This window comes from Legionella gratiana (assembly GCF_001467695.1).
GTDB classification, from domain to species: Bacteria; Pseudomonadota; Gammaproteobacteria; order Legionellales; family Legionellaceae; genus Legionella; species Legionella gratiana.
The window spans coordinates 230,686-272,249 of record NZ_LNYE01000022.1; the positions used below are offsets into that span (position 1 = coordinate 230,686).

Genomic DNA, 41,564 nt, shown 5'->3' on the forward strand with positions numbered 1-41,564 from the left:
GAAGACAGGAAAGTTAAGGGAGTGATCCATTGGGTATCTTGCAAACATGCTTATCCGGTGACTGTGTTGGAATATGATCGTTTATTTAATGATCCGAATCCAGGTAGGGAAGAGGATTTCTTCCAGTTCTTAAATCATAATTCATTACAAATAAAACAAGGTTATTGTGAACCAGCTCTCGCTAATCAGCCATTAGGTGAAGTGTTCCAGTTTGAACGCTTGGGGTATTATTGTGTTAATGAATTAAAAGATGGATGTGTTCGTGCTTTTCATCGTGTGGTAGATCTGAAGGATACTTGGGGAAAAGTGAGTTAAGAGGGACAAATATGTTGCATTTATATAATTCTTTAACCAGAACAAAAGAACCGTTTGTTTCCATTTCACCTGGAAAAATTGGTATCTATGTTTGCGGTATTACTGTATATGACCGTTGTCATATAGGCCATGCTCGCTCTATGGTAGCTTTTGATGTCATTGTTCGCTATCTGCGTTCTCAGGGTTATGACGTAAAATACATACGTAATATTACGGACATTGATGATAAAATTATTGCTCGTGCTCATGAACGAGCGATACCTATAGATGAATTAACTGATCAATATATTGCAGCAATGAATGAAGATACGCAGGCGTTAAATATTTTACCGCCGGATGTAGAACCACGTGCTACAGAACATATTCATAGCATTATCCATTTAATTGAGCGGTTGCTTGCTAAAGGAAATGCCTATCTTAGTGACAATGGGGATGTGTGTTATCAAGTCAATTCATTTACCGATTATGGTAAATTATCACACAAGGATCTAGAGGGATTAGTAGCTGGAGCACGAGTAGAAATTGTTAAAGAAAAACGTTCACCATTGGATTTTGTTTTATGGAAAAAGGCAAAACCAGGCGAGCCTAGCTGGCCTTCACCCTGGGGAGAAGGACGTCCAGGCTGGCATATTGAGTGTTCAGCAATGGCAATGAGTGAGTTAGGTGAGCAGTTTGATATTCATGGAGGAGGATTGGATTTGCAATTTCCTCATCATGAGAATGAAATCGCTCAGAGTGAGGCTGCTACTGAAAAACCTTTTGCCAATTATTGGCTGCATGTAGGAATGCTGCAGGTTAATAATGAAAAAATGTCTAAATCATTAGGCAATTTTTTTACTATTGCAGATGTTTTAGCAAAACATCATTCAGAGGTGGTGCGTTATTTTCTTTTAAGCAGTCATTATCGTAGTTCATTAAATTATTCTGAAGAAAATTTGACTAATGCCAAAAAGGCATTAACTCGTTTATATCAAACTATCAAGGACAGTCAACACCTTGTCGAGGCTGAATTAGATAATCATTGGGTTAATGAATTTAATCAAGCAATGAATGACGATTTTAATACGCCAGTTGCATTATCTGTTTTATTTCAACTCAGCCATGAGATCAATAAAAGTAACTCTCCCATTTTAGCGACTACATTGAAACATTTAGCGGGCATCATGGGGTTATTGCAAGAAGATCCTTTATCCTTTTTACAATCGGGACTAAGTGAAATGGACAAAGCGTCAATAGAGCAATTAATTACCGAGCGACTCCAAGCACGTACCGAGCGGAATTGGGCGCGCGCGGATCAAATAAGAGCAGATTTGTTAAGTCAGGGCATTGAGTTAGAAGATGGTGTCAATGGAACTACTTGGCGGGTTCTGTCAGTGCGTTAATAGACAAGGAAAAAATCTAATTTTATTAGAGTATGATTTTAGATTTAAATTACTAGTTCTAGAATAAAAAGCATAATATGATAAATGCAACAGCTTGATTATCGGATTGAGTAAATTATGAATACTAATGAATTAAAATCATTTTTAATGGTTTATGAATATCGCTCTTATTCACTTGCAGCAAGGCATTTGTATGTTACTCAATCTGCTGTAAGCAAGCGCATTAATAATTTGGAAAATGAATTTAAAACCAAATTATTTGAAATAAGAAATAGTATGATTTTTCCTACTATGGAAGGGATGTTACTTATTCCATATGCGCGTTTACTTTTACACACTTTATGTGATGCTGCTACTAATTTAAAAAGTCCGGAACTTTCAGAAATACCTTTTGTGCTTGGAACAGGGCCTCTTCCATGCTTTCAATTTTTGCCGTTGTTTATCGATTATTTAAATGAAAATCAAATTAACCATCCTCAATTTTCTATTAAACAGATGCATAAAAAAGATTTGATTCCTGCCTTACAATCTGGAGTGATTGATTTGGCATTAACAATTAAAGATCTTGAGATCAATAGTTCTATTATATGCACTCAACTTTATGAGGAAGATGTTTATATTGTGGTCTCCCCAAAGCATGAATTAGCCAATGAAAAAAATATAAATTTACAAACACTTTCCCGCTACCCTGCACTTTTAACTGAGTCAGGATTTTCTTTGCGAGATAATTTAGACAAAGCTTTTTTGTGCAAAAAATTACCTCTTCTGGTGAAACATGAGCTGTTTTCTCCACTCGCGATAAAAAAATTAGTGAAAAGGAGATTGGGGTGGGGTGTATTGCCTAAGCAATATTATGATGATGACTTAGTAAAGTTGGAATTAGAGGATTACTCAGACAAGGTAGCTTTATCATGGTATGCTCATGCGAATCGTGCTCCCTCTAGATTAATTCAGTATATAGGACAATTAATGAAAGAATCGATTCCTTATGTAGTTCAGCACGTAGATAATGATCAGTAACTTTCCAATATCTTTTCTACTGTAAAAAACCGCAAATATTACGATTCCTCTAGGATTAATAACGGGTTTTCATCCTTTTTTACTGGTTCTTTAGTTCTTTTTAAACGAAATAAAAAAGCGATGATTAGAAAAAGCATCAAAATGAGTGCCATCCAACCCATGAGGTAAAAGCAGTCATCCAATGCTAGGGCAGTAGCTTGTCGTGTCAAATAGTAATTTAATTGAGCGGAGGCATGTTTTCCTTGAATATGTACTAGTTTTGCTCGTGCAAAAAATAACTGTGTTTCCTGGGAAAATGCGGTTAAACTGCTTCCTAAGCGAAGGTGAAAAAATACTTCTCGTCTATGCCATAAAATGGGAAATAGTGCTACTCCCAATCCACTTCCAATTAAGCGAGATACATGAAAAAAGCAAATACACTCAGCCAGTTTGTTTTCAGGAAAAGTATGTATTGATAATTGGAAGAGGGGAGATAAAAATAATGCAAGTCCAATACCCGCTAAACCGCGAGAAAATGCAACTCGATTGAAATTAATATCTACATTAAAATAGCTGGTATAAAAACAAGAAATGGCAAAAAAAAGTAGGGCAATTATTAATGGAGGAAATGGTTTATATTGTTTCTTATTAAGAACTACTGGGATCCATCCACAAAATGCCATTGTTCCTATAATTAGGGCAATCCAATCTGGAGTGTAATTAACATAAAGTTTCAGCCACAAAGATAACAAAATTACCATACCGAAATAGATTGCAAAAAGGAATGCGATGTAGATCATTGCCAGTGCAAAATAAAAATTTTTCAGTAGCTGCAAATCGACAATAGGATTTTGTGCAGACCAACTGCGTAAAATAAAAAAAATAAAACTGATTATGCCCGCGATCAGTAAAAAAGTAATCAAAGAAGAACGAAACCAATCTAATTCTTGGCCAGTTGTTAATGCAGTTCCGATAAAAATCATACTTATACAAAAATAAAAATATCCAAGTTTATCAAAAACAGCTTTTTTTACAGGTTCATGGTATTTTCTATAACCATAACCAACATACAAAATTAAAAAAACACATAAAGGCACATTAGAATAAAATAGAAACCGCCAATGGTAGTCGTAAGCAATCCATGCTCCGTATGAAGCACCAATGACGGGAATTATTGAAAGACAAATTAAGACCAAGGAAAGAATATAGACTTTATCTTTATTAGAAGATAATAAAGGAATAAGTGTACACGTAATAAGAAGAAACATTGGTCCTGAAGCGAATCCTTCTAAAAACCTAAATAAGATAAAACTAAAAAAATCAGTGGCAGTAGCACATCCCCAAGAAAATAAGGCAGTCAAACTAAGACAGACTACAAATAGCTGGATGGGACTTAATCGTGTTGCAGCAGGTTTTCCTAAAGGCACTCCTAAAAGATTACCAATACAAAAAAAACTGACTGTATACGAGGTCATATAGGGACTGCCACCTAGATCGCTTACAATATAAAGACCAGCCATTATGGGTAAAGTAAGATTAAAAATTACTGCCGCAAGCGATAAGAGCAAAATATAGAGGATCATCGTTTTCTTATCTCATTTGAAGCAAGTTTATTTAAAATAAGTGGATTATTAGCATATTTCTGAAGATTTGGATCTAAATTGCTTTTAATAATATCTGCGATCAGTTTTTCATCACCAGCTTCTTCTTTTTTAAAAATATCAGTCACATAATGAGGTGAGCCAGAGGTAGATGTGGGCACTAAAAGGCCATCCTGATCAGAAAGATCAGTTGTGACTTCTAAAGAGAGACCAATTCGGAGAGGATGTTTTCTTAATTCATCTTGCACTAAATCAACTCGAACAGGTAGCCTTTGGACAATTTTAATCCAATTCCCAGAGAGATTTTCAGGAGGGAGCAATGAAAAAGCATTCCCTGCACCTCCAGGTAAACCAACAATTCTACCGTGAAATACAACACTAGAACCGTAAAGATCCGAAGTAAATTTAACTTTTTGGCCAATACGCATTTTTTTTAGTTGTGTTTCCTTATAGTTGGCGTTAACCCATATTTGATCCAGTGGAATAATGGACATCAGCGGTTCTTTAGGGGAGATCCACATACCTACCTGAATGGTTCTTTGTGCTACAAGACCATCTACAGGAGCATAAATATTACATCGATATAATTGGACCCACGCATCACGTACTTCTTGTGCTGCTGCTTGAACCCAGGGATGTTCAGTAATCGAAGTACCTTGTACAAATGCGAGCATTTTTTGATAATTATTCTTGGTGCTTTTTAGTGAAGCAATTGACGCTTTGAGATCGTCTTGTGCATTTTGGTAATCTTCTAAAGAAACTCCTTTAGCAGCAATTACGTCATAGCGGTGCTTAAGGTTTTGTTGTGCTTTTAATAGTTCTGCTTTTTTCACGTCAATGTCTGCGGCCAGTATAAATACATCGTGAAACGCCTGACATACATCACGTACTGTTTGAGCAAGTTTCTTTTTCGCTTTTTCGAGAGCAATCAGCGAGTCAGTTTCATTTAAAGAAACGATTAGTTGTCCTTTTTTTACTAGAAAACTATCATCAGTGTAAATACCCGTAACAAATCCAGGACGTAAAGCTTTGATATAAACTTGGTTCCCTTGGACATAAGCATCATTGGTGTAAACCTCGTTTCTCCAAACAAAAAGCCAATACAAAAAAAGGAAAACAAAAAGAACAAGAAGAATGATTGCAAAATAAAAAGAAGGCGATTTTTTTTTCATGAGTTATTCACCAAAGGTATTCTATTTTGACAATAACCGCCTCCTAATGCTTTGGTCAGTTTTATTGAGGCTAAGTATTGGTTATACAGTAGAGTAACATCTACAATCTTTTTTTGAATGACTTCTTCTTGTAAAAAATAAAGATCAAATAAACTGTCTAATCCTTTTTGTTGACGTAAATAGCTGAGCTCATATCGTTGTTTTGCAAGCTCAACTACGTGTTCTTGTTCTACTTTTTGTTGATAAATATCCTCAGCAAATGCTAAGACATCAAGAACTTCTTGGGTACTATAGAGGAGCAAGCTGTTATACGCATCAATTGCTGCGTCAAATTGGGCTTTAGTAGCTTTGATATTTGCCCGTATTGCTCCCGCGGTGAAAATAGGTAAACTCAATGCAGGTCTAAATGCTGCTGTACCACTTGATATATCGAAGAGCTTTTTCCAACCTGTGCTTTCCAGACCAAGAAGGCCAACAAGATTTATATTGGGATAATATTCAGCCATCGCTGCTCCCGTCTTATAGGCTAAAGCTTTTGCTCGCCAAATTTGCGCCATTAGGTCAGGTCTACGGGCTAAGAAATCTAACGGTAGTATTGGAGGAATATTCAGCGATTTAGGCAATTTCGGAAGAGAAGAGTTAATCAATAGTGGATTATCCGGCCCACGCCCTGCTAAAGTATTAACCAAGTGTTTGTTTGCAGTAAGTTCATCAGTAATACTTGAGAGTAATTTTTGTGCTTCAAGCAATTTTTCTGAAGTTTCCAATGCAGGTAATTTTGAAGAAAGTCCTTTTTGTACTAATAAGTGTTGTAATTTTGCAATTTTTTGTCGTACATTGATTAATTGTACGTATAGTTTTTTCCTTATAAGATTTGTTTTATAAGCAAAATATGCTTGTGCAGTTGCGGTGCTTGTAATCAGTTCTACTTCAGCCGCTTCTGCTTCTTGTGCTTTTGCTTCCCCTAGAGCAGCACGGAAGAGATTACGGTTTTGCCCCCAGAAATCCACTTCATAACTAAATGAAAGAGACAGGTCTAATAGGTCAGCATTTAAAGGGAATGAATGATTGAGCGCGCGATACAAACCGTTTTGACTTATATATTGTCTGTTCTCCTTTGCGTTAAAGAAAACTAACGGGAATAGTATTGAACGTGTAACGATCGCTTGCTGTTTCGCAACTTCAATGCGCTTTTTGACTTCTTGAATTGAAGGGTTATTAGCTAACGCTTGAGTGACTAAAAGATTAAGTTCAGGTGAGTTATAAGACAGCCACCATTGTTTCTTTGGCCATTGGCCTTTAGAAAAAGTATTCTTTTTTTGCAAGCTTTTTTTAATGGAATGTTCCATACTTGGAACAGCCTTTATATTTTTAACTTGGCTTTGTTGAGGTAGAGAGATAGTGCAGGATGCTAATAGATATAAACTCAAATAAGCAAATCCTCTAATTAAAAGCCGCATAATAGATCCTTTAGCAATAACCTGTAACAGGGCCCCATCCCCCGTGTCCTCTTACATTTCCATCTTATCATCATAAAATACTTTTTTATGATAGCGCAGCTATCGTATATAGTAACTATTAGCATTTGATTTTCATAGGAGTTTTTTTGCTCGTTTAGAGAGGCAACGTCCCTGATGTTTTTTACATACTACTCAAAGTCCTAGTGCAGGAGAGGGGCGGATCGAAGTCGACTCAAAAATCAGTGAGATTTAAGATGCGGCAATGTATAAAAAAGACTTCAGGGATGTTACCTAATAATTTATGCAAAAATGTGAGAATTTGATTGGAGCTTATTTCTGGCGGAGAGACAGGGATTCGAACCCTGGGAAGGTTTCCCTTCAACGGTTTTCAAGACCGCCGCAATCGACCACTCTGCCATCTCTCCACGGGCAATACTATCTCAACCCTTATAGTTTTGCAAACACTTTTTTTATATTCTTATTGAATAAGGCCGTATATTTTTAATAGTATAAAATTTCTATTTATTTCATTATCTAAAAACATAAGAATGTTCGCAAATTCAATAGTCCTAGGTATAATCCCCTAGAAAAAGCAGTTGAGTTCTGCTGCGCAAGTTAACGGTATTGAACCTGCTGGATTTTCTAGGATAATGTTTTCAGTTTTTACAGCTCTTGCAGCTTGTAGTGATTGCGGTGAATATATTTTAAATAGGTGTAGTTTATGAAAAGAATTCAAGTGTTGTTCTTGTTTGCTCTTATTGTGTCTTTAAGTGCTTGTAAGTCATGGTGGCATAAAGATGAAGAAGATAATAATCCTTATAAAGGAATGACTGCAGAACAACTTTATACTGCATCTCAGAAAGATTTGCACAAAAAAGAATATGCAACTGCAATAAAACATCTTGAAGCAATAGAAACAATGTATCCTTTTAGTGATTATACCGAAAAATCACAAATGGATTTAATTTATGCTTATTATGAGAATGAAGATTATCCTGCAGCTGCGGCCACAGCAGAACGATTTATTCACCTTTATCCACGGGCGAAAAATGTAGATTATGCTTATTACATGAAAGGTATGGCAAATTTTCAACAAACCCGCGGTGTTTTCGCAAAATTCTTACCTTTGGATGAATCATGGAGAGATCCTGGGACGCAAACCCAAGCTTATTCAGATTTCGGTATCTTGATTCAAAAATTCCCTGATAGTAAATATAAAGCAAATGCGTTACAACGAATGATTTATTTGCGCAATATGTTTGCACAACATGAGTTGAATGCGTCAACATTTTATTTTAAGCGTAAAATGTATGTTGCTGCTATTGAAAGAGCAGCTTATGTGGTTAAAAACTACCCACAGTCTCCTGGAGTCAAACAGGCTTTAGTGATTATGTATAAAGCAAATAGGGCTTTAGGGTTCAATAAAGCAGCTGAAGAGGCACTATCTATATATACAGCAACGTATCACACCACCAAAATGGAACGAATAGTGTAATGTTTAGCGACATAAAAGGTATTTTTTGTGCCTTTTGTGTCGAACTCACGTTATTAACGTACCAATAATAACTCCTTGTTTTCTGGATTTGCATGAACATTGCTCGAGTTACAAATGTACCTGTTTTTCTGTTTTAAAATAATCCTTAGCTTAAAAACAATCAAATGAGTGCTTCATATGACAAAATTGATGCATGGTCTAAATTAAGCAGAAAAAAGAAAAATAGTTGAAGTCAAGACTGTTTTTTTAATTTTGGTTTGTTTAAAATAGATAGGTATTATTTCTGCGCTCCACATTCTTCTCCTGTGGATAATTAAATCACCAAATATGCTAACTTCAAGCACCACTTACTTAGCGACCTTGCCCTATATGGGTTTTTCAGTTAGTCAATAAAATACATTACCATTAGTTATGCACATTTTCTGTGGATAAGTCTGTTTATATTCTGTCAAATCCCATGTAAAAATAGAGGTTATTTGAATGCTAAATTATTATCCAATATGTTCTTGGAAATAGGCTACACTGCGCGATAGCGCACCCTAGATAACATTCTCAATCCCATTGAATGATACTGACAAAAACTGTCATGAGTTTGTTTTATATTCTCCGATGAATTAAAGAAATAAATACAGGAGAAATCATGACATTCGACCCCAACTTAGTTCTATTTTATGTGAGCAATATAGAGAACAGTACTCATTTTTACTCAGAACTACTAAATGTCCAACCTATCCATACTGAGCCTGATTATGCCATGTTTCTATTAAAACCTGGTTTACGATTGGGTTTATGGTCTCAAAATTCTGTAAAACCAGCTCCTACTATATTTGGTGGTGGCAGCGAGTTCGCCATTCAGGTAGTTGATGAGCAAACTATTGATGAACTTTTTGAGAATTATCAAAATAAGAACTTTAGGATGATACAAGAACCAACTAACATGGATTTTGGTTATACCTTTGTCACCTGCGATCCAGATGATCATCGAATTCGCTTTTTTTCGAAGAAATAGCCATGAGCCAAAACTGGCTAGCTGTCGCTTGTGTATCCCACGTGCGAATTGATGTAGAAGGAGGATTTATGTAAGTTTGTCATAGTAACTTGCACCTCTATTTCACCCAAATCAATAATCATGATGTTTTTGATGCATTATGAGTGTGTTATGGTCATTAAAATCAGCCTGAATGATGGTTTGTTGGATAGGTTAGTCAGATAATTTTTTACACAAAATAAGAACCTTTGGAAGTAGGGCTTCCTATTTATTAATTTCTATGTAAATGAATAGACTATAATATACTTATTTTCAGAATCAAAATATTCGCTTTATTTGAGGCAATGAAAATATAAATCGTGGAGGGAATGTGGCTATTACCGCAATGGAAAAGACAGTGAGAAGAGTATTTGATGAAATGTGGAATCAACAAAAGGTTGCACTAGCAGAGGAGCTCTTTTCACCAAAGACTTCAATTCATTTTAGCTATGACCAAGTAGCAAATTTACAGGATTTTAAAGATGCGTTACTGCAATGGTATCGAGCTTTTCCGGATTTGCAGCATCATATCGATGATCTTATATTGAGTGGGGATAAAGTAGTGACGCGTTGGCATGGCCGAGGAACCCATTGTAATGAATTTTCGGGAATTCCCGCAACAGGTATTTCTGTATTTTATAGTGGCATTACGATTTTTCGCTTGGATCATAATCAGCAAATTACCGAAGCTTGGGTATACAGTGATTTAAATGACATGATTAACAAAATGCAACAAAGTCAAAAATAATAGGCATGATTATGGAAAAAGAAAGCGAAAAGCGTTATGAGAAGGCAAAAAAATTTCTTCCGCAAAATGTTGTTGGTTTGCTGAAAAACGTTCAACCTTCAATTGCGTGGTCACCCGATGAAAAACATATTTGCTATCGACATGACACAATTCAAGGCTATGAATATCTTATTTTTAATTTACAAAACAAGAAGAAAGAACCTGCTTTTGACCACTCCTTGCTGGCCTGCAAAGTTGCAGAGAAATTAAATCGGGAAGTCACCGCTTTTGCCTTACCAATCAATAAAATTGATTTTGTTGACGAACACATTTTGCACTTATTTGTTGAGCCATTTATTTTTCAATATGATCGGACAACTCAGGTGCTCTTGCTTGTTCCGGAGATAAAAAAACCTATCGCAATGTACCGATGTCCTTCTATTATGGAGCTTTGGGGGCTTTTACCTACTCCAATTGCTCCAAGAATTCGCTCACTGGATCAGTGTTGGGATATATACATCAAGGAATATAACTTATTTCTTTTTTCATTTGCCGAAAATAAAGAGTATCAACTTACTACAGATGGCACCAAAACGAATGCATATGCTGTTTCTCCTGATACTAATTTAATCTCATTAACGCTACATCGAATGCAGACAGTATTACCCCCTATGGCTATTTGGTCTCCTGATTCACAAAAAATTGTTACGTTTCAATGTAATCAACAGCATGTGAAAAAATTATCACTGCTACAACATGCTCCGGAGGATGGTTCATTTCGTCCGCAAGTTTATGATACCCATATTCCTTTTTTAGGTGATGACGCAATCCCAGAACTCAAATTATGTTTGATTGACATCGCAGAAAAGAAACTGAGTAAAATCGATATGCCCCCTTTGCTACCAGCATTAGTCGGATCACCAATTGAAGCTGGCTATGTTTGGTGGAGTAAAGACAGTAAAAAAATCTTTTTTTTAAAAGAAGAGCGAGGTAATCATCAACTCTCTTTATGTGAGTTGGATAGTGTGACAAAACAGCATCGAATCATTCTAACTGAAAAGTCTCTGGGATATGTTGAGCCCAGTCAATTAATTTTGTGGCAAAATTACACGCAAGTAATTGAAGAGACAAATGAGTTTATTTGGTTATCGGATCATAACGGTTGGGCTCATCTTTATTTATATGATTTGCACACTGGACAAGTGAAAAATCCCATCACCCAAGGAGACTGGATGGTCCGCAAAGTATTTCATGTTGATACTAAAAATCGCTGGGTATATTTTTTAGGGAATGGCAAAGAACCAGATGTTGATCCCTATTTTCGTTATTTATATCGTGCACGCTTGGATGGTAAAGAAACGCAATTGTTGACCCCGGAAACCGCAGATCACTCCATTGTTTTCTCTCCCTCTAGGGATTATTTTATTGATTATTGTTCTTCTATGGACTTTATTCCGGTTACAAAATTATATGATAAAAATGGGAACGAAATTAATCTATTGGAAAAAGCAGATTTCTCTCTGCTCTATGCTTTGGGATATAAACAACCGAAACCTTTTTGTCAAAAAGGTGCGGATGGAGAAACAGACATTTATGGTGTTATGTATTTTCCTACCGATTTTGATCCAAAGAAAAAATATCCAATAATTGATGATATTTATCCTGGTCCACAATTGACGCGTGTGCCTAAAACCTATTGTTATGATCCTCCTGAATATTTTTATGGTTGTTGGTGGCCGCAAAGTTTGGCTGAATTAGGTTTCATCGTCATTAACATGGACGGGCGTGGCACTCCTTTACGATCTAAAGAATTTCATGAATATTCCTACCGTCATTTAGAAACCGCTGGTGGATTAGAAGATCATGTTGCAGTGATTAAAAGTCTGGTAGCACAGTATTCCTATATGGATATAAAGCGAGTCGGTATTATCGGACAGTCGGCTGGAGGGTATGCTGCAACTCGCGCTTTATTGGATTATTCTGAGTTCTATCAAGTAGGGGTCTGTGTTTCCGGGTTACAAGATCTGCGAAGCTACTTAGCATTTTGGGGCGAACGGTATCATGGTTTACCAAATGATGTAGATTATACTTTGCAATCGAATTATCCCTTGGCTGCTCAACTTAAAGGGAAATTATTTCTGATTCATGGTGATTTAGATGATAATGTCCATCCAGCTAATATGTTGCAATTGGTTGATGCACTGATTAAAGCAGATAAAAATTTTGATATGTTATTAGTTCCAAATGCGAACCATTCCCTTTATTTTATGAATACTTATGTTTGGCGTAGAATTTGGGACTATTTCGTTGAGCACCTAAAAAAGTAATTATGCACTCAGTGGTAGAGTAAATTTCCACTTCAATTTATTATCGAGTTTAGAGCTCTGAAGCTAGGCATGAGTATGTTAAATTTCACGATTAATTTTCATAAACCAAAAATATTATCATCAACAATTAATTATGCCTATCTATTAGAGTTACACACTATTATTTAATGGTATTGGATTTCACTGAGGAAGCTATGAAAAAATTGGATACCTATCAGAGTCTTTGTACTGAAGTGTATGATTTAAGTAAACCGAATGCGCCACAAGATGCATACTCATTCTACCAAAGCTATGCTGCAGAGGCTAAAGGCTCGATTTTAGAACCTATGTGTGGTACAGGTCGATTTTTATTGCCGCTGGCTGAAGAAGGATTTCATGTTCACGGTTTTGATGCAAGTCAGCCAATGCTAGAACGACTGCATGCAAAAGCCCATAGCAAAAATCTTAATCCCAAAGTCTGGCATGGTTTTATTGAAGATTTAAATCAATCCGATAAATATTCTTTAATTTTTATACCTAGTGGTTCATTTTGTCTTATCACGGAAAAGGCTGATATCCAAAAAGCCTTAAAAACCATTTATGAACACTTGGAAGATAAAGGACTTTTTGTATTTGAAGTAGAAACACTTCATGCGGTTCCTAAAGAATTAGGTATATGGAGAGGCACAAGATGGCTAAGAGAAGATGGAGCACTCATAGTACTCAGTCAATTAGCCATGCTCGATGAAGAGGTTTGTTACTCTATCGGTAAATACGAACTGATTGATAACAACCGTATCATTCAAACAGAGATTGAGGAATACACAATTCGCATTTATCAAGACCTTTCTTTATTGCTCAATTTGCTTACTGAGGTTGGTTTTAGCAATGTACGAATGGTTAAAGCTTTTGATCGACACGCATCGCCTAATGAAACAGATGAAAGCATTGTTTTTGAATGCAGAAAATAATTCTATGTCCAAAACCCATCCTCCACCCAGTAGGCACTGAAGTTCGATTGCTACGGATACATTACTCCAATACCGTTGCGGGTAATATGATGGATTGACTTAAAGTTGCGATACGAAAACCGAATGCTACAAGAACAGCACCCATGGCTTTTACACTATAAAATTGAATACGGTTTAAGTTTGTTTTAACCGCGTGATGCGTCATCATCATGCTTAAATTGGAAAACCAAATTATGTGAATTACTGAGATTTCAAAACCATAAGCCATTTCAATCCATAAGTAACTTAGTGGATCAATTATTGTAGCCTCAAGCACTTTAGAATGCCAACGGATGACAAACAGGCTTCATTTTATTATTTTCAATTTATTCTATACTGAAATGGAATTAGTTATTAAAATTTCAATAAAAATTAAAGTAAAAATGAGAATCTACCCTAAAAATCAAGGATGATTTTTATGAGAATGTCAGTGTCACTAAGAGCTACTTGTTTCATTTTGATCCTAGTTAATACTTTGGTGATTTCTTGTAGCCAAAATCAAAAAAATACTTCTTCTTTTCAAATAAGGCCAGTTAAAGCAATTCAAATTGGTAATACTAGTGCATTTAACGGCCGTGCTTTTCCAGGTCGGGCAAGTGCTGTTCAGCAAGTAAATTTATCATTTAACGTGAGTGGTTCTTTAATAGAATTGCCAGTAAAAGTTGGCGATAACGTAAAAAAAGGCTCGTTGATTGCAAAACTTGATCCGCGAGAATTTGAAGCAAAATTGCAAGCAGCCCAAGCTGAGTATAATCGTGACCAACAAAATTTCCTTAGAGCCAAGGCATTAGTAGGGAAAGGGCATATCTCAAAGTCTGATTATGATCTGTTACAGGCAAAACTTGGAGTGGCCCAAGCAAATAAGGTTTTAGCGGAAAAATCACTTAAAGACAGCGTGTTGAAAGCACCGTTTGACGGAAAAATTTCAAATTTATATGTTGAAAATTATCAGACCATTACTAATCAGCAAAACATAGCCAGGCTCTTGGATGCTTCCCAGATTGAAATGATTGTGCAGATTCCTGAGGTGGCAATTAGTTATATTTATGATGTAAAAGACATTATCGTGCGCTTTGATTCATTTCCTGATCATGTGATGCCTGCAAAAATAAAAGAAGTCAGCAATGAAGCCTCTCCTGAAACGCGAACTTATCCAGTCACTTTAATTATGCAACAACCAAAAGATATTGAAATCTTGCCAGGTATGGCTGGAAAAGCGACAGGACATATTGATCACGGTAAAAAACACAAAATAAATTTACAATTCCTGCATCTGCGGTGCTGACGAGTGATGCGGAAAAAAAGACTTATGTATGGATAATCAATCCCAAAACACACAAAGTGAAACGCCGTGAAATCCAAATTGGAGAACTCATGCCCACAGGTATTTCAGTAGTGAAAGGGCTGCATGAAGGCGAATGGGTAGTGACTGCAGGCATCCATAGTTTGAATGAGGACGAGAAAGTTAGTCTTTTAAATGAGCAGGATGAGTGACTATGACCTTATCAGACTATGCACTAAAAAACAAAACAGTAACATCGTTTATTCTATTATTATTCTTCATTGCGGGCTCTGTATGTTTCTTCCAATTGGGAAGGTTGGAAGATCCTGAATTTACAGTAAAAGCCGCGACGATTACCACTCATTATCCAGGGGCTAGTGCAGAACAAGTGGAATTGGAAGTCACCGATCGTATCGAGAAAAAAATTCAAGAAATGTCTGAGGTAAAAGATATTTCTTCCATTTCAAGAGCTGGGCTTTCCATTATTAAAGTGAACATCAAAAACGAATATTGGTCCGATCGCTTACCACAAGTTTGGGACAATCTACGCAAAAAAGTACAGGATATTGAGAGCAGTTTACCTCCAGGAGCCGACAAACCGGTAGTAGGGGATGATTTCGGTTATGTGTTTGGTTTTCTCCTGGCTGTGACTTCGGATGGATTCAATTATGCTGAACTTGAAAACTATACAAAAGAAATTCAGAAGGAGCTCAGTATTGTTCCAGGGGTTGCTCGTGTAGATCTATGGGGTGTGCAGCAAAAAAGAATTTACCTGAATATATCAAATACTCAGCTTTCTCAATTAGAGGTGACTCTAGACGATTTAGAACGCACATTAAAATTACAAAATCAAGTTATTGATGCTGGGCATGTAAATTATCAATTACAACGGATGCGTATCGCGCCCACAGGTGAGTTCAACACGGCAGATGCCATAGGCGATTTAGCAATTATCCCGCAATTTAAAGTAAATAATAAACCCCAAAAGAACGGGGAAATCATCAGGATTCGGGATTTTGCCGAGGTTAAAGAGGGATATGCTGACCCTCCAGCGCAATTAATGCGCTATTCTGGACTTCCTGCAATTGGAATCGCTCTAGCGCCATTAGCTGGTGTGAATGCAGTTAAAGTAGGGCAAGATGTGGATAACCGGCTCAATGAAATTCAGGAAAAACTGCCACGAGGCATCGAGATTCATAAAATTTCATGGCAGTCTGATATTGTTGCTGAGTCCATTAATGCATTCCTCATCAATTTAGTCGAAGCAGTAGTTATTGTTCTATTGGTATTAGCATTCACCATGGGATTAAGGGCCGGCATGATTATTGGGGTGTCTGGACTAATTTTGGCGATTTTGGGTACATTTATCGTCATGAAAGTATTGCATATTGATCTTCAACGGGTTTCCTTAGGTGCATTAATTATTGCTATGGGGATGATGGTCGATAATGCGATTGTGGTAGTTGATGGATTTATTATTCGTTTGCAACAGGGTATGGCACGTGAAGAAGCAGCTATAGAAGCAGCAAAAATTTCCGCTTGGCCATTACTGGGAGCAACCGTTGTTGCATCCATGGCTTTTTTTCCCATTTTTGCATCAACCTATGATACTGGGGAATACGCAGGAAGTTTGTTTACAGTCATTGCAGTTTCGCTCATTTTAAGTTGGTTATTTTCCCAAACAGCCACACCACTTTTGTGTGCTTTATTTATGCCTAATCCTAAAAAAGTGGAAGGTGAAGGGAACGCATACACAAGTCAGTTTTATAAAGGATATAAGTTTATATTGGAAGCTGCGGTACGTTATCGCATCTTTTTTTCTTTAGTTATGTGTGGACTGCTGGTGCTTTCTATTATTGGCTTTCGCTACGTCCCTATTATGTATTTTCCTGACTCGTCACGATTACAAGTAATGATCGACTATTGGGCACCCGAAGGAACTCGTATCGAGGTTGTATCTGAAGATCTCGAAAAAATTGAGAAAAAGCTGCTTCAGGATCCTGGAGTCGTAAGTGTGAGCACCTTTATTGGTCAAGGTCCGCCTCGTTTTTACTTGCCTGTGGAATCAGAATTCCCTTATTCCTCGTATGCTCAGTTGATTGTAAATACGAAGAGCTCACAGGATGTCGATCGTTTGGTGGCTACATTACCTGTATGGAATAGTAAAAATTACCCACAATCTATGGTGCGTGTTCGTAAGTATGCGGTAGGTGCATTTAATAACTGGAAAATCGCTGCTCGCTTTAGTGGACCCGCGAATGCAAACCCTGTTGTTCTACGCGCTCTTGCAGAGAAGGCAGTAAAGATACTACGGAATAACCCTCACACAATTGATGTACGCACTGATTGGCGAGAACCTGTGTTGCAAATTGTTCCTGAGTATCAACAGGAGCGTGCACGGTGGGCGAATGTTTCACGGCTTGATTTAGCACAAACTTTGCAAAGAGCCAGTGATGGCGTTACCGTGGGACTTTATCGTGAACAAGATAATTTGATTCCAATTATTCTGCGTCAGCCTCTAAATGAGCGAGATACCGCAGCAGTGGATTTGCCTTTGTTGCAAGTGAACTCGAAATGGAGTACTAAAACAATTCCTGTCTCTCAAGTAGTTAATGACGTGAAGCTGAACTGGACCGACCCTATTATATGGCGTTGGGATCGTAAAAGAGCAATCACAGTGCAATGTTCGCCCTATGAAGTTACAGCAAATACGTTACGTGAAAGCATCTTGCCGCAGTTCGAAAAAATTAAATTACCTCCTGGATATACGCTGACCTGGGATGGAGAATACAAAAGCAGTAGAGAATCTGCAGATGCCCTAAAGCCGGGTCTTTTTCCTGCAGTGGTAATTATGGTGTTGATTATTGTGATGCTTTTTAATGCATATAGACCTCCACTCATTATTATTGCGGTAATACCTTTTGCAATGATTGGGATTACCTTCGGTTTACTGCTCACTGGAGTACCTTTTGGTTTTATTGCATTGTTGGGAGCAATGAGTTTATCCGGGATGATGATTAAAAACTCAGTGGTATTATTAGATCAAGTGAATATAAATCTTGCCAGTGGCATGAAGCCCTATGAAGCAGTCATTTCAGCTGGGATAAGTCGGTTATCGCCCGTAGTGAACGCTGCTGTGACCACTATATTAGGCGTTATTCCTTTATTACAAGATATTTTTTGGGTTTCTCTCGCTGTAACAATTATGTTTGGATTAACGGTAGGGACAATACTCACTATGTTTTTAGTTCCGGCCTTCTATTGCATTTTGTATCGGATTAATCCAGGATAGACCTGAGATATCTTCCATTATCATTTAGAATTTTTCTATGTACCGTGCTTTATTCGCGGTACATAGGGGTTTTCTAATCAAAAAAAGGATGACTCTCAAGTCAACAAAGCTAACCAGTTATATGGTAACCGCTATCAATATAAATGACATCGCCAGTAATGTTTTTAGCATATTGGCTGGCAAGAAAAACCACCATTGCACCTACATCATTGATATCAACCAAAGATCGTAAGGGAGACTTTTCTTTTGCAAGCTGGAGTAAATCATCAAACTTCCCCAAACCTGAGGCAGCACGTGTTTTTAGAGGACCGGGAGAAAGTGCGATAACACGAATTTGTTGTGGACCCAATTCTACTGCCATATAACGCACCGAAGCCTCTAATGCGGCCTTCACTGGTCCCATAAGGTTATAATTTTCGACAACTTTTTCTGCTCCGTAGAAGGACATAGCAAACATTGAACCACCATTTTTCATGAGTGGTTTGGCCAGCTTCGCCATACGGATAAATGAATGGCAAGAAATATCCATCGCCAGGAGGAAACCTTCTTTAGAGCATTTATGAACAGGATTTTGTAAATCATCTTTGGGTGCAAAAGCAATTGAATGAATCACAATGTCAATTTGCTTCCATTTTTTTTCAATTTCTAAAAATAAATTATCTAAATCATGCTCTTGAGTCACATCACACTGACGATAAATGGAGGGATTCAAAGTGTTTGTAACTTTATCTACAAATGATTTAGTTTTTTTATTTAAATAAGTGACAGCCAGATCAGCGCCAGCTCTTTTCAACGCATGGGCACAACCATAGGCAATGGAACTTTCGTTGGCAATTCCCACTACCAACGCTTTTTTTCCTGAAAGTAAGGTATTATCCATGTCCTAATTCCTTGTTCTTGATAAGAGGGTAACAATGATTGGCAATAATCCATTCCTCATCGGTAGGAATTGCATAAATCGTGACAGGGCTTTTGGGAACGCTAATCATCAATTAATGATGTCCATAATATCTTATTATCTAGTGAGCGATTCCCTTATCCTGGTCTTAGTATAGGGCATTATTCGGATTATTACATAACTACCAGATGAATCCATTACCTAAATTGGATTGAAGTTAAAGTCCCGTCACCTTTCATTATCCAGTTTTCTAATTCGGTTATTGAGATTGATTAATTTTTTTCCTTTGTGAGTTTAAAATTTCAAAAATATTCTATACTCAATAATAAATTCAATATCAATGCCTAGACTAAAGGGACGTTTCTATGTTGCATAATCCAATTGAGAGTCGTTCACTATATAATTGGTATGATTTGACAATGCGGGCGCTTCAACCTTATTCAGATTATTGCTTTACGCTTTCCAAACGTTTTAAATGCATCGCCGACACGATGAATTTACCCGTTAACCTTCCATTTTTGTTCGATATGCAAAAAGAGTTGAGTGAATATAATGAGCAATATTCACTATAAAAAGGTTTATGAGATTACTGGGGATATACTAAAAATTATTGTCCCCTCTGTTCATGAAACAGGCGCAATTTCGATCCCCAAACTCGATGATTTAGCTTTAATTCATACCCCAAAGGGAGTGTTGCTTTCCCAAATTACTCATTTAGAGGATGAAATCGTAACTCTGCAAGTGTATGGGAGCACTAAAGGTTTATCTACTGATGCTTCAGTCACTTTTCTTGGTGAGCCTATGAAGGTGAGTTACTCCCCAAATATTCTTGGGCGAGTATTTAATGGAGTTGGCCAACCCATTGATAATGGGCCTAGATTAGAGCAAGACGATAAAACGTACATCCGCACGCCAACAGTAAATCCTACTCGACGAACACTGGCTTCCAAGATGATCCGCACGAATATTCCTATGATTGATATTTTTAATTGTCTTGTTGAAAGTCAAAAAATTCCTATATTTTCAATCGCGGGTGAACCGTACAATGAATTATTGGCAAAAATTGCAATCCAAGCAGAGGCGGACATTATTGTGTTTGGTGGCATGGGGTTGTTGTTTGATGATTATTACTCTTTTCGTAAAACCTTTGAAGATCATGGTTCAATCGCGCGTACAATTATGTTTGTGAATCAAGCTTCCGATTCTATTTTAGAACGATTGCTGATTCCTGATATGGCATTAGCAGTCGCTGAAAAAATGGCAATTGAAGAAGGAAAACGCGTTTTGGTGTTATTAACCGATATGACCGCTTTTGCTGATGCATTAAAAGAAGTGGGCATTGCGATGGAGCGCGTGCCGTCTAATCGCGGTTATATGGGCGATCTGTATTCTCAGTTAGCACGACGTTATGAAAAGGCGTGTGATTTTCAAGGAGCAGGATCCGTTACGATTCTTACTGTAACTACAATGCCAGGCAATGATGTCACTCATCCTGTTCCTGATAATACTGGATACATCACCGAGGGACAGCTCTATCTGCATTCAGGTTCCATTGATCCATTTGGCTCATTATCTCGACTCAAGCAACATGTAATTGGCAAACAAACCCGCGATGACCATAGCCAAATTATGAATACGATGATTCGCTTTTTTTCAGCTGCTTGTGAAGCAGAACAAAAACAAGCAATGGCTTTTGAAATTTCTGAATTTGATGAGCGATTACTTAAATTTGGTCGTTTATTTCGCGACCGATTTATGGATATTAACGTTTCTATTTCTTTAGAAGATGCATTGGATTTGTGTTGGCAAACACTTGCAGAGTGTTTTCATGAAAATGAATTACTGATGAAGCAAGAATTGGTTGCAAAATATTTTAAGGGTAACGCCCAAATCCGAATGGATAATAATCATGGCAACACAAATCAAACTCAATAAGGCATCGCTCAGTTTAGAACAAAGAAATCTGAAAAATTATCGGAGGTTTTTGCCTTCCTTAGAGTTGAAAAGAAAAAAACTCTTGTCAGAACGAAGTCGAGTTGATTCTCAAATTAATGAATTAAAACAAAAGGAAAAAGATTTAGAAAACAGTATTCAAAATGATTTACTCATGGTTTTAGGGGCTATGAGTAGTATAAGTAAGCTCATTGAGATTAAAGAAATTTCCATTACTGAGGAAAATATTGTTGGCGTCAAGCTGCCTGTATTGCAAGCCATTTCTTTCCATACCTTAGATTATGTGTACTTCAATACACCACAATGGTTTGAGAAATTAATCGATGCAGTTCACGAAAAAATCGAATTGCAGCTAGGTTTGCAAATTGCACTCAAGCGACAACAATTATTGGCAAAATCCATTCAAACGGTGACGCAACGGAAAAATCTTTTTGAAAAAGTATTAATTCCTAAGGCATTAAATAACATTCGGGTTATCCAGATTTTTTTAGCCGATAATGAGCGAGCGGCGGTAGTGCGCTCAAAAATCGCGAAAAAGAAAAGGATAAAGTTATGAGTATCGCAACCTTCGAAAAAGTGAGTATTCTTGGACCAAGTCGATGCAAAGTAGATATTTTAACTGCTTTGCAAGAATTAGGTTGTATGCATTTAATTGCAATGAATCAACCCAGTAAATCAACGTTAACTACTACGTCAACAACATTGCTGGATCAAATAAAAGCAGCATTACTCTATCTTAAAAATTCACCAGAACACGGAAACCCTCGCCTTATTCGGAAAGATTTTAACCCTGATCTTGTGGTGAAAAAAATCTTAGCAAATCAACATGATTTAAGAGTTGCTATTGATCGACGTGATTTTTTGGCAATCCGTATTCGCGAAGTATCTGAATGGGGTGATTTTACTTTGCCTGCTGAGGGGGATATAGGCGGAGTCAAATTATGGTTTTATAAAATTAATCTGAAAGAAATTACCCAGATTCCCGAAGATTTTCCCTTGCATGAAGTATATCGTAATAATCGTTATGCGTTTATTATTTTGCTCTCTGAACGAGAACCGCGGGAAGATCAATTTGCTTTTCAGCGTATTCATACCGGTTCCATTGCTTTAAAAGAATTGCGTGCTGAATTAGATGAATTGAATGAAAAAATCGATGATCTCATGGATGAGCGACGTAATTTAACGCGTTATCGCTACTTGCTAGCTCGTGAGGTAGCTCAATTTTCGGATAGGACTGAATTGCAAAAAGCTTCGGGACAGACCCAAGAGCATGATGCATTTTTTCTGTTGCAAGCGTGGATACCGCATGCTGAATTATCCCGACTTACTCAATTTTGCCAAGATAATCAATTGAGTTTGGTGATTGAACAGCCGTTACCTGAAGAATTACCTCCGACCCTTATGGAATCACATCCCTGGTTGCAAGGGGGATCAGAGCTTGTTAATTTTTATCAAACACCAGGTTATCATGCACTCGATCCCTCCATTATGGTCTTTTTTTCATTTTCAATTTTTTTTGCGATGATTCTTGCGGATGCAGGTTATGGAATCATTTTGGCTTTATTCACTGCATGTTGGTGGAAAAAATTGGGACAATATAATGCAGCCCAATGGTTAAAACCTTTATTAGTCGTCATTTGTGCTTTTTCTATTCTGTATGGTGTCATGTTGGGAAGTTATTGGGGCTTTGCACCTAAAGCGGGAACATGGTTAGCGAAATTAAAAATAATTGATATCAATAATTTCAAATTGATGATGATTGTAGTTCTTTTCATCGGGTGTTTGCATATTTGTATTGCCAGCGGTATGCGTGCGTGGTTTGCCCAACATCGCAATGAACGAATTCATGCTTTAGGATTTATTTTCTTAATCATTGGAGCAGTAATCTACTCCATCGGTTTAACGAAGCATGATCGTATGATAACCCACTCTGCAATGATCGTCTTTATCCTAAGTTTGCTTTTAATCATGATCTTTGCCTCAAACGAGCCAATCATTAGCGTTAAAAGTTTCTTAAAAAGAGTTTTTCACGGTGTAAGTGCATTAGCTGAATTGCCTACTTTGTTTGGAGACATTCTCAGTTATCTGCGCTTATTTGCATTAGGATTAGCTGGAGCTTCGTTAGCGGTCACCTTTAATACTATGGCGCATCATATTGCTCAGCCTGGTAAACCTGGTAGCTGGCTCTTAGCGATTCTTATTTTACTCATTGGGCAAACGATGAATTTAGCTTTATGTCTTATGAGTGCCGTAGTCCATGGACTTCGTCTTAATTATATTGAATTTTTAAAATGGAGTATCAAGGAGGATGGATATTCTTATCAGCCATTTAAGAAACAGGAGATTTCCCATGAATGAGTTAATGGTTCTATTTGGATGGGTAGGTATATTTGCTCCAATGGCATTGGCAACAGCGGGAAGTATCTGTGGTTGCGCTATTGCAGGGCAAGCCGCAGTTGGTGTGATGTTAGACACTGACAGCGGATATGGTAAATACATTGGTGTCTCGGTGCTTCCTTCTACCCAGGCCATTATGGGCATCGTCATTATGTTTACCCTAAATCGAACGGTTACGCCACAAATTGCTGGAGGACTCTTTGGCATTGGGTTACTGGCAGGAATCGCTTTAATGATCTGTGCGATTCAACAAGGATATTGTTGTGCCAGTGCTATCAATGCAACAAAAAATAAACCTGAAATATTCGGCTTATCAATTGCTCCAGCAGCGATTGTAGAAGGATTTGCTGTATTTATATTTGTATTTGCTCTGGTATTAAGCAATGGCATATAGGAGTTTTTTATGGAACCAAAGCAGGATAAAGCTGCAAACATAATTTCCCAAGGTGTTGAAACATTAATCGAACGATTAAAACATGATGGAGTGAACGCGGGAAAAGAAGAAGCTGCACGATTAATTCGTGAAGCACAAGAGAAAGTCAACGCGATGCTCAATAATGCTCAAACTAAATCAAAGGCAATGGTGGATGAAGCGCATCAATTGATTCAGCAAGAAAAGAAAGCGGCAGAGGATGCACTACAGCTTGCAGCACGAAATATGCGACTTGAGCTGAGACAAAATCTAATTGATCGGTTCACTCAAGAAGTGAAACGTCTTGTACATAAGGAATTAGATGATGAGGATATGTTGCGACAACTCATTTTTTTAGTTGCAACGGATACTGTGGAACAGCTCCATGCATTTAAAGCGAAAAATATAGAAATTGAATTACCTCAAAAAGTATTGGATTTCGAGGAAATTAGAAAAAATCCCGAACTATTAAAACAAGATCCTTTAAAAACACTGGTACAAAGTTTAACGCGACAAATGCTCCGCGATGGTTTGGATGTTCGTGTCAATCAACAAGCAAGTCATGGCACAGGGATTAAAGTGCACCTTGTAAATGAAGAAATTGTCTTGGATTTAACTGAAGATGCAGTCAGCAATTTACTCATTAAGCACATGCAGCCTCGATTTCGAGCACTTTTGGAAGGATTATTGCAATGACTGATCAATATTATACTGTAGTATGTAGCTTGCCGCGGATGAAGGCACAATTCCAAATTGAGGAAACTCCTATTTCACGATTGCAATTGGAAAAGCGATTGAAACTGCTGCCAGTAGATAAATATACGCTGGCTTTTACTGTGGAATCATTGGCTTGGACAAGCTGGTTTATGCCGCAGCAATCCGTAGCTGATCTGCGCAATGTATTTCAACGCGTGATTGACAGCGAATCTGTTTTTTTGCGTGATATTCTTATCTGGTTTTTTGATTTGCGTAGCATTTTAGCGGCAGTGCGCATGAGAAATGATAAAAAAGAACCGCCCGAAAACCCCAAAGAATGTTGGATTACACGATGGAATTATAAATTGCTGAGGAACTGGAATGAGCTGGATTTCGGATTAAAATCCATTTATCCGTGGTTGCCCAAAGTTGCTGTAGATATTGCTAAAAAAGATACGGTTGCTGTTGAAAAGTTTTTATTATCCTACATTTGGAAGTATTTATCGATGTGTGAAAGAGGACATTACTTTGACTTTGAAGCAATCATTATTTACTTACTCCGCTGGAATATCATTCAGTATTGGTCGCAATTTAATAAAGTCAATGCATTAAATCAATTGAATGAATTGTCCAATTTATTATTAAATGAAGTTATCTTGAACGACAAAGGGAGCGTGTCATGAAAGATAAACAAGCACGAAAACCTGTCCATGATGCTGTGGTGATTGCAATTCAGGAGGGAATTGTGCGTATTCAACAAAAAAGTTCTAATCCTCTCATTAAGAATGAAATTATCTATATTTGTCCTGATCAAGGTTCTACCAATGAACGCATTATGGCTGAAATACTTCATGTAAAGGGCGACACTGCGATTGCACAAGTATTCGAAGAAACCAGCGGTATTGCAATAGGAGATCGGGTTGAGCAATCTGGAGAACAACTCTCGGTAACTTTAGGTCCAGGCTTATTAGGAATGATTTATGATGGTCTGCAAAATCCATTAATTAATTTTGCCCACAAATATGGATTTTTCTTACCACGCGGTGTACGTGAAGAGTCTATTAACTCAGAAAGGAAATGGGTATTTTCAGCGAGGGTGCATGCAGGCGATACAGTGAATGCAGGAGATGTATTGGGGGTAGTGCAAGAAGGACGATTTACTCATAAGATCATGGTCCCTTTTGATATGGCACAACACATCAAGGTCGAATGGGTACAACAAGGTGCTTTTACTGCTGATACACCTATAGCAAAACTTGTTGACTCTGAAAACAATACGCGTGAAGTCAGCATGCTGCAGAAGTGGCCCGTACGCTTTTCGATTGCGCAAACCTTGATGAAAAATAATCTCGTGGAACGTCTCTATCCTAATGAACCCATGATAACTACTCTGCGATTAATTGATACTTTTTTTCCGATCGCTCGTGGTGGAACTGCATGTATTCCGGGGCCATTTGGTGCAGGTAAAACGGTGTTACAGAACTTAATTGCACGTTATTCAGATGTGGATATCGTTATCATTGTGGCATGTGGTGAACGTGCCGGTGAAGTTGTAGAAACTATCACCGAATTTCCAAAACTCGTTGACCCCAAAATGGGGGGGACGCTTATGGATAGAACGATTATTATATGCAATACCTCTTCTATGCCCGTCGCGGCACGAGAGGCATCCATTTATACAGGAATTACTCTTGGGGAATATTATCGGCAAATGGGTTTTAATGTGTTACTGATTGCAGACTCGACCTCTCGATGGGCACAAGCGATGCGAGAAACTTCGGGGCGAATGGAGGAAATTCCTGGAGAAGAAGGATTCCCAGCCTATTTGGATAGCAGTATAAGGGGATTGTATGAACGGGCAGGTATTATACAATGCCCTGACCAATCAAAGGGAAGTCTTACTATAGTTGGAACAGTTTCTCCTGCAGGTGGAAATTTTGAGGAGCCTGTCACTCAATCTACCTTAAGCTCTGTCAAAACGTTTCTTGGGTTAAGTTATGATCGTGCTTATAAGCGTTTTTATCCCGCCGTAGATCCATTAATTTCTTGGTCACGTTATTTCGAACAACTCAAACCATGGTTTGAAAACAATCTTGAACCAAGTTGGATTACCAAAGTAACTGAAGTGACAAAGCTGCTTCATCAAGGGCAAGAGATCTTTAATATGATGCAAGTGACAGGTGAAGAAGGAATTACGATGAGAGATTACATTCTCTATCAAAAATCACTTATGTTTGATATGACTTACTTGCAGCAAGATGCTTATGATCCCATCGATGTCTCCGTACCAATTAATCGTCAAAAAGAATTTTTTAATCTTTTGTTTGATATCATTATGAAAGAATATGAATTTAACGAGAAAGAAGAAGCACGTAACTTCTTTGTGAAGCTGACCGGTTTATTAAAGAATTTAAATTACTCTACCCTTAATTCGGATAACTATACGAAATTTTATTCTAATATTATTCAATTGATAAAATAATAATTACTCTTATTTTCAAATGCACGCATACTACTGAAATAGGTTGGATGTTACCCAACATTGCTCCTTTGCAAAATAAGTAAGGCGATTGCAGCTGATAAAAGTATATAAAATATAGGGGCTATTGAGAGTTTGAATAAGTTTTGTAAATAAACTGCAACCAATGGAGCTGTTCCGCCAAAAATAGCCGTACTAACTCCCCAGGCAATAGAAACACCACTATACCTTATATGAGTTGGAAAAAAATCATTCAATAACTTAAATATAGGTACGCCGACCAGGGCATTGCATAAAGCATAGGGAATTTGTGCTAACAGAATCAAGATAAATGAATTGGTTTGAGGAACTAAATAAGCCAGAGGAGCAGCTATAAAATATCCAATTAAACCCATTGCAATAAAACGTTGCTCATTAACTTGGTCTGCAAGAATACCTATTGAAAAGATAAATAGAGCTACAAATCCTTGTGCTAAGGTTACAATGAGTTTTGTTTCTGCGGCCTGCAATGTCGTGTATTTTGCTAAATGTGTAGCGTAAAAAACATTCATAATGTAGATATAAATACTTAAAGAAGCTACTAATAATGCGGCTTTGAGCAATTCATTTTTGTAATTGTTAAATAAAATTTTTAGAGGGTTTGTTGTTTCTTCCTTTGTTATTGCCAAGAAGGCAGGAGACTCGCTTAAGTTTCTTCGAAAATACAGAGCACAAAAGCAGGATAAAGTTCCTAATAGGAAAGGAACACGCCAGGCCCAGACAGGCATCTGATGAAAAGAAATTAAAGTAGACATCAATCCGCCAAACATCATCCCTAATGCCGAAGCAAATCCGGTCCAGCTGCCAGCCCGACAAGGTTTTTCTAAATCATGTTCGATTAAATAGATGGCACTGCCATTAAATTCACCTGATACGGCAAAACCTTGGATACAACGTAATAGGACTAATAAAATGGGTGCTAAGATTCCAATGCTATTATAGGTAGGAAGGCTACCAATTAATAGTGAAGAAATACCCATGAGCAAGATCGATGCTTGCAATGCAATGCGTCGGCCCAGTTTATCCCCTAGATACCCAAAATAAAGAGAGCCTAAGGGTCGGAAAAAATAACCAACTGCAAAAACAGAAAATGTTGCAATTAATCCCAGACGACTACCTAATTCGGGGAAAAACAATGCAGCAATAATATTCGCGATATAAGCGAAATAAGTAAATTCAGCCCATTCTAGGAATGTTCCTATTGCTGCAACAATGACTCGTTTCTGTTTATTTTCCATAGGATAACTCATGAGATAATTTGATATTGTAGTGCGATTGCTTCTTGAACACCGCAAGAAGTTCATTTTGGTTATAGAGATTGTATTCATGAAGCTGGCTTGTCAAACTTGAATTTAAAAATAAAATTATACGATGTAAGAAATATGAGTCACCGTTAAATTACATTCTCCAGCACTAATCCGCAAGGTTCTACTCTCTCCAACTCTAGCTTTCAATAATGTTTTTGCCAAGGGTGAAACCCAGCTTATTTTTCCTGCATTAATATCTGCTTCATCCAGACCTACAATTTTGACAGAATGGGATTCGCCATTTTCATCGATGTATTGGACAGTGGCGCCAAAAAATACTTGGGTAAGACCTACTTGAAGTTTAGGATCGACTATTTGAGCGCTTTCTAATCGTTTTCTCAAATAGCGAATGCGTCTATCAATTTCACGTAAACGCTTTTTTCCATAAATGTAATCCCCATTTTCTGAACGATCTCCATTACTCGCTGCCCAACTTACTACGTTCACAATTTCTGGTCTTTCATTACTTATTAAATTACGTAATTCAGTTTGCAGCATTGCAAAACCATTAGGGGTCATATAATTTTTGATACTTGCTAATTTTACGTCTGGACGCTCATTCTCTTTTTTAGTAAAAGCCTTACTCACCCCAAACTCCTATTATCCTGAGGATCTATTATTTTAATTATACCACGCCTCATACTATTGCTACTTTGCTTGAAAAACAAATGATTCTTCACTAAAGATTCATCAAAAATATCTATTTTAAAGTAACTTCGGCTTTTTCAGCCTCATCGACTGAGTTTTCAAGAAGATGTTCTGCAGAGGTTTTCATTCCGAGTGCCTCTTTAATTGTTTTCACCATTTTAGCAAGAAAGGTAAAAAACCATTTATCATTGAAAGAGTGAATCATCAATGCACTTCGTTTTCCTGAATCAGTCATATATTCAGCATGGTCCTTTATATCCGCAGAATTGCCTTTGGCACTCAATATAGGCTTTATTTTTTGAAGTAAGTTATATAATATTTGCCCGCATTCCTTTTCTGATAACCAATCAATATGTTTTTCGATATATTGAATTTTTTGTTTCGCATCAAAAGAAACAGGAAAAAATTTTTCCCCAGTCTCTTTTGAAGCTTTAAAAACTTCATTGGAAACTAACATAATCAAGTCATCTATAACTGATTTTTTTGCTCGTACATTAGAAACATCTGCATTACTTAGGAAAAATGAACCAGAAAAATTTCTATTGGTTACTATAAATTCTTCTTGTCCCAACTTGTCTTGCAAAATCAAAAAATTTTTAATTACCTCTCTCAGGCAGGATTTTTTCGGGCTCATTAAATTATAACAAATGTTCAATACATGAAATGCCTGATTCTCTTTTTTATCTGAAAAACTTAAAGTGCGAATAAAACCATCCAGTTTTTTTGCAATGTCAGGACTTATTTTTATTCCCTGTACAGCTGGTTTTATCATTTTGAACATATGGTTGATGTATTTATCTGGCTCTAAACCGCAATGAGTCACCGCATCTTCATAAATTGCAAAGGCATAACTCATAAAGTTCTCTTTGCTTTTAGCGCTATGAGGATTTTTTAAATAGCTTATAAATGATTCTCTAAATTTTTGACTTAAATTGGACATGGATGATCCCAATAAATTCTTTTACAACTATTATCGATCATATTGATTAACGATTTATTAAGTGCATTCTGGGGCAAGGCCGCGTGCCACGGCCTATGTACTTCAATTTTTGACCAAGCTGAGCAAATGTTCTAAAAAAGAATTATCCCATCCTTGTCTTCTATGGACTTGATCCATTTCTTACAGTGACATGATCTTTTTCTTACATCTTTTTAAAAATCAGGTGCGTTAGCCCTGAGCCACGTGCAGCGTGTCCGCAGGGATTAGCTTTGGTACAGATGCTGAGTTCCAGCTTTGGACAATGGGTGGTTGGAGCTAATCTCCCAAGTTATGATGGGTTTGTGAACACCCAATATTGATGTTCAAAAATTTAAAAATCACCTCGAAAACCAGTTCGAAAACTCTATATTAATCAAAGTTCATTTTAATCTATTCTTTTAGCCATTCTGACCCATGTAATTGAAAAACATTCTTGGCTATATCTAGGCCTAATAAGCTAATATTCATTATGAATCTCCCATCCAGTTTCAAAATCGTCAATTTGAATACTAAGCCGGTTACGATATGTTGCCAACTTAGTGGGTGGGATGGTTCATAACATTAGAACGAATGCTCTTGGCATGATGCTAAGTTTAAGCTAGTATTTTGGATCCTGTTGTCACTATAAATAGACATTCTTTTATCTGTAGTTGATTTTATTTAACGTTTCTTTAATATGGATGTTTTATGAACAAACGGTTTTATGTAGGACTTAGTGCGCTAGCTTTTTCAAGTACAGTATTTTCTGGCAGCATGGGATCTATATCCTCTTTAAAAGATAAAGGTTTTTTTGTAGGTATAGGTGGGAGTTACAGCTCAGTCAATCTTGAAAAACAAACGCTTTGGGGTAAAGGCGTTAATAGTGCTTATTTGGGCCCGATTTTAACAAGCACTGGCTCTGCCTCCGGATATTCTGATCCTTTTTATCAGAACGAAAATCTATTTTCTCCTCAGGGGCAGGTAGGCTATTTCCAACACTTTACTGCTAGTCCTAATTTTTGGGGTATTAAATTTATTTATGATTATTTAAATGCTCATTTCTCTGACAATAATATGACCATTGCACAGGCAGGGTCAAACTATAATGTTATTACTGGGGTGACCACTGATTTCACTGGAAATTATCTTGTAGACTCGGTACAAACTAGTGTTAATCATGAGCTTCTCCTCTTAGCATTTATAGGACATTCATTCCAAAACATAAATATTTATCTGGGTGGTGGACCGGTAGTATTTGGAATGCAATCGAACATTTATAATTTAGTTGGTTATGCAGATTATAAGGGTAATCCTGGAACAGATATCAGTGGGGCGCCTGTTAATCTATCCCAATCTATGTGGGAATGGGGTGGGGCCGCTCAATTAGGCTTAACCTATTTTCTTAATCCTTCTTGGTTCTTGGATTTTAATTACACATATGCTAGGACAGGTAGAAATACGATTAAATATGTAAGTCCATTTACCAATCAGATAGGACCGGATCATCTTGTTGGAACATCCTATATTAATCCTTCTCAACAGGTAGCTGCACAATCTTTTAGTATCACTATGAATAAACTTTTTTAAATAGTAACAGCTTGCTGACGAGGTTGGCATAAAAGCCAACCTCTGATTTCCAACTAGGCCCTACATTAAGACCTCTGCGCTGAGTAAAATAGTAATCTAATTGAAAGCTTCGTCATCCATCGACCATTCACTAAGGATAATAACTCCAATACCAGGGTCTACTCGTCGCTTCACTCCTGCGTTCCACTTGGCATTGCCTATTCATTTTATTAATACAAGTAAATTAACTTCAAAATAAATAAAAAATAGCGCGAAAAACGTAAAAATTTGTACGTTTAAATCCTAGAACTTTAGAAGTCTCAGTTGTTGAACAATATCCGCTTTTGCGCATTTTGCTAATAATGGGGTAGTAGTAAAATTTTTTAATGTTTGGGTTTAATTCTTAGCTAAATGTTGATTAAATAAATGCAAAGGTTGTAATGATTCAAGAAGAGAGAGGTCCCGCATCCAATAGGCTGAATAGTCATGGGTTGATTAGTCATGGGTTGATTAGTCATGTTACAAGAATAGTCGGGATCCCAATGTCACTGGTTATCCAATAACAAATGCTAATCACTTTGCTGATCTGGATTTGGAAAATGGAAACTTGAAGAATACGTTTGCTAAACCCAGTCTTCATTTGCAGTAAAGGCGATGGTTAGCCAACGATGTGGTGTGTCTTCACCAATAGCCAACGCAATTTCATTACGAATTTCATCCAAGGTTTCAATGTTTGAAATTGGAAAATTCATGGGTACTACTATATGTATTTCAATAAATTGTGCACGCCCTATTTTTGCAACGTAGCTTGTATAGGTTTGGAAATTACGCAATTTTATAAGCTCATCTAAAAACTCTCTTATTTTTTCATCAAGATCCAAGGGCGCCATGCGAAATATGTCTCGCATGGCATCACGTACTGCGGCCATAGGCACAAAAATCAAGCAAGTAGTAAGAGTCGCTAAAATAAGGGGATCAATGTAAGGAGTAAAATATGCGTAGGCCCCACCCTGTAACAAAGCAGCGATGCCAAATGCTAATAAGAGAGATGATGAAATCAAAGCAGATATTAACCAACTTTGAATGTCTAATCGTAAGAATTCAGATTTAATTTTGCGGTTTTTTTTAATTAAATAAAAATACATACCTGTTGATAAAAAAAATACCAAAAGTGCGAACACGAATGCCCAATCAAAATTTAGCTCATGCCCACCGGACATTAAACTACCTATTGCATTTATCATCGCATAAGTACAAAGAAGTATTAGAATACTACCATTCAAAACAAGTACCATAGGTTCAATATGCCAGTAACCATATTGAAACCTTCGATTGCCTTTACTGGTTAGAAGACGGGCAACAAAAAAGGCCAGGATTGACATAACGGTATCAACCATATTAAACATACCGTCAAAGACGATAGCCAATGAACCTGACAATAGCCCAAATAAAATACCTACCACAGCTACGAGAAAGGTAACAGCTATTGATATTTTAAGAGCTCGTCGTTCATGAAGACCCTCTTGTATTTTCATTTGAGTAGTATCCTGATGTAAAATAATGCTTTATCGCTGCATATTATTGTTTCAACAGCTCCTATAAATCCATAGGTTTTGTATTATTAAGCCTTATAAATAATAACTGCTTCTTTTTTCCAATTTTTGCGGTAAATTTTTCGTAGGGTTTAGAAAATCAATTTATTTTACGCACATTAACTTTGCGTCCTTTTAATTACGTCGCAAGAAGCAATGTTATCTCAAGGTTTTATTCATAATATGAATAAGCAAAAAACCAATTCAGCACGTAATGAAATAGCCCCCATCATCCCCTAATCGATTCTATGAACCATGATGGGTGTATCTAATCTTGAACAATCCGGTTCTTTTTGACTTTGCAGGACAAAAGCTTACCTGGAGAAATTCAGCAGATATTTGTCCATCCAAGAATATTAGTCAAGAATGGATTTTTACGGTTTTTTACCCTTCAAATCGCTTGATTCCTTCCATAAGGCCTGAATGGAGTTTTTGCTCTAAACCTGGTGCCAATTGATTAACTTTTCTTTATTTCTTGGCTCGACAATTCCTTGATCAAATATAAAAATTCATGGTTACCTGCAAGCGCGACCTTGATAAGAAATTATTTATCAAGGAGAGCGATACATTATTTCATACTGCTGACAAATTCCTTCAAGTCGCTAGGAATTGCATTTTCTTTTTGATAATCAATATTATTGTTTTTTACAAACATAGTGCCTTGGACAAGCAATGAAGGTACACTTGTTTTTCCACCTAAGGATCTGACTAGGTTCATTAGAGGCAAAGAATTATTTAATTCCATTACTTTTCCTGATGGATCTACTAGATTGATGGTTTCAATTTGTGGAGAAACCATTTTTAGTGCTTGTCGTTGTTCTGTTGTCATACTTAAAGCTTCGGTATAGCTAACATATAATGTTTTTACATGAGCAAGAGAATTCTTTAATTTAAGTAAATCATCCGGAGAGAAATTATTAAGAAAATTATCCTCCAATCCTAAATCGGTAATATGAGCAGGAATTGCTGCAAATGCTTTAGCTAATTCCGCAGCATTTTTGTTACCTAAGAAATTACTGCCTAAATGGAGAAATGTTGCACTAGAAGGGATCGCTGCAAAAATTTTTGCTAAGTCTGCTCCCGATTTTGTAACGAGAAAATTATCTGCTAAATATAGCTCTTTGATTTTAGGGGCAATAGAGGTTAAACCTTGTACGAATTCGTCCGTTAGTCTGGTATCAAGACCATTTTTGCTTAGATCAAGAGCAGTAATTTTTGTTGAAAGAGTTGTAAACTCATTAATGAACTCGTTACTTGCTTTGTTTGTTAAGTCTTTTAGTTGGTATAACATGATTGAAATTCCTAGTATTTAATAAAAACCGATATTATTGATTAATATATCGACACACTGATTATTTTATGTTTGTTTTATTGGTGCGTAAAATATCTTGTTTATATGGGCCTATACAAATTATTTATCCAGGAAAAAGCAGTTGAGTCCGCAACGATTAAGCTAAGAGTGTTTTTGAATTGATTATTATACGTACACTCACTTTCGATAGAGCGAGGAGTGAGTGCTGTAACTGACAAAGTTTTTATTAATCAACCTGCTCTGAGCTCTTCATTTAAGGAGTAATGAGGATTTTTACTTAAGGAGCGATTAATTTTTCAATATTTTCAGCAATTAATGCTGATAACCATTGAATTCCTTCATCTAATTGATCTTTGATATGAGTTATTAAATAAATTGGAATAGGTTCTAAATCAAAGGGTAAGGGTTGTTGAGCCAAACCGAACTTCTTTGCAAAAATATTAATTAAAATTTTGGGAGCTATAGAAATTATTGACTCATTATCAGCTATTGCAAAAATTGCAGGAAGAATATTATTGACATACATGACGTCATGACGAGCTAATTTCTTTTTTCTCAAAATCTCAGCTGAGTTACTGTATTGTTTTTCATTAAAGCTGAATGCAAGGTGCCTACTATTTAAGTACTGATTTAAAGACAATGGATTTTTAATCAAGGGGTTTTTGTTGCTGGCAAAGCAAATAAGTTCTTCTTCAAATAGTTTTCTCACTTTTAATTGGGAGAGTGCTGTATTTTCATCAATAGCACCAATCACAATATCCATATGTTTCTCGATGAATAATGCAGGCTTATCAGCCATCGCATTAATCGTTGTATCTATCACAATATTAGGAAATTTTTCTAATGATCTAAGTAAAGATGGAAGAAGGAGTAGTTCTATATAGTCAGGTAAAGCAATTTTAAATATGCGGTTTGATTTTTTAGGATCAAATTTATCTTTAGGGGTTAAAATATTTTGGATTTGGAGCATAAATAGCTCTAGCTGTGGCCTAAGTTTCTTGGCTTCAGGCGAAAGAAAATATTCACCTTCATCAAAAATTAATAATGGATCTTTAAATATTTCTCGAAGGTGCTTAAGTGAAGTACTCATGGCAGGTTGACTAATAAAAACTTTGTCAGCAGCAGCACTCACTCCTCGCTCTGTCAAAAGAGCATGCAAGTGTAATAATAAATTCAGATTTATTTTTTTAAAGTTTGCCATTTAATTAAGAACAAGCCCTTTTATGTTCATATTAGTATAAATAATTTGTGTATGCCCAAATCCCAGTGGTTTTACGAGGGAACGTCTTCAAAGTAAAAATGCATAGGATAATCTGTCTGCTGGGCAAAACTTTAATATATTAAAAACGAGTATAAATTATCGATGACGTCCGCGTGAGGTATATTTCTCTTGGGCCATAGTTACTTTTAATGGACGTCCTTCCAGCATTTTCCCATTCATCTTTAAAGAGGATTGAGCTTCTTGCTGTGAGCTAAAGGTTATAAAACCAAAACCTTTGATGTGACCAGTAAAGCGATCTTTAATTAAAAGAAGTTCGTCTATCTTACCATATTTAGAAAATTCTGCTTGTAATGTCTCTTCAGTAACTCCAAAGGGTAAGTTGCCTACATAAATTTTATTTTGCTTCATTGTCGTTTTCTCCAAGTAACCACTACAACCTCAGAAGATATAGTGGTTTAATAATAGTAACTCCTTAGATTAAAGAGCTATTATATTTTGTGCTTGAAGACCTTTTGCTCCTTGCGTCACAATGAATTGTACTCGCTGACCTTCTGTGAGGGTTTTGAAGCCAGAACTTAAAATTTCTTTAAAGTGAGCAAATACATCCGGCCCGGAATCTTGCTCGATAAATCCAAACCCTTTTGATTCGTTAAACCATTTAACGACTCCGTTTACTGTTTTAGACATAAGTAATCCTTATATTTATTATAATGCCTGGATAGGGGAATTTAGCCGGAAACCGATCAAGAATAAAAAAACTACAGAACGAGGAATTAAATGAATAAAACGACGATTTGGAGAGTATAAAATAGACATTTTCTAGCTGAAACTAGGTTACTGGTTAAAAGTCAATTTTATTTGTAGCATGCCATTGCTTAAACCTCTCAACCACCCTATTTATGCTATAATAGAAGAAAGGATTGTATAAACATTTTATTTTCTTTTTTTCTTCGGTTAATCATATTATACCTTTCTTCGCTCGTACTTATCGTGCGCCTATACACTTTCATATCGAGAAAAAAATGTTTACCTATACCGCAAAAATATATTTTGATGACATCGAAATTAAACAATCCTCTGGGAATAATTTAGACTCTCTTTTTATTTGGATGCTAACCCAGCAAGATGGAGAATTTGGTAATTACAATGGTCAAATTACTAATAACAAAACGCATCTGATTGAAAAGGAATTTCGAACCAATTCCTATTAATGTGCTCTTAAATTACCTTAATCTTAAGGACTTATTCATCAACATATATGGGAAATTTTTGAGCGTTTTCTTTTACTGCGTTTATAAAAAATTGACGGCTTTCTTTATCAGAGAAACTATTAATGCTAATTAATTTTTGAGTGCATGATGGACAGAGTTGATAGCAAAGGAATTTTCCATTTTTAGCTCGAGATTTACCTCTTAATGAAAAATCATTTTTAATTTCTAAACAATAATGGCACGTTTGGTAGCTCATAGATATCCTATAGAAATAGCTAATTGCTCCTAATGACTATGAGGTAATAAAAAGAAATTTCAGGATAAAAATGAATTTCCCAAGATAGGCAATAAGAAGAAAAAAGATTGAATAATTAAATTTACCAATTCAGATTGTAACATTTAATTGACTAATAATATATATCATGAATTTCAATAGGGACTAATTCAACTAATCAGGTTTCGTCACCGCAACTTGTATGAGACGGTAAATTTTGAGTTAAGCTTTGATTTAAATGGGCTCTCGGGGAGTCTCTCTACTTTTCCCACATCATGGTTCGAAATAATGTATATTAAGCACTTCTAATCTTTTAATACTTTTAGTTACTTCTGATTGGCTGATATAAAGCTTTTGAGCTATGCATTTAAAATCAATTTTTTTTGCCTACATTTTTTTGGGCAACTATTAGGGATTTTGAGTTTTATTATACTTAATCAAAGTCACGTTGTTATTCTTCTATAGATGTTACCTATAACCCCTACTAAGTTAGAAAAACTGGTCTATCCTAATCAAGAATCAAATAAGTTTTATATCGACTTTATTTGGGTCAGTCCAAATATCATTTAATCCCCTATAACATTCTTTACTTGGGTGTAGTTGTCCTCGATTTCTTCCAAAATCAGAAAAAATGTTTTGCTCCACTAATTTCACTCTAGCGTCCTCTTCAGTATTAGCCCAAGTATCCTGGCCATTTTCAAGAAGGTTTTCGTAACCACCGATATCTTTAATTATTTTTATTGTTTCCTTATCCATTACTCGTAATCTATAATGATTCATTTTTAACTCCCTAAGGTTAATTTACTCCTCTTTTATTCTATATTAGTTCATTTTTAGATGGGCTAGCGATTGATGAGCACTAGAGTTGGATAGAGAATTGGCCGAGTTACTCATATGAAAATCTGCACAATAACATTCCACAGAATGTTTCCGACTTAGGAGATCGGAAAAATCTATTTCACATGCTCATTCATTAAAGTATCCTGAGTTTTCGGCAAACGAGCGTGACTAAAGACAGAGTTGTTGTTTAGCCTATAGCCTCAATGATTTTAGGAGGCGACTTAATGATAAATGGCACCAATAAACTAGAAACCGTCAAACAAGCCTTTAGACACTGGCGAGCCACAAGAACAAAGCGCAGTATACTGAAAATCAATGCAGTACCGATGAGTAGAGTATCACCTAATGCAGGCATTTATCTAACTTAGAACAACCTAACTTATGGCCCAAGCGGTTATTAAAATGTTTACTAGACTTAGAATCCATTTAATTTAACGTATTCTCCTGCTTGATTTGATGATCATCTGATGTGGTGCTCTCAGTTTTTGTTTGTTGCAGTGCAGATTTTATATCGTTAATTTTGCCAATTATTTTTTTATTATCAATAGTAAAAGGTTTTTCTCGACCTAAAACTTCAAATATTTTATTTATAAATCCAAAAAATCCACTTGTTCTTGGTATTTTTTTTGATTCATCTAATGTTTGATCCAGGCAAGTCTGTATGTTCTTTTCGATATTATCAACCAAATGTTTATTTTTTAAACCATTATCAATAACTTTCTTTAATTCAGTATAAAATTTATTTATAAAATCTTTTTCTAAATCAGAAAGACTTGGATCATTATTAATCCTTTCCCAGATCTTATTTATTTTAGATAACTTTGAATTAAATATAGAGGATGTGTTTTCATTTTCAGGGATTATTTGAGTCTGAATTTGGGGTAATTGTTCTTCTGCATTAAGGTTTATTTTTGGCTGAGGCTGGACTTGAAACAATAATTCTCTCATCTTATTAAGATATTGAGATACTTCATCATCAAGTTCATCTCCAAACTCAATTTCAACGTTTTTATATATGGTTTCAATCGTGTCTTTTATTTTATTAATACTCTCTTCTCTCTCATTATCATCCTGTATGAGCTCACTTATTTTATTTTTAAAAAGAATTATAACTGGTTCAAATTCAGAAATATCATCAATATGAATATACGAATAGTTGTTAAGAGTAAATATTTTGGAGCAAAATTCCTTATAAATATTTAAAAGATCGTCCTTATTCTCTATTAAAGTTAAATAATCCTTTAAACATTCTAAATTCTTGGCTCTACTAGATTCAAGGATTAAATCCTGTGAATATTTCTTTATTTCATCCACTCCTACCATCTTTTTGATTAATTCATAAACTTCATTCCAGTTTTTAATTGGTTTGTTTATCAATGATTTTAATGCCCATTCTAAGTCGCTTTTTAAACTCTCTATAAACTCGTTCTCTCTACCATGTTTTTTATAATTATTATATAAATTCAGAAACATTCTAAAATTAAATCGTTCATCTCGATGTATTTCATGAATTTTATTCTTTAATTCACCTTCCGGAAAAATCAAATGCTTCGTTTTTTTATCATAATTTTCTTTGTTTTCTTGGACTAAATTTAAGCCTTTTGCACGTTTAGTTAAGTTGCTAACATTAAAAGTAAAACTTGCCTCACCATTATTATTACTATAATAATATCTATGCATTACCTTATTAATTTCTAAGTAAAGCTCTTCTTTGTTAACTGCTTTATGATAACCATCATTAGGATCAAAAACTTGGTATTTCTCACCCTCATCCGTATTAATTTTTCTTAACGATACAATATGAAGACAATTTTTTGTAGGTACATTAAATCTAAGTCCTATGATGTTGCCATTTTCACAATTATTTGACATTAAATTAGCTAAACTTTTAAATACTTCAATTGCTTCTGGAGCAGTATTAAGAGCTTCTTTATTTGACACATATAATTCTTTTGTAGCAATGTTTTCTTTATTTTTACCAAGATTATAATCATCTGAATATAATTGATAGAGAGACAAACGTTGGCCTATGTTGCTGGGTGGAAGTATCTTTTGTTCATGCAGATAATTCATAACTATTTTTTTAAATTCATCAATATTATCTTTATTAATATTCTTATGTATAAAAGAACCCTCTATTTTCGTCTCCTTTTTATTAAGCAACTGATAGAAAATAGTATTACCTTCTGTGTAGATTAAAATTTCTCCTTTTTTGGGACTTCCATTGTATTTATCAGATAAAGTAATTTTATATTCTCCCTTTATTGAAGCCAGGAGCAATTTTTTAATATAATTTTCTTTGTTATTTTTTTCATTATGCACAGCATGTGCTAAACATAATGCGTTACATGCAAACTCCGAATCCATTGATTTATCTTTAAATTTATTGATTAAATCCCCTTGCTTAAAAAAGAATTCTTCATCTTCTTTCCATGGAAGATCATTTAGCAAATAATTTAACACAATCACATTGCCATTTTCATGTGCATAATAATAAGCAGGAGTCCCATCTTTAGCTTTTTCTTTAGGATTCGCGTTATTTTTAATTAAATTAGATACAATATCGAGAGAAGACCAAGCACATGCATAATGAATAGGTTTGAAACCGGCATTATTTATTTTATTAATTAGTTTATCTTTTACTTCTTCTGATGAAAACTCTAATAAACTATTTACTATTATTTTGTTATCTAAAGAACAAGCCTCATGAAGAAGATTATTTCCATTCCCATGGGTGTAATTAACCCAAGGATGATTACTGTTGTTCAATATTTCCTTTAATTCATTAATTTCGGAATCTGATTTATTTTCTTTTGACAATATTAGTCTAAATTCCTCTAAGCTATTTAGTGGCATATAGTGGCCTGGTTATCAATAATATCCTACATCTTTATTATAGCTTATCAATCGAGCAATTCGTCTTCATATTGTGATGACGCATTGCCTCGGGGTAAAAATCTCCTACAAAAAGCAATATAACGGGCAGCGTTGCAAAAAACATTACACGTAATGTTGATTGACGCTTTTTTGATATTTTGGGAGAAGAAAAATATTTGTAAATTAAGAATGCAATAATGCCAACCAAACCACATAAAATACTTGCCAGAAGTATACCAAACGTGCTGCGATAATAATATTTTGATTAAAAGATAAATTCGCAATAAAAATTGCCATTGTAAATCCAAGAAAACAATGGTATTCCCGCATTCGCTAAAGCAAATAAAGGAAGGATTAAATAACCTATCCAAGGATGTAAAAGAATTTCCAAACACTCAACTGAAGAAATTGCTTCGCGCGCAGCTATTTCACCCATGGGGGGGGTGACCTCAGATTAATGTAAGCAAACAATGACACTTCACCCAATAGTCATTTTGCTTATCATCCAAAGTATTTTTATTTTGTCTTCAATAAAGACCAATTTTATGAATGATCAAGTGATTTAAATGAACAGATTTACAATTAAGATGCGCTGAAGTAACTCATCAATGGTGTTTACAAAAACAACATGACTAAATATAATGCAAAACTTAATTATCTACAGGAAAAGTCATGCAGGATAAATTTGAACATTTTAATCAGCTGCCCAATGTTATAAAAGGTGAAATCATTAAGTTTTTACCCACTAAAGAGTTTCTAGCCCTTTCTATGACCTCAACAAGTAATCATAATTTGTTCCGAACAAATCAACACTT

At 35.9% G+C, this 41,564-nt stretch carries 38 protein-coding genes and 1 tRNA gene (1 of these 39 running past the window's edge); 21 read left to right on the forward strand and 18 right to left on the reverse strand.

The window, feature by feature from the left end; genetic code table 11:
• From Lgra_RS08845 to Lgra_RS08855, 3 genes are all read left to right on the forward strand, one after another.
• Positions 1–315, forward strand: partial view of a glutamine--tRNA ligase/YqeY domain fusion protein gene (locus tag Lgra_RS08845; protein ID WP_058499275.1) — the 3' end only. 1,341 nt of this gene lie to the left of the window's left edge; 315 of the gene's 1,656 nt are visible here — the last part of the coding sequence; its start codon lies off the left edge, out of view; the stop codon is at positions 313–315.
• An 11-nt stretch (positions 316–326) separates the two neighbouring features.
• Positions 327–1,697 (forward strand): cysteine--tRNA ligase, encoded by a 1,371-nt coding sequence (gene cysS, locus Lgra_RS08850; RefSeq protein WP_058498902.1) that lies wholly within the window; start codon positions 327–329, stop codon positions 1,695–1,697.
• A 117-nt stretch (positions 1,698–1,814) separates the two neighbouring features.
• Positions 1,815–2,717, forward strand: a complete 903-nt coding sequence (locus tag Lgra_RS08855) for a LysR family transcriptional regulator (protein WP_058498903.1) — start codon at positions 1,815–1,817, stop codon at positions 2,715–2,717.
• Between the two features lie 38 nt (positions 2,718–2,755).
• Here Lgra_RS08855 and Lgra_RS08860 read toward each other — a convergent pair whose 3' ends face one another.
• The 4 genes from Lgra_RS08860 to Lgra_RS08875 all read right to left on the reverse strand — a co-directional run bounded on the left by Lgra_RS08860 (position 2,756) and on the right by Lgra_RS08875 (position 7,354).
• The gene (locus Lgra_RS08860) at positions 2,756–4,279 is read right to left on the reverse strand and encodes an MFS transporter (RefSeq protein WP_058498904.1); all 1,524 of its coding nucleotides are present in this window, start codon (positions 4,277–4,279) and stop codon (positions 2,756–2,758) included.
• The gene (locus tag Lgra_RS08865; RefSeq protein ID WP_058498905.1) at positions 4,276–5,469 is read right to left on the reverse strand and encodes an HlyD/EmrA/EmrK family protein; all 1,194 of its coding nucleotides are present in this window, start codon (positions 5,467–5,469) and stop codon (positions 4,276–4,278) included. Before Lgra_RS08865 ends, Lgra_RS08860 begins: the two co-directional genes overlap by 4 nt.
• Positions 5,466–6,929, reverse strand: a complete 1,464-nt coding sequence (locus Lgra_RS08870) for an efflux transporter outer membrane subunit (RefSeq protein WP_058498906.1) — start codon at positions 6,927–6,929, stop codon at positions 5,466–5,468. Before Lgra_RS08870 ends, Lgra_RS08865 begins: the two co-directional genes overlap by 4 nt.
• A 337-nt stretch (positions 6,930–7,266) precedes the next feature.
• Positions 7,267–7,354 (reverse strand) — tRNA-Ser (locus Lgra_RS08875).
• Between the two features lie 296 nt (positions 7,355–7,650).
• Between Lgra_RS08875 and Lgra_RS08880 the strand changes: the two genes are divergently transcribed.
• The 5 genes from Lgra_RS08880 (at position 7,651) to Lgra_RS08900 (ending at position 13,455) form a co-directional block, all read left to right on the forward strand.
• Complete coding sequence (locus tag Lgra_RS08880; RefSeq protein WP_058498907.1) at positions 7,651–8,424, forward strand: outer membrane protein assembly factor BamD; 774 nt, start codon at positions 7,651–7,653, stop codon at positions 8,422–8,424.
• Between the two features lie 640 nt (positions 8,425–9,064).
• Positions 9,065–9,433 (forward strand): VOC family protein, encoded by a 369-nt coding sequence (locus tag Lgra_RS08885; RefSeq protein WP_058498908.1) that lies wholly within the window; start codon positions 9,065–9,067, stop codon positions 9,431–9,433.
• 349 nt (positions 9,434–9,782) lie between these two features.
• Positions 9,783–10,199 (forward strand): ester cyclase, encoded by a 417-nt coding sequence (locus Lgra_RS08890; RefSeq protein ID WP_238584406.1) that lies wholly within the window; start codon positions 9,783–9,785, stop codon positions 10,197–10,199.
• Between the two features lie 11 nt (positions 10,200–10,210).
• Positions 10,211–12,505, forward strand: coding sequence for a S9 family peptidase (locus tag Lgra_RS08895; protein WP_058498909.1), 2,295 nt, complete (start codon positions 10,211–10,213; stop codon positions 12,503–12,505).
• Between the two features lie 194 nt (positions 12,506–12,699).
• On the forward strand, positions 12,700–13,455 hold the full coding sequence (locus Lgra_RS08900; protein WP_058499277.1) for a class I SAM-dependent DNA methyltransferase: 756 nt from the start codon (positions 12,700–12,702) through the stop codon (positions 13,453–13,455).
• 61 nt (positions 13,456–13,516) lie between these two features.
• Here Lgra_RS08900 and Lgra_RS08905 read toward each other — a convergent pair whose 3' ends face one another.
• A complete protein-coding gene (locus Lgra_RS08905; RefSeq protein ID WP_174905290.1) occupies positions 13,517–13,771 on the reverse strand; it encodes a hypothetical protein in 255 nt (84 codons plus the stop codon).
• A 132-nt stretch (positions 13,772–13,903) separates the two neighbouring features.
• On the opposite strand from Lgra_RS08905, the gene Lgra_RS08910 reads away from it, so the two are divergent.
• The 3 genes from Lgra_RS08910 to Lgra_RS08920 are packed head-to-tail and all read left to right on the forward strand — an operon-like array spanning position 13,904 to position 18,068.
• Positions 13,904–14,779, forward strand: a complete 876-nt coding sequence (locus Lgra_RS08910; RefSeq protein ID WP_083502884.1) for an efflux RND transporter periplasmic adaptor subunit — start codon at positions 13,904–13,906, stop codon at positions 14,777–14,779.
• Positions 14,773–14,988: a permuted SH3 domain-containing protein gene (locus tag Lgra_RS08915; protein ID WP_058498912.1), complete on the forward strand. Its 216-nt coding sequence runs from the start codon at positions 14,773–14,775 to the stop codon at positions 14,986–14,988. The genes Lgra_RS08910 and Lgra_RS08915 overlap by 7 nt, the downstream gene beginning before the upstream one ends.
• Before the next feature lie 2 nt (positions 14,989–14,990).
• Positions 14,991–18,068 (forward strand): efflux RND transporter permease subunit, encoded by a 3,078-nt coding sequence (locus Lgra_RS08920; RefSeq protein WP_058498913.1) that lies wholly within the window; start codon positions 14,991–14,993, stop codon positions 18,066–18,068.
• Positions 18,069–18,177: 109 nt separating this feature from the next.
• Here the strand turns inward: Lgra_RS08920 and fabI are convergent, their stop codons facing one another.
• Positions 18,178–18,948: an enoyl-ACP reductase FabI gene (gene fabI, locus Lgra_RS08925; RefSeq protein WP_058498914.1), complete on the reverse strand. Its 771-nt coding sequence runs from the start codon at positions 18,946–18,948 to the stop codon at positions 18,178–18,180.
• 570 nt (positions 18,949–19,518) lie between these two features.
• Here fabI and Lgra_RS08935 point away from each other — a divergent pair.
• The 7 genes from Lgra_RS08935 to Lgra_RS08965 are packed head-to-tail and all read left to right on the forward strand — an operon-like array spanning position 19,519 to position 26,906.
• Positions 19,519–20,901 carry a V-type ATP synthase subunit B gene (locus tag Lgra_RS08935; protein ID WP_058498916.1) on the forward strand — a complete coding sequence of 461 codons (1,383 nt, stop codon included), beginning with the start codon at positions 19,519–19,521 and terminating at the stop codon, positions 20,899–20,901.
• Positions 20,876–21,475, forward strand: a complete 600-nt coding sequence (locus tag Lgra_RS08940) for a V-type ATP synthase subunit D (RefSeq protein ID WP_058498917.1) — start codon at positions 20,876–20,878, stop codon at positions 21,473–21,475. Before Lgra_RS08935 ends, Lgra_RS08940 begins: the two co-directional genes overlap by 26 nt.
• Positions 21,472–23,277 carry a V-type ATP synthase subunit I gene (locus Lgra_RS08945; protein ID WP_058498918.1) on the forward strand — a complete coding sequence of 602 codons (1,806 nt, stop codon included), beginning with the start codon at positions 21,472–21,474 and terminating at the stop codon, positions 23,275–23,277. Before Lgra_RS08940 ends, Lgra_RS08945 begins: the two co-directional genes overlap by 4 nt.
• Entirely contained in the window at positions 23,270–23,710 is a 441-nt protein-coding gene (locus Lgra_RS08950) for an ATP synthase subunit C (protein WP_058498919.1), read from the forward strand. The genes Lgra_RS08945 and Lgra_RS08950 overlap by 8 nt, the downstream gene beginning before the upstream one ends.
• A gap of 9 nt (positions 23,711–23,719) precedes the next feature.
• Complete coding sequence (locus Lgra_RS08955) at positions 23,720–24,424, forward strand: hypothetical protein (protein ID WP_058498920.1); 705 nt, start codon at positions 23,720–23,722, stop codon at positions 24,422–24,424.
• Complete coding sequence (locus Lgra_RS08960) at positions 24,421–25,107, forward strand: DUF2764 family protein (protein ID WP_058498921.1); 687 nt, start codon at positions 24,421–24,423, stop codon at positions 25,105–25,107. Before Lgra_RS08955 ends, Lgra_RS08960 begins: the two co-directional genes overlap by 4 nt.
• Positions 25,104–26,906: a V-type ATP synthase subunit A gene (locus tag Lgra_RS08965; RefSeq protein ID WP_058498922.1), complete on the forward strand. Its 1,803-nt coding sequence runs from the start codon at positions 25,104–25,106 to the stop codon at positions 26,904–26,906. Before Lgra_RS08960 ends, Lgra_RS08965 begins: the two co-directional genes overlap by 4 nt.
• A 50-nt stretch (positions 26,907–26,956) precedes the next feature.
• On the opposite strand, the gene Lgra_RS08970 is transcribed toward Lgra_RS08965, so the two are convergent.
• The 3 genes from Lgra_RS08970 to Lgra_RS08980 all read right to left on the reverse strand — a co-directional run bounded on the left by Lgra_RS08970 (position 26,957) and on the right by Lgra_RS08980 (position 29,837).
• Complete coding sequence (locus Lgra_RS08970) at positions 26,957–28,180, reverse strand: MFS transporter (protein WP_172468389.1); 1,224 nt, start codon at positions 28,178–28,180, stop codon at positions 26,957–26,959.
• 126 nt (positions 28,181–28,306) lie between these two features.
• Positions 28,307–28,837: a transcription elongation factor GreB gene (greB, locus tag Lgra_RS08975; protein ID WP_058498924.1), complete on the reverse strand. Its 531-nt coding sequence runs from the start codon at positions 28,835–28,837 to the stop codon at positions 28,307–28,309.
• A gap of 112 nt (positions 28,838–28,949) precedes the next feature.
• On the reverse strand, positions 28,950–29,837 hold the full coding sequence (locus Lgra_RS08980) for a hypothetical protein (RefSeq protein ID WP_058498925.1): 888 nt from the start codon (positions 29,835–29,837) through the stop codon (positions 28,950–28,952).
• Positions 29,838–30,563: 726 nt separating this feature from the next.
• Between Lgra_RS08980 and Lgra_RS08985 the strand changes: the two genes are divergently transcribed.
• Entirely contained in the window at positions 30,564–31,442 is an 879-nt protein-coding gene (locus tag Lgra_RS08985; protein WP_058498926.1) for an outer membrane protein, read from the forward strand.
• A gap of 602 nt (positions 31,443–32,044) precedes the next feature.
• On the opposite strand, the gene Lgra_RS08990 is transcribed toward Lgra_RS08985, so the two are convergent.
• The 5 genes from Lgra_RS08990 to Lgra_RS09010 form a co-directional block, all read right to left on the reverse strand.
• Complete coding sequence (locus Lgra_RS08990) at positions 32,045–32,956, reverse strand: cation diffusion facilitator family transporter (protein ID WP_058498927.1); 912 nt, start codon at positions 32,954–32,956, stop codon at positions 32,045–32,047.
• A 625-nt stretch (positions 32,957–33,581) separates the two neighbouring features.
• Positions 33,582–34,304 (reverse strand): hypothetical protein, encoded by a 723-nt coding sequence (locus tag Lgra_RS08995; protein WP_058498928.1) that lies wholly within the window; start codon positions 34,302–34,304, stop codon positions 33,582–33,584.
• 298 nt (positions 34,305–34,602) lie between these two features.
• On the reverse strand, positions 34,603–35,526 hold the full coding sequence (lelA, locus tag Lgra_RS09000) for a LysR family transcriptional regulator LelA (RefSeq protein ID WP_058498929.1): 924 nt from the start codon (positions 35,524–35,526) through the stop codon (positions 34,603–34,605).
• A gap of 156 nt (positions 35,527–35,682) precedes the next feature.
• Positions 35,683–35,955, reverse strand: coding sequence for an RNA recognition motif domain-containing protein (locus Lgra_RS09005; protein WP_058498930.1), 273 nt, complete (start codon positions 35,953–35,955; stop codon positions 35,683–35,685).
• A gap of 69 nt (positions 35,956–36,024) precedes the next feature.
• Positions 36,025–36,234, reverse strand: coding sequence for a cold-shock protein (locus tag Lgra_RS09010; RefSeq protein WP_058498931.1), 210 nt, complete (start codon positions 36,232–36,234; stop codon positions 36,025–36,027).
• 335 nt (positions 36,235–36,569) lie between these two features.
• Here Lgra_RS09010 and Lgra_RS09015 point away from each other — a divergent pair, with 335 nt between their 5' ends.
• Positions 36,570–36,758 carry a hypothetical protein gene (locus Lgra_RS09015; protein ID WP_058498932.1) on the forward strand — a complete coding sequence of 63 codons (189 nt, stop codon included), beginning with the start codon at positions 36,570–36,572 and terminating at the stop codon, positions 36,756–36,758.
• Positions 36,759–36,789: 31 nt separating this feature from the next.
• Here the strand turns inward: Lgra_RS09015 and Lgra_RS09020 are convergent, their stop codons facing one another.
• Both Lgra_RS09020 and Lgra_RS09025 read right to left on the reverse strand, forming a co-directional pair.
• Positions 36,790–37,014 (reverse strand): hypothetical protein, encoded by a 225-nt coding sequence (locus tag Lgra_RS09020; RefSeq protein WP_058498933.1) that lies wholly within the window; start codon positions 37,012–37,014, stop codon positions 36,790–36,792.
• A gap of 537 nt (positions 37,015–37,551) precedes the next feature.
• A complete protein-coding gene (locus tag Lgra_RS09025) occupies positions 37,552–37,812 on the reverse strand; it encodes a hypothetical protein (protein ID WP_058498934.1) in 261 nt (86 codons plus the stop codon).
• A 284-nt stretch (positions 37,813–38,096) separates the two neighbouring features.
• Here Lgra_RS09025 and Lgra_RS17805 point away from each other — a divergent pair, with 284 nt between their 5' ends.
• A complete protein-coding gene (locus tag Lgra_RS17805; protein ID WP_157068264.1) occupies positions 38,097–38,240 on the forward strand; it encodes a hypothetical protein in 144 nt (47 codons plus the stop codon).
• A 58-nt stretch (positions 38,241–38,298) separates the two neighbouring features.
• Here the strand turns inward: Lgra_RS17805 and Lgra_RS09030 are convergent, their stop codons facing one another.
• Positions 38,299–40,728: an ankyrin repeat domain-containing protein gene (locus tag Lgra_RS09030; RefSeq protein ID WP_058498935.1), complete on the reverse strand. Its 2,430-nt coding sequence runs from the start codon at positions 40,726–40,728 to the stop codon at positions 38,299–38,301.
• 286 nt (positions 40,729–41,014) lie between these two features.
• Positions 41,015–41,185 carry a Na+/H+ antiporter NhaA gene (locus Lgra_RS17455; RefSeq protein WP_115385429.1) on the reverse strand — a complete coding sequence of 57 codons (171 nt, stop codon included), beginning with the start codon at positions 41,183–41,185 and terminating at the stop codon, positions 41,015–41,017.
• Positions 41,186–41,564: the final 379 nt, after the last annotated feature.

Excerpts from the sequence above, each read along its gene's own strand:
- Lgra_RS08885 (WP_058498908.1), top strand. The coding sequence starts at position 9,065 with ATGACATTCGACCCCAACTTAGTTCTATTTTATGTGAGCAATATAGAG.
- Lgra_RS08945 (WP_058498918.1), top strand. The coding sequence starts at position 21,472 with ATGAGTATCGCAACCTTCGAAAAAGTGAGTATTCTTGGACCAAGTCGA.
- Lgra_RS08970 (WP_172468389.1), bottom strand. The coding sequence starts at position 28,180 with ATGGAAAATAAACAGAAACGAGTCATTGTTGCAGCAATAGGAACATTC.
- Lgra_RS09020 (WP_058498933.1), bottom strand. The coding sequence starts at position 37,014 with ATGAGCTACCAAACGTGCCATTATTGTTTAGAAATTAAAAATGATTTT.
- Lgra_RS08920 (WP_058498913.1), top strand. The coding sequence starts at position 14,991 with ATGACCTTATCAGACTATGCACTAAAAAACAAAACAGTAACATCGTTT.
- Lgra_RS09010 (WP_058498931.1), bottom strand. The coding sequence starts at position 36,234 with ATGTCTAAAACAGTAAACGGAGTCGTTAAATGGTTTAACGAATCAAAA.
- Lgra_RS17805 (WP_157068264.1), top strand. The coding sequence starts at position 38,097 with ATGATAAATGGCACCAATAAACTAGAAACCGTCAAACAAGCCTTTAGA.
- Lgra_RS09030 (WP_058498935.1), bottom strand. The coding sequence starts at position 40,728 with ATGCCACTAAATAGCTTAGAGGAATTTAGACTAATATTGTCAAAAGAA.
- Lgra_RS08985 (WP_058498926.1), top strand. The coding sequence starts at position 30,564 with ATGAACAAACGGTTTTATGTAGGACTTAGTGCGCTAGCTTTTTCAAGT.
- Lgra_RS08960 (WP_058498921.1), top strand. The coding sequence starts at position 24,421 with ATGACTGATCAATATTATACTGTAGTATGTAGCTTGCCGCGGATGAAG.
- Lgra_RS08855 (WP_058498903.1), top strand. The coding sequence starts at position 1,815 with ATGAATACTAATGAATTAAAATCATTTTTAATGGTTTATGAATATCGC.
- Lgra_RS08950 (WP_058498919.1), top strand. The coding sequence starts at position 23,270 with ATGAATGAGTTAATGGTTCTATTTGGATGGGTAGGTATATTTGCTCCA.
- Lgra_RS08995 (WP_058498928.1), bottom strand. The coding sequence starts at position 34,304 with ATGTTATACCAACTAAAAGACTTAACAAACAAAGCAAGTAACGAGTTC.
- Lgra_RS08900 (WP_058499277.1), top strand. The coding sequence starts at position 12,700 with ATGAAAAAATTGGATACCTATCAGAGTCTTTGTACTGAAGTGTATGAT.
- Lgra_RS08880 (WP_058498907.1), top strand. The coding sequence starts at position 7,651 with ATGAAAAGAATTCAAGTGTTGTTCTTGTTTGCTCTTATTGTGTCTTTA.
- cysS (WP_058498902.1), top strand. The coding sequence starts at position 327 with ATGTTGCATTTATATAATTCTTTAACCAGAACAAAAGAACCGTTTGTT.
- Lgra_RS08910 (WP_083502884.1), top strand. The coding sequence starts at position 13,904 with ATGATTTTTATGAGAATGTCAGTGTCACTAAGAGCTACTTGTTTCATT.
- Lgra_RS08980 (WP_058498925.1), bottom strand. The coding sequence starts at position 29,837 with ATGTCCAATTTAAGTCAAAAATTTAGAGAATCATTTATAAGCTATTTA.
- Lgra_RS09025 (WP_058498934.1), bottom strand. The coding sequence starts at position 37,812 with ATGAATCATTATAGATTACGAGTAATGGATAAGGAAACAATAAAAATA.
- Lgra_RS08865 (WP_058498905.1), bottom strand. The coding sequence starts at position 5,469 with ATGAAAAAAAAATCGCCTTCTTTTTATTTTGCAATCATTCTTCTTGTT.
- fabI (WP_058498914.1), bottom strand. The coding sequence starts at position 18,948 with ATGGATAATACCTTACTTTCAGGAAAAAAAGCGTTGGTAGTGGGAATT.
- Lgra_RS08940 (WP_058498917.1), top strand. The coding sequence starts at position 20,876 with ATGGCAACACAAATCAAACTCAATAAGGCATCGCTCAGTTTAGAACAA.
- lelA (WP_058498929.1), bottom strand. The coding sequence starts at position 35,526 with ATGGCAAACTTTAAAAAAATAAATCTGAATTTATTATTACACTTGCAT.
- Lgra_RS08965 (WP_058498922.1), top strand. The coding sequence starts at position 25,104 with ATGAAAGATAAACAAGCACGAAAACCTGTCCATGATGCTGTGGTGATT.
- Lgra_RS17455 (WP_115385429.1), bottom strand. The coding sequence starts at position 41,185 with ATGGGTGAAATAGCTGCGCGCGAAGCAATTTCTTCAGTTGAGTGTTTG.
- Lgra_RS08955 (WP_058498920.1), top strand. The coding sequence starts at position 23,720 with ATGGAACCAAAGCAGGATAAAGCTGCAAACATAATTTCCCAAGGTGTT.
- Lgra_RS08870 (WP_058498906.1), bottom strand. The coding sequence starts at position 6,929 with ATGCGGCTTTTAATTAGAGGATTTGCTTATTTGAGTTTATATCTATTA.
- Lgra_RS08895 (WP_058498909.1), top strand. The coding sequence starts at position 10,211 with ATGGAAAAAGAAAGCGAAAAGCGTTATGAGAAGGCAAAAAAATTTCTT.
- Lgra_RS08860 (WP_058498904.1), bottom strand. The coding sequence starts at position 4,279 with ATGATCCTCTATATTTTGCTCTTATCGCTTGCGGCAGTAATTTTTAAT.
- Lgra_RS08935 (WP_058498916.1), top strand. The coding sequence starts at position 19,519 with ATGAGCAATATTCACTATAAAAAGGTTTATGAGATTACTGGGGATATA.
- Lgra_RS08990 (WP_058498927.1), bottom strand. The coding sequence starts at position 32,956 with ATGAAAATACAAGAGGGTCTTCATGAACGACGAGCTCTTAAAATATCA.
- Lgra_RS09005 (WP_058498930.1), bottom strand. The coding sequence starts at position 35,955 with ATGAAGCAAAATAAAATTTATGTAGGCAACTTACCCTTTGGAGTTACT.
- Lgra_RS09015 (WP_058498932.1), top strand. The coding sequence starts at position 36,570 with ATGTTTACCTATACCGCAAAAATATATTTTGATGACATCGAAATTAAA.